Here is a 56,464-nt window from a genome sequence, read left to right on the forward strand (position 1 = left end):
GTGGCCTCTGGTGTGCGATGGGTGGCCGCTGGCTGGCTGGGCATCCCAGAGTCGCCGAGGGTTCGGGGCGAGTAGCCCCGACCGCCGGAGGCCATCCCCGGGTCGTAGGGCCGGAGGCCCTACCCGCCGGAGGCGCCACACTGAGTGACAGGCAGCCACCTCCACGAGTAACGGGAGCGGGTGGCGGCAGCTGGCTCGTGGCGGGGTGTCGTTGCTGGACACCGTCCCTAACAATGGTGGCCATGCGTCTTCCGGTTGCTTGGCCCCTGACGAAACGACGTGACAATCGGCGCGTGCGGAGCAACGAGCCGATGGGAGCGGCGCCGTGGTGGCTGGTCAGCGCGGTGGTGGTGCTCGTCGTCGTCTTGGGCGGCGCCGTAGCAATGTGGCTGCTCGGCGTTTGGGCGCCCATTCCGCAGAATGTGCAGAATCCGGAGCAGCTTCGGTTAGATCGGATTAAGACCGGGCTGACGGTGGCGGCTGGGCTTTGGGCCGCCTGTGTAACTCTGTTCATGACGGAGCGGCGGCATGCTTTGAATGAGCGTGCTCAGCGGCTAGCAGAGATGGACGCACTGGAGCAGCAGAAAATCACTCAGTACGTGGCAGCTGCGGAGCAGCTTGCAAACGACATGCCGACAGTTCGGCTGGCCGGGTTGTACGCTTTGGCGCGGCTTGGTCAGCGCAACCCGGACCTACGCCAAACGGTCGTTGACGTCTGGTGCGGTTACTTGCGAATGCCGTTCAAATTAGGCGAGGTGCCGCACCGGGTAGCCCACTCGCTTGAGGGCGCGTCGGAGGCGGGGCTGGCCGGCGACGGCATTGAGGCGATGTCTCGGCAGGAACTGCAGGTACGGCTAGGCGCGCAAAATCTCTTGAGGAGCTACCTTGCGTATTGGGTGGGCCCGGAAGGTGAACGTATGGATGTCGACCTCGTGAGTGCCGAGTTAGTGGAGTTCAATCTCAGTAACTGCCGACTGGGGCGTCTCAACCTTTCGACGGCGCGGCTCCACGGTCGCGCAGACTTCAGCGGGGCTCACTTTCAAGGCGGCGTGAGTCTCCGCGACGCGCATTTCTACGGTGGCGTGGACCTGCGCGAGGCGCAGTTCTACAGCGACGTGGATCTGACCGGCTCGGAGTTTCACAGCTATGCGGATCTAGCCGGGGCAAAGTTTCACGGCACCGTAAATCTGCTTGAGGCGAAGTTCCACGGCGAGGCTGATTCTACGAGGGCATGATTCCATCTCGGCAATCGGTTAGTCCATGTCTAAAACCCAGGCTCGACGGTAGATGTGGGCGAAGCGCCACGGTGCGGCTGCGCATACTCCCATGTGAAGGACATGGCCTTCTTGACCTATGAGCGCAAGGGCCCGCGGCGCCCGCCTGAAGGTCGCGTGCAGCCGGGGTCGCCGCGCCGGGAGCGAAGCGGCAAGGCGCGGCGCGCGCCGGCAGTACGCAGCGGCCCGAAGGGCCGCCTTGAAGACGTATGGAAAGTTCTCACCGGATTGTGGTGACGTCAATCGCTGCAGACACAAGCCCGATCACCGTGCTGACTAGGGCAAGCCAAAAAGTGATGGCGTTCCGACGGGGTTCCGCGATTCGCACTTGGCCCACGCCGGGAGCTGTCGTCGCAACTCCATCCGGTGCCGGTTCGCTCGGTTCAGGGATTGGTTGAGTGCGCCAGCCGAATCGGGCAAAGAATTTCGCCCACGTGTGGTTAGCTCGACCGCAGCCAAATATCAGACCCTTAGTCATGTTCATGCATGGGCGGCCGTGCATGGTATTGACACCACAGAGTGCAGGAACGTGGAAGGCTAGAAACCAGGCCGGAATGGCTACCGCCGCAGCCATTGACCAAACCAGCATATTCAGGTCAAACTGAATCAACGACACGACCACCAAGAATATCGTCATAGCCTCTACGAGCACTACGACAGAAGCGCTTTCGCGGCGCAATACCGAATTCTCCTGGGAACGTGCTCCCTCGCTGCTTCGGCCCTCTGGCCGCACTGCGCGGGCTACTGACACTGCAGATGCGAGGCCCAGAATCGCGGTCCCCATCGCGGCGAAGAACGCTACGCGCTCCAAGTTCTCAAACATCTATCCCCTTGCTCTTGCACGAGAGGACGACAACGCAAATCCCCCAGAACAGCGAGATTCCTACCAGGAACAACGAGGAAGTCATCACGAACTCCGCCGAAGATTTCCCTGATTTTGCGTAGCCATACATGATTGCAACCAGGAAGCCGAATATGACCGTAAGGAATGTTGTACTGATGTGCCAAGCAGCCGCCGCTTCGATCCGGGTCCGGTCATAAAGAAGCTCCCCGCTGGCGCTTAGCAGCATGCCAATGCTCACCATGTACAGTTCTCCTTTGCCGAGAACTTGCACGCCTGAGATTCGCTGCCCGTTCATCAACGTAGCGATAATGTCCGAACCTACGCCCAACCCGGCCAAAACGACGCTGAATACGATCCATTTTTGGAGCTTCACCGAAATGGGATGCGAGGGATCCGCGCGGTTCGGCGAAGACACTTCTGGCGAGCTTGTGCCGGAGTCTAGACTCACCGGAGATAGTCCACTTTCGGTCTTCGGCTTCATTGCGTCCGCCGAGGTCCACTCCTCGGTGAACGCATCCTTCCACGTAGGGTGGTCTCTATACCAGAGCGCCGACCGGTCCTTGACAGCTAGGCACTGCCCCCTCATCGGAGTGGCCGAAACCTGGATGGCAGCGCGCGTCCCCTCGGCGGCCGGATGCACAGGTGCGTTGAACGTCCAACGCAGGCAGAATGGCTTACGTGACGAGCCCTGATCCAGACGCGGAGTGGTGGACGACGTCGGAGGTCGCCGAGTACCTCGGCGTCCAGGTCGGCACCGTGAGTTCCTACCGGAACCGCGGCCAGATGCCGGAGCCTGACAAGACGTTCGGCCGCACCCATCTATGGCGCCCGCGAACCATCGTGTCCTGGCACGAGGGTCGCCCCCGGCTCGGAAGTCGCGCCGCTGACGCGAGCAACGATCAGACCTGGACCGTCTTGCAGGTGTCGACGGCGGTGGAGACGCGTGAGGCGGCTGTCGAGCTGGCGCGCCTCGTTGTGGAGGCGAGGCTTGCGGCCGGCGCGCAAATCGTCGGGCCTGTCGTCTCAGCCTTCTGGCACCAGGACGAGTTCGGCACGGGCGAAGAGTGGCAGCTTCTCCTGAAGACGCATACTCAGCGCTTCGAGGACCTGCGCGCCTTCCTCCAAGACCATCACCCTTGGCAAAACCCCGAGATCGCGGCTGTGCCGGTCGTGATGAGTTCGGACGAGTATGCGGCGTGGGTCGGCAGGACCCTCCTGCTAGACGTAGAGCCGTAGCGGCTACGCCCTGGCGCGCTCCAACACCTCTCGCACCCCTGGCACGGCGGCGTGGTCCCTCAGTCGTTGTAGGACCGGGCTGAGACGTTGGCGCGGTCGCACGGAGGCGACACCTTCGGAGAGGTCCAGCACGCGACCGGCGACCCGGGCGGCCTCCTCCGGTTCCCCCGCCGTGGCGTAGGCGTCCGCCAGCCAGCACGAGTACAAGGCTTTGTCTCGGGCGTGGGCGTCATCGAAGCCTTCTAACACGTCCTCCAGCAGAGGAACCGCGCGTAGCGGACGTCCAAGCTCTGCCCAGCAGCGGCCGGTCATGATGGTCACCTCCTGGTCGTCAACCCACGCCGACCAATCAGGCTCTTCCGTCTCGTTGCGACGCTCCAAGGCGGTGCGCGCCGTTGCTAGTGCCGCGTCAGTCTCACGGGCGTTTCCGACGACAGCGTGCGCCCAGGCTCGACGCTCGTGCAGCAGAGCGGTGACGGTGGCCGGGGCTTCGTCGCCGGCTGCGGCGCAAGAAGCCTCTGCGATCGCTACGGCTTCGCGGGGGTCGCCGCCGACCGTCTGGTAGGCCAGGAACGCCAGAGCGTTTCCGGCTAGGTGCGTCGCGTGGGCTTGATTGGCGATCCCGTGACTTTCGCCGTATAGCCGCTTCGATAGGTCCAGGTTCCCCGCGTCGAACGCAGCCCATCCAGCTTGCTGCGCCTGTTCTGCGAGAATTGCGAGCAGTCGCTGTTGGACTGTCTCGGTGTATGTGCCACCGGCTACGAGTTTTTTGGTCATCTCGTATTCGGACAGATAAAGGCGAACCGTATCGCCTCCGCCGAGGACGTCATCGAGGCGACGGAGCCGCGCCGTCCGTCGCGCGAGTACCTTCGGCAGCTCCTCGCCGAGGCGTCGCCCGGAGGACAGGTCTACGACGTCAACGGCACCGAGCAGGGTGCCGGCACCGACGGCAGATACGCGCAGGAAATCACGCCGATTCACGGTCTCACCTCGGGCATCGTGGGCCATCGCTTGACTGGCCTCCCAGTCGCGGGGAGCCAAGCCCAGCATATGCCCCGGAATTCGCATCGCATCCGCGATTAGGCTGATCTTTTCGTATGTTGCGATACTGCCCTGTCCACGGGCAAGCGCGCCGACTCTTTCAGGCTTTATCGAGCACGCCTCCGCAATTCTCGAATAACTGATACCAGCCCATTTCCGAGCCAGCATGAACACTGTTCCGAAGTCGTGCCGCGCGAGTGCGTCGCGCATGTCCTCGCGCTCCAAGACATGACGCGGGATAGCAATCCGGCTGAATCGCTGCGACATCTACGCCTCCACCCCCGTCGGTCGCTCCACATCCACATCCGTCAGTGGCATACCCATCATGGGTACCCCCGTCGGAGGGTCGAAAGAGCACTTCCCAGCCTCGCACTCTTACGCCCAGGGATCAACACAGCGCGATGCGTCACCCTTGACCTGTACCGGGTGAGTCAGTACGGTCAAGTCGGTACTGAGTCGCATGGCTGTCCCATGAGAAGGGGAGGTTGGGCATGGCGAAGTCAGGGATGTTCGGTGAGCGCCCGGTGGGCGCGGTGACGCTGGTGGAAACGCCGGTGTCGCGGTCGTACGCGCAGAAGGCTCGGGTGGCGTTCCTCGTCGTGGCCGCGTCCGTCGCCCTGGTGGTGGCCGCTACCGCGTCGGTGGCGCTGCCGCTGGCGCTCGCGGTCGTGGTCGGGCTGCTGTCCGGCGGGGTGTGCGGCCTGGTGGTCGCGTGCCTGGTCCGGGTGTGGCCGGCGCTGCGGGTGCTGTGGTGGTGGGCGGTCGAGATCGTCGCTGCGGTCACGGTGTTCGTGGGCATGGCGTACCTGTCTCGGGCGACGCATCCGGCGGTGCCGTTGGTGCTCCTGGCGGTGGTGCTGGGCGTGGTCTTCGGTGTCGGTCGGGTTCGTCGGCGGGTGTCGGCGTGGGTGTGGTGCGTGGTGGTGCGGCACCGGCTGCGCTTGTGCTTCGCGGAGTTCATCCGGTCCGCGTCGCGGCTGCACCCGGGTCGGCTGCCGCTGATCCTGTGGGCGCGGCCGACCCCGGCCGGTGAGCGGGTGTGGGTGTGGCTGCGGCCGGGCCTGGACCTGACGGACCTCGACGGCAAGGCCGACAAGCTCGCGGTGGCCTGCTGGGCGGGCGAGGCGCGGATGGTCCGCGCGTCGGCCAAGCATGCCGCCCTGGTGCGGGTCGACATCACCCGTCGTGACCCGCTGACCGGCCTGGTGGCCTCGCCGCTGTCGGCCTGGGTGGCGTGGATGCGCGACGAGGACGCCCCGGTATCGCCGGCTATGCCGCCGATGGGCTTGGACCTGCTGGACGTGCCGGAGCCCCTGCCGCCGCAGCAGCGCAACCCGCGCCGCTGATTCATGCAATTTGCACGAAGTTTCTAGCTAGGGCGCTCTGTACGTGCTGCGCGCCTGGCTCACCTCAGAAAACCGATCCAAGGAGGATCTGCAATGGCAAACGACACGACCGTGACGGTGGTCGGGAACCTGACCGCCGACCCGGAGCTGCGGTTCACCCCGGCCGGGGTGGCGCTGGTGAAGTTCACCGTGGCGTCCACGCCTCGGGTGTTCGACCGCAACTCGGGTGAGTACCGCGACGGTGACCCGCTGTTCCTGACGTGCACCGCGTGGCGGGACCTGGCCGAGCACATCGCCGAGTCCCTGGCCAAGGGCACCCGCGTGGTGGTGGCCGGGCGGCTGCGGCTGTCGCGGTGGGAGAACGAGGAGGGCGAGAAGCGCTCCGCGTACGGCCTGGACGTCGATGAGGTCGGCCCGTCGCTGCGGTTTGCCACGGCGACGGTGAAGAAGATGGCCCGCACCCGCAACGGGGACGGGTTCACTCCGGAGACGCCGGCGGATGACCCGTGGTCGACCGCCGCGCCGGCGGCCTGAGCGGAGGATCGGCGATGTCGACGCTGACCGTTCCGGCCGCACCGGGTGGCATGCCCGCTGACCCGTCCGTGTCGATCTTCGACCCGGTGCATGTCGGGGTGGACGAGTTCGGCCACCCGGTGCGGGTCCCGCTGATCTACCGCAACTTGTTGATCGGTGGGGAACCGGGCGGCGGCAAGTCGACCCTGCTGAACCTGATCGTGGCTCACGCCGCCCTGTCCCTGGACTGCCGGCTGTGCCTGCTCGATGGCAAGCAGGTCGAGTTGGGCCAGTGGAAGAGCTGCGCCGACGTGTTCGTCGGCCCGGACATCACGCATGCCCTGGCCACGCTGCGGCGGATGCAGATCGTGATGGACAACCGGTACGCCTACCTCGAAGTCGCTGGCCGCCGGAAGACCCAACGCGATGACGTGTTCAGCCCGATCCTGGTCGCCATCGATGAGATCGCCTACTTCTCGGCCACCGTCGGGGACAAGAAGACCCGGGAGGACTTCGCGGGTCTGCTGCGGGACCTGGTGGCCCGGGGCCGGGCGGTCGGCATCATCGTCGTCGCGGCGACGCAACGCCCTTCGTCGGACATCATCCCGACGAGCCTGCGGGACCTGTTCGCCTGGCGGTGCGCCTTCCGGTGCACCACCAACGTGTCCTCCGACATCGTCCTGGGGCACGGATGGGCGGACCGTGGCTGGTCGTCGAACACGATCAGCCCGACCAACCCCGGCGTTGGCCTGCTCATCGCCGAGGGCGGCACCCCGCAACTGATCAAAGCCGCGTACCTCGATGACGCGGCCTGCGCCCGGATCGCGACCCACGCCGCCCGCATGCGGGCCGGCCTTCGTCGGGAGCGTGCCGCATGAGTATCCGTATCCGACCCCGACCGGCCACGTCGCCAACCTGGCCGACCAACGATGACCACCTTCACCCGGACTGGTGCGCCCGAGGGCACGCCTGCGGCCTGGGCGAGCACCGGGCACAGCCGGTGACCCTGCGGGTTCCTGGTCGCGGTGTGGTGGTCCTGACCCGGGTGTTGGCCGCCGACGGTAGCCAGCACGCCGAGATCCGCACCCGCATCAACCTCGCGCCCGGCGACACCAACGCCCGGGCGCACCTGATGCGGATCGTCACCGAGTTCGACGCGGCCCTGCGGCGGATGGTCCGCCCACAGCGCCGAACCCCATAGAAACGGGCCGGCAGCACCGGGATCAGCCCTGAGAAAGCACCCCGGAGACAGCCGACCCGCCCCATCAACAGCCCAGAGAGGAGCTGCCGTCATGCACGCTACCCAAAACACGGTCGCCGAGCAGGTGACCACCCCGGCCCGCACGCTGCGGGACGCCGCCCTGTACCTGTCCCGCCACGGCTGGACGCAGGGCGCCTACTACGACGCCACGTCGGGGTCGTTCACGCCCCCGGCCTGTCTGGTCGGCGCGGTCGGCATGGTCTGCTACGGCGGACCTGTCGACGCCCCGGCCCAGATGTTCGACGCCCCGGAGTTCGCCGACTTCGAGGCAGCGTTGACCTACCTGGACTGGTACTTGGCCTGCCGGTTCTCCAACGGCCAGTACTACGACGGGCTCGACAACGCCTATGACTTCAACGACGCCAAGGGCCAGACCGCCGACGCTGTCATCGCCGTTCTCAACGCGGCGGCCGACGCGTGGGACCGCACCAACGGTGGTGCGGCATGAACAAGAACACCGTCAAGCCCGGCTTGACGCGCACCCACACCAAGCGCGCCAAGCGGTCGGTGGAAACCACCGAGTTCGACGCGTTCGTGCGGCGCATCCTGCGGGCGTACGCCCGTCGGGTCGCTGCCGGCGACATCGAGGCGCTGCGGTCACTCGCGGCGCTGTCCACCGACGTGGACGCCATGACCCGGCTCGCTGTCACCGGCCTGCGTCAGCCTCCGTACCGGTACTCCTGGGCGGAGATCGCCGACCGGCTGGGCGTGTCCCGGCAGGCGGTGCAGATGCGCTACGGCGACCGCGCCGACCGGATCGCCCTGGACGAGCGGCTCATCCGCGCCGGCCTCGGCGTCACGGTGGCGACCCTCGCACAGGTGTTCGCCGATCACCACCCCGGTAGCCCGGCACGGTCGCTGTGTCCGGGCTGCGGCTTCCGCTACCCCGACGGGGTGACGGACTGCCCGACCAACGCCACCGTCCGCCCTCTGCTCTACCGGCGACGCGGCGAGGACAAGCAGGCGCTCAACATCCTGACGCCTGACCAGTTCGCCGACCTGCACAACCTCAAGGCCGCCCGGTCCAACCGGACGGCAACCCGCAGGGCGGCCCAACCCACGCCGCTGTCCTCCGGTGAGGAACCGACCCTGTTCGGCCTCGCTGACGGGAGGGCCACGGCATGACCACCAACCCGACCAACCTCCGGCCGGCGGCGGGTGAGCCTCGGTTGGCGTCGATCGCCTCGTGGGCGGTGCTGGCCGCGTCGTTCGGCCTGTCCGCCTCCACCTGGATCGCGCTGGCCGAACTCGCCGGCTTCACCGACCGCATCACGATCCCCGGCACCTCGGTCAGCCTCGCCTTGGCCTGGCTGATGCCCATCGCGGTCGACGGCTACGTGGTCGTCGCCCTGGTGCTGTGGATGGCTCCCGTGCCCGCACGGGTCGCCGCGTTTGCCAGGAAGAACACCTACGGTGCCGCCGGCATCGGCATCGCCGCCCAGTCGGCCTATCACCTGCTAGACACCATGTCCACCAACGTCGAACCCTGGCGCGTGGTCCTGGCCGCGATCGTCGGGGCACTGCCCCCGGCCGTCGCCGGCCTCGCCGTGCACATGCGCGCCTTGCTTCGCCGGGAAAGCGGCCGAACCCCGGCCACCGCCACCGGCACCGTCCCGGCACCCGCCGAGACGCCAACCCCAACCGTCACCGTTCCCGCCGTCCCGGCACCGACGCCGGTCCGGCCCGAGCTGCCCATCGTTCCCGCCATCGACCCCGCTGAGCCGGCACCGACGCCGGCCCGGCCCGAGGTCCCGACCCCGGCCCAGCTAGCCACCCGGATCACCGCACCGCGACCGGCCTCCGCCCCGGAGCCGTCGACGACCGCGCCCGCTGTAGCTGCCCGCCCCGCCCGTCCCCGACCGAGCAAGCCCGAGTACACCTCGGCACGGACGTTGGCACCGTCCACCACTGACACTCCTGTCACCGCGTCTGACGCTGCCCAACTTCCGCTGCCGATCGTGGCCCCGGACCTGCTCGCCCGAGCGACCCGCGTCGCGAAGCAGTACCGCACCGAGCACGGCACGCCGATCACCCCGGGCCAACTGGCCGTCCGCCTCAAGGTGACCTCCGATGAGGCCACGCAAGCCCTCGCGGTCCTGGACCTCGACCCCAACACCAACAACCGCCCCGTCCAGCCCGCCAACGGACGCCCCGTGAAGGCGACCCGTTGACCGTCTCGACGCTGACCGTCGTACCCGAAGCACCTGCTTCGGGTACGGCCCCGTGCGCCGAGCCGACCGCTCCACCCTGGTACGCCACGTCCGCCGATATCCGGCTGCAAGCCGCTGCCCGGCTGACGCAACCCGACCTCGCCGAATGGCTGCGCCACGTCCGCCCGGCCGCCGGCTGCACCCGCCCGATCCGCCTGGTCGGCACCATGGCCACCGTCGAGGCCGCCACCGGCCGCCTCCTGTCCGAGCGGTCGACGGCCGACATGCCCGACGGCGTCATCTACAAGCCGTGCGGCAACCGCCGCGCCGCCGTCTGCCCGACCTGCTCCAAGCTCTACCAACGCGACGCCTACCAGGTCGTGCGCGCCGGCCTCGTCGGCGGCAAAGGCGTACCGGAGCAGGTCGCTCACCACCCGGCGGTCTTTCCCACCTTCACCGCGCCGTCCTTCGGCGAGGTGCACACCCGCTACGTCAAGCGGCACACCTGCACCCGGCGCACCTCGTGCGACTGCCGGCCCGAGCCCTGCCACCCCCGCCGGGAGTCGACCCTGTGTCCGCACGGTGTGCGGCTGGTCTGCTTCGCCCGCCACGAGGACACCGACGCCCGGTTGGGCACCCCGCTGTGCCTGGACTGCTACGACCACGACGCCCAAGCGGTCTGGAACCTCTCCGCCGGGGAGCTATGGCGGCGCACCACCATCGCGATCAACCGCTACATGCACCGGCTGGCCACCGCACGCGGCATCCCCAACATCCCCGTGACCTCGCCACGTACCGGCAAGACCCGGTGGGTGTCCCCGGTGCGGCTGTCGTTCGGCAAGGCCGCCGAGATGCAGCGGCGCGGCGTCGTGCACTTCCACGCCATCATCCGCCTCGACGGCCGCGACCCGGACGACCCGGACGCCATCGTGCCGGCCCCGCCGCAGCTCGACGCCGCCGACCTGGTGGCCGCCGTCGACCACGCCGCCGCCACCGTCGGCTTCACCACCCCCGACCACCCCGCCCACCCCGGCGGCTGGCCGATCACCTGGGGCACTCAGGTACTCACCAAAGTGATCACAGTGGCCGGGCGGGGTGAGGTGACCGACGCCCAGGTCGCCGCTTACCTGGCCAAGTACGCCACCAAGTCGACCGAGGTCACTGGACACGCCTCCAACCGCCTGACCGGCGACACCATCGACATCTACGCCGACCCAACCGGCACCCACACCGAACGCCTGGTTGACGCGTGCTGGACGCTCGGCACGCCCCGGGACTGGCGGCGGCTGCGCCGCTGGGCGCACATGCTCGGCTTCGGCGGCCACTTCCTCACCAAGTCGCGCCGCTACTCGATCACCTTCGCCCTACTGCGCAACCAACGCATCGTGTTCCGCCGCGCCCAGAGCAGCGGCCCGCAGGAAGCCGCGGCCGGCACCGAGCCGACCACGCTGGTGGTCAACTTCCTGCAATTCGTGGGCGCCGGCTGGCACACCACCGCCGACGCAATGCTCGCCAACGCATCCGCCGCAATGGCCCGAGAGCACCAGGACGCCGCGCGCGACTACCTACAGACCCTCGTCGCCTGACGCGCGATCCAGCGTCAAGCCCGCCTTGACAGTGAAACCGACAACCATGGGGATCCGATGAGCATTGATGTACCGGCAGCGTCGGGCGCGCTGCTGACCACAGAGGAGCTTGCCCGGCTCGTGAAGGTCGACCCGTCCACCGTGCGGCGGTGGCGCACCGCCAACCCCGTCCAGGGGCCAGCGTTCATCCGGCTGTCCGCCCGGGTCGTCAAGTACGACCCGGAGGACGTCCGGGCCTGGCTGGGGCGGCACCGCACCGATCCCGAGGAACCGGCTCGGTGACCACTCCCCTGCTCCCGATCGGCGTCGCCGTCTCCACCGACGTCGAGCACCGACCCGGCCGGCCGAACCCGTACCGTGCCCGGGTCCGGTGGGTCGATCCGGCGTCGGGCCGACGCCGCTCCAAGTCGCAGGCGTTCGCGGACGTCGAGCAGGCGCACGCCTGGCTCGGCACCATGCAACGCGCGGCCAGGGGCGGCGTCGACCCCGACGCGGCGTCGATGCGGCTGGCGCAGTACGGCGAGAGCGTGATGCGCCTGGCGCTGCGCGGCCTGGAGGGCAAGACGCTCGACCCGTACTTGGCGGGGTGGCGTAGGCGGGTCGTGCCGACACTCGGCCACCTGCCCGTTCGGCTCATCACCAACGGTGCGGTGGACCGGGCCGCGCACGGCTGGATCTCCGAGGGCTGCGGCCGGTCGACGGTGAAGAACAGCCTCGCCGTCCTGGTGCGGGTGATGGAGCAGGCGGTGCGGGACGGTCTGATCGACCGCAATCCGGCGCGGCTGACCGGGTGGCAGCGGGAGTACCAGCGGGCCGAGGACGAGTTGGACGACCCCCGTTCCCTGGCGCTGCCGGACTGGACCGCGCTGGCCACCCTGGCGGCGGCGTTGGTCGAGCGCTCGCACGGTCGCTACCCGGGTTGGGGTGAGGTGGTGATGTTCGCGGCCGGCACGGCGGCCCGAATCGGCGAGGTGTCCGGCGTGCGTAAGGGCGACATCGACCGGGACACGTGGCTGTGGACGGTGCGCCGGCAGACCACCACCGGTCCGGGCGGCCTGGTCGACAAGGGCACCAAGGGCAAGCGGGCGCGGCAGGTGCCCATCATCGAGGAGCTGCGGCCGATGGTGGCGACGAAGCTCGATCGGATCGTCGAGGATGACGGCCGGCTCTTCGTCGGCCCGCGCGGCGGTCGGATCAGCACGGCGGTGCTGCGCGACGCCACGCACTGGGATGAGGTGGTCGGCTCGCTGGGCTTCGAGTACCTGAGGCGGCACGACCTGCGGCACACCGGCCTGACCTGGATGGCGGATGCCGGCGTGCCGGTGCACGTCCTACGAAAGATCGCCGGTCACGGCTCGCTGATGACGACTCAGCGATATTTGCATCCGGATCGTCAGTCGATCCGGGCCGCCGGTGAGGCGCTGTCTTCGCATCTCACCGGCCTGAGGTCCCCAAGTGGTCCCCAGCGGGGCATCGCATGATCGCGCGAAATGCCCCTCTACCTCTGTCGGGACGGCCGGATTCGAACCGACGACCCCTTGTTACCGACAGTAACCGAATCGAGCTTGTCATTGCTTGCCGAAAATGGTCGCTGAGCTGCGGAGACGCCCTCAGGCGCTGATCACCCCTTATCACCTTTCGTCAACGATCCGGCGGGGTTTTCGGGGGGTAAATGGGGTCCCACACCGAACGCCGCCAGGTCTGATCGCCTCCGCTAGCCTTACCACCGGGTCGCGCGCGCCTCACGGCATGGGTGCTGAGCGAATCTGTGGCAGCCTTTCCTCGGTCAGCGCAACCGTCAGCGGGACCTCACGCGACGGTGCGATCTCGATGCTGTCCCGCAACGACCGGTGCACAGGGCACTCGCACGACGGATCCAGCGAGTCGGGACACCGGACAAGAGCAGCGTTCAGCTGCTGAACTCCGTCAACGGCGACCGGCCACGACCAGTCCATGTCCCACGGCTCCTCCCAGGGCTGGTGGAAACAGTCATGATCGAAGTACATGAGAAGGCCGGCCTCGCACAGTGGACAGGCGGACAGGCTGGTCCAGCGGTAGTTGACCTGGTGTCCGGGAGTACCGTGCGGCACGCCCCAACTGCCGATACGAACAACGGTGCGCTGGTCCACTCGGCAAGTGACGCAGATGCGCATGGCTAACCCTCCTCCGCCGTCTGGCGACATCCACCGCAGAGATCGACGCAATCACGGGCGCCGTCGACCCAGCAGCGCACAGCGTTTCAAGGGACGCATGACATCGACGCGACCATCCCCCGATATGGGTACCAGTAGCGAGCGATCGTTAAGATGCCGACCCGGCCCGCGATGACGTGACTCCGGTGCAACTCGGGGAGTCTCGAACCCGAATCCAGGCTGACGCATCTCCAACAGTTGTTGCTGGCCCGCCTTCTGCGCCGTGGTCCCCGACCTTCAGCTTGGGCCCGCAGCACAGTGGTGACGGTCTTCAGCCCTCGAATCGAGGGACGGCTGGCGGCCGTCGTGGGCCTTCGGCTCGGATAAGAGCGCTGAGGTGGAGGCTTGCTTCGATGGTATTCGTGGGTTCTCCGGCGAGGCGGCTGAGCAGGGTGTCGAGCGGGTAGTGGGCCAACACGTGGTAGCGGGCCAGGTACATGGCCACTGCGGTGGTCGGGTAGCCGCCAAGGGGTGCGAGCAGCGCGTAGGTCAGGACTTGGTCGACCAGGTCGTCGAGGTGGTGGGGTTCGTCAAGGTGACCCGTCTTGAGTTCGACGATGGTGGTGCCAGCGAGGAAATCGGCGATCCGAAGGCCATCCAACAGGTTGAGAGAGGCGGTGACGGGTCCGTAGCCGCGCAGCGCTTTGCGGAAGCCGCTGGTGTAGCTGGTCCAAAAGGCGGCGAAGACCGGGCGCGTGGCGCGCGTTGCGGTGGCGTACGCGGTGACAGCGCGTCGATCACGTAACGCGGCCTGGATCGCCTGCCGGGCCAGCTCGGGTGTCGCCGAACGGAGCGCGTGTACTGCCCGGTCGAGGTCGGGCAGCAGGCTGCCCACCGTGAACAGCCGAGCGCCAGGGATGTGGTCGGCGCTTTTGCGCCAGGTGCCGTCGGGGGCGTCGGTGGTGGGCGCGTATCCGGCGGTGGTGAGCAGGCGACGCTTTGCAGACTCAGGGAGGCTGGCGATCAGGTCCCGGTACGGCGGGTCGTCGCACAGGTCGAGGGCCAAGGTTCGTTCCATCGCCTGACCGAATCGGTCGGGGCTGGGAGCGTAGGCGCGAATGGGGTCTGGGGCACGGTTGATGCGTCGTTGCAGGTCGGCGATGAGCCAGGCCCGGTGTGGGAACTGCTGGGCGAGCCATCGCTTCGACGCCGGTTCGGTGACGGCACGGATTGCGTGCGAGGTCATTAGGAGCCGGTCCTTTACAAGTGGAGGCATGCCGACCCGTTACCGCACGCCCGCGAGGGCGAGATGGTGTGGACGAGCGGGCAACGCCGAACGTGAAGGGATGGCGGGACAGCAGCCTGCCGATGGCGGCGACGAAGGGACTCAGAAGGCGGGCCGCGGGCGGGATCTCAGCCCGTCGGCATCAGTGGCCGACTCCTCGGGCTCCGCGTCATGTGGCGGCACAGCAGCAGGTTCACCGGCCGGACGAGGCCAGTCGCACGATTGACCGTATGCGCCGCTGCGGCGATGGACAAGCCACCTGCCCAGGATGGTCCGATGGGGAGGGTGATGTTCTGTCCGCTCGACAGCCCCGATCGACGTTGGCATAGATCAGTCGGTGACGTAGAGTGTTGCGAAGGTTTCGTTGTGTTAGCTAATCGCTGGTGTCGACACCGCAACCGGGTCGATCGGATGAGCGAGGCGGCCGCAACATGGACACCGGCAAGCACAATCCTGGTTGCGAGACAGCCCGGGGACATCGTTGCCTCTGCACACAATGCGGCGGCTCCCAGCATGGCGTGCAGGGCTGGCTCGACCAAGCCGGCCATGACCGCCTGATCCGTCACGGAAGACGCGGGCGCTTCGAGGGCAACTTGGTCTGGGCGGGGCACCGTCCGCGGCGCCTTGAGCAGAGCCGCCGCAATCAGGAGATCACCGCCGATCTTGCTCGCCTGGACATCGCGGATTGGCTTGCCGAGCCGCCACTGCGTGATAGGACCGGAGACGGTGAGCCCTACCCGTCGCCCGCCGAGCAGGTGACAGTGCTTGCCGAAGAGATGACGCGCGGAGCCTGGCGGGAGATCACTACTGAACTCGACCGCGCCACCCCGGACGCCACCAGCGTGAAGCGCGACCTCACTCACCACGGATGGTGCGATCTCTTTATCGGGCTGGTCCAAGCGATCGAGATGACTCGACGAGGTTTCGACAGCATTCCCAACAAGGTCAAAGCCCTGATCCTGGGCTCAGCACTACAAGGCGACCGACCGCACGTCACCGAAGCCATTGTCAGTCTGATCGTTGACAAAGCATGGCACGGATTCCAGGCCGCAGCGTTTGCGGGCGCACCGCTGCTCGATCTCATCTCACATGACGAAGCCTTGCGCGCACTACGGATCCTCGCCGTGTTCATCTGCCCCGCACCAGCCCAACACCCCGCAGTACGGCAACACGCCCTGAAACCACTCGGAGAAGACGCCACCAAGATCCTCACCGACCAGACCAAGACCAGACTCGCCGAACTGTTCACCGACTGGCGATCCGACGGCGATGCCTCACCAACCGGGTAGCTGCGCAAGGCCATGCTCCCCGCGACCCGACTGGGCCTCATGAAAGCAACACGCCACTCCCCTTCGAATAATCGGCAGACACCCGGGGGCAGCATCAGGATGAACTGCCCGATCGGAATATCAGGTAGAGCCCGAGGTCGTCCCCTCCGGCACGATGCCCGGGTGATGCTGCTGGTCCCCGCGGACCCCCTACGGCCACGCCGGCCCGACGACCACTTCGCGCCCGAAGCCGACGCCGCCCGCGCCGCCGGAACCAACGTCGCCGTGGTCTACCACGAGGCACTGATCCGCGACGACCCGCACCGCGCGATGCTCCGGTGGCGGCGATGAACGAACCGTCGGCTGGAGGCTGGACGGCCTCAGGCACCGGACGGGATGTCTGCACATCAGTGACATGATCTTCTGTTCTGTCGGCGGCCGCTCCGGGACCGCAGAGCGAATCATCGATCATGCCTGGTCCTGCAGGCCGATCAGCCTGTAGCACCCCTACGACGGGGGTGATACCGGCGGCGACGTGACGGGATCGTCGCGGTAATGGCGATGCGGTGGAGCCTGCCGGTGCCGCACACTCGCCCGCATGGTCACGTCAGCGAGCAGCGTCGCCGAGCTGATCGGCGAGATGCGTACCGTCGCCCGGGTGAAGTTCCTGTTCTTCTGGGGCCACCAGCCGCAGCGCGACGGCGGCATCGGCGCCGGTTGCTTGAGTCAGTGGTGGCCGGCGCCGTTCATTGTCGACGGGCTGCGCTTCGCCACGGCCGAGCACTACATGATGTGGCGCAAGGCCACCCTGTTCGGCGACCAGGCGACCGCCGCCCAGATTCTGGCGGTGGCGCACCCGCACGCGGCAAAAACCCTCGGCCGGCAGGTCGCCAACTTCGATCAGCAGACATGGGAGCAGCACCGCTACGACATCGTGGTGGCCGGCAACGCGGAGAAGTTCGGCCAGCAACCCGCGCTGCGCGCCTACCTGCTCGGCACCGGTGAGCGCGTGCTCGTGGAGGCCAGTCCACTGGACCGGGTCTGGGGCATCGGCCTGGCCGCCGACCACCCGCACGCCACCGACCCCACACGATGGCGAGGGCTGAACCTCCTCGGCTTCGCACTCATGCAAACCCGCGCGCTCCTACGCGAGCGGAACCAACCGATGGGTAAACCCCTCGGAACTCAACGCCGCTGAGTAGGCGCGGTGCAGCGTCGATGTCGAGCGGGTGCCCTGGTACGGGGCGGAGTGGCTCGCCGCTGGGCACGACGGGCCGGCGCTGCGTGAACTGGCCGGACTGAACGGCACCCGGCTGATCGGCGAATCGCTACCCGACGCCCTCCCCCGGAGCTCGATTGCACATGGTAGAAGTAGTGACGAGCCAAGCGCCGTACGTCCACATCGCCCGTCTGCCCGAGGAGCACCGGCCGTGCCGCCCACTCTCTACCGCGACACCGGGTACTCGCTCAATCACCTGATCGAGGACATCAAGGTCGGACGCATTGGCCTGCCCGACATTCAGCGTCCCTTCGTCTGGTCGGCCGCCAAGACCCGAGACCTGTTCGACTCGATGTACCGCGGCTACCCCATCGGCACGCTGATGTTCTGGGAAACCGGCGCGGAGGTTGGCACCCGCCAGATCGGCATGGAGTCGAGCGGTCGGGCGCCGCAACTGCTCATCGTTGACGGGCAGCAGCGACTGACCTCGCTGTTTGCCGTACTCACCGGCCGGCCGGTGCTGACCAAGTCGTTCGAGCAGCGTCGCATCCGCATCGCCTTCCGGCCGGAGGATCAGACTTTCGAGGTGACAGACGCCGCCATCGAGCGCGACGCGCACTTCATCCCCGACATCACCACGCTCTGGTCGAGCGGCTATAAGACCACCGTGCGCCAGTTCTTCGACCGGCTGGACCAGGCGGTCGACGAAAGTCTGTCGGACGCCTACAAGGATGACCTTGAGGAACGCATCGATCGTGTGCGTGACCTGCGCGAGTTCCGGTTCCAGGTCGTCGAGCTGGGCGCTTCGGCGGACGAGGAGCAGGTCGCCGAGATCTTTGTGAGGATCAACTCCGAGGGCGTCCAGCTCAACCAGTCGGACTTCATCCTCACCCTCATGTCTGTGCACTGGGAGAAGGGGCGCCGACAGCTCGAAGACTTCAGTCGGGCCGCCGTCGATCCGGCGGTCACCGGGCCCAGTCCGCGAAATCCGTTCCTCGATCCCAGCCCTGACCAACTGTTGCGGGTAGCTGTCGCGGTTGCCTTCCGCCGCGCCCGCCTGCAGCACGTCTACAACATCCTGCGCGGCAAGGACCTTGAGACTGGACGGGTCAGCGCGGAGCGCCGCCAGCGGCAGTTCGAGCGGCTCGCCGCGGCGCAGGAGAAAGCACTCGACCTGACCAGCTGGCACGAGTTCCTCAAGTGCGTGGCCACCGCTGGCTTTCGCAGCCGCAAGATGATCACGTCGGACAACGCTTTGCTGTTCAGCTACTCGCTCTGGCTGATCGGCCGACACGACTTCGGCCTCGACGTGTCAGCCCTGCGCCCCGTGATCGCGCGGTGGTTCTTCATGGCGCACACCACTGGCCGCTACACCAGTTCACCGGAGTCACAGCTCGAATCCGACCTGGGGCGGATCGCCGGCCTCGCAACCGGCGACGGAACCGCCTTCGTCACGGAACTGGACCGCATCGTTGCCGCGAACTTCACCGGAGACTACTGGGACATCTCACTACCGAACCGGCTCGACACCTCGTCGTCGCGATCTCCGGTGCTCTTTGCCTATCTCGCCGCGCTGAACATCCTCGACGCCGAAGTACTCTTCAGTGACCTGCGCGTCAAAGATCTACTCGATCCCTCCGGCGCAGCGCCGAGTTCTATCGAACGTGACCGCCTATTCCATCGCAAGCACCTCGAGTCACTCGGCATCTCCGGGACGCGGCAGATCAACGCGATCGCGAACATGGCGTACGTCGAATGGCCGCCGGCTACGCGGAACAACGCTGACGCCCCGCGTGACTACCTGCCCCGCATCGCGGAGGCAATTGATCCGGAGACCCTGACCCGGCAGTCCCGCTGGCACGCGCTGCCGGTGGGTTGGGAGCAACTGGACTACCCGACCTTCCTCGAGCGACGCCGCCAGCTCATCGCCCGAGTCGTTCGGGACGCCTTCAATACGCTCGCCGGCGAGCGCAAGAGGTACGTAGCGACGACCGCCGAGGATCTCATCGCCGCAGGCGAATCCCAGACGACGGAGTTCAAGTCCAGCGGCCGGTGGAACCCTCACACCGGCCAGTACGACCCGAAGCTCGGGCAGATCCTCGTCAAAACGGTGTGCGGATTCCTCAACGCCGAGGGCGGCGTCCTACTCATCGGCGTCGAGGACGACGGCCAGGTCCTCGGCATCAAGGGCGACCTCACCACTCTCGGCACGAAGCCAAACACCGATGGCTACGAGCTCTTTCTCCGACAACTGCTCGACGACAGCCTCTCCGCCTCGACCGCCCCGACCGTACGCATCCGCTTCCCCCAGGTAGCGGGACAAACCATCTGCCAGGTCAGCGTCGCAGCGTCCGGCCGACCCATCTTCGCCAAACCCGCCAAGGGCGGCCCCGGCGCGTCGGACTTCTGGGTACGTGTCGGCAACGCGACCAAACAACTCCACGGCGATGACCTCATCAAGTATCAGGAGGAGCACTGGGGATGAGGTATCAAGGCGTCAGGTGAGTTCCGGAGGCGTGTATCGGTGAGCCTCAGCCGCCAGTCCTACACGGTTCCGGCAGCCCGGAGCACAGTGGGCCTGCCGACGTACCTTCGGCGCGCCGAGTCGGGGTGTTCGAAGTGAACACACCGCCGTGCCGCGGTGGAGTCGGCACGACGATTTCTCGCCAGCAAACCGCGCAACCAGGCCGTCCCAGATTCAGACCCAGGCACCTGCGGGGAACAAGGAGATTCGAACCCACGAGAAGCTCATGTCGAGCCTCGTCAGGACTTGTCATTGCTTGTCAAAACCCCTTGTTACCAACAGTAACCGAACCAACCTTGTCATTGCTTGCCGAATGTGGTCGTTGGGCTGCGAAGGCACAGCAAGGCGTTCATCGCCCCTTGTCACCCTTCGTCAACGATTTGGTGGGGTTTTCGGGGGGTAAACGGGGGGTGAGCTGTTGGTGCGACGTGGCGTCCGCCAGCCAGTTGGTCGCCGGGCGACGCTGCCAGGCCAAATTCAATGGAGCTGCCAGCTTTCGGCCTGAAGCTTCGACAGGCCGTTGATCTGTGCGCAAGCTGCGGGGCATCAGGAGAGACCACCGGACGGCTTGGCTGCTAGCGTTCGCCGCCATGTGGACCGAGGAGATCGTGGCCAGGCACCCGACATGGCGGCACATCCCGTCGGGAGTCGTGTTCCGGAAGGTTCCGGGCGGCACGTTCCGGATGGGGCTGTCCGAGGCGGAGCTCGACGCCGTACGTGCCATCGAGCGCAGCGGCGGAGTCGAGGACACCATCGACCCGTTCCTCGCGAGTGCCGGAGACGCACAGCCGGTACGCGACGTGCGGATCGAGCCGTTCCTGCTCGCCCGGCACCCGCTGACCGTGGCACAGGTCCAGCACTGGCTGCCCGAGTACGAAGACGACTACGCCGGGGCGGACACCGGCACGACCCGACTCGAAGGCGACCTGGAGAACCTGCTCAAGCTGTTGCCGTTCCAGCTGCCCAGCGAGGCCCAGTGGGAATACGCAGCCCGGGCCGGCACCACCACGCTGACCCTCCACGGTGACGAAAAACCCGACGAGGACCAACTCCTCGACGACTTCGGCGACGAGACGCGGACGGCCGCCAGCGAGAACGCGTTCGGGCTCTCGGCGATGGGCTCGGCGAACGAGCTCTGCGCCGACGTGTGGATCCCCGGGTTCGACGGCGCACCGTCAGACGCGCGGCCACGGACGGGAGACGGACCCCGGACCGTACGCGGCGGAGCCGCCGACCTATGCCCGTGGCAGGGCTGTGACGAGTGGCTGCTGCTGCTGTCCGCCACCCGATACGAACACTCCGACTTCACGGCGGTACGCCCAGCCGCAGCACTGCCACCTCAGTGAGGGTCGTCCAAGCGGATCGCATCTCGAACCGGCAAGCAGACCGACGGTAGCCGAACAGGGCTGCGGCGTCACCCGTCGGCCTCACCGCCCGTAGGACCGCTTGGTCCCCAGCAGCACCGTAGCCCGGCCGACAGCTACCCGTGCGGGCCTGCCTCGGCGAGAAGCCGAGCCAGGACGTCACCGAGGCCGACATCGAGGCACTGATTGACTGGCCGCTGACGGAGGGTCGGCAACGCCCCGCTCCGGGTCAACCGCACCGGCAGCGGCCAGGCCAAGCTGCTGTCCGGCACGGTTCCCGGGAACTGGCCCGGAAGGAACTCGCCGTTCGCCAAATTCACCCGTCTTAGCGGACATGGCGTCCTCGCCACCACTTCAGCGGTGAGGCGATAGATAGTGCAGCTGCTCGGCTCACCGGCAACGATCCTCGGTGGAGGTCTGCGTGAGAATCCGCCAGCGGAAGTATCAGATCCCGGTGGTAAGAATGGCGGACAAGTCCAGCGATCCACGCTGACACCAGCCACCATGGAGTGCGGCAGTGAGAGACAGCTCGCAGGATCTGGCCAACCTCATCTGGTCCACGGCCGACCTTCTGCGGGGCCCCTTCCGCGCGAGTGAGTATGGTTCGGTTCTCCTCCCACTCACCGTGCTCCGCCGCCTCGAGTGCCGCAATCTGCTCGGCGGCCAGAGCCTCGTCTTTCAGGCGCACGCCGGCACCGACCCACTTGAAGCCCTCCGCGCCATGCACGACCACGCCCCGGCGGAGCTAGCCGACCTGCTGGCCCAACTCGACCTACACGCCATCGCCTCGCAACTCGCCGAGGCCGGTCTCCTGACCCTGGTGATCGCTCGGTTCGCCGCGCTCAACCTCAGCGAGCAGGCCGTTTCCGATGCCGAGATGGGCTCGGTCTTCGACGCGCTGGTCCGCCGTTCCGCCGAGACCACGGCAGGCTTCGCCGGAGAGCACTTCACCCCGCCGGATGTAACCGCCCTGCTCGCCATGCTGATCGTCGCGCCCGACGCCTCTCGACTGGCTCGCCGCACCGCCCCGATCCGCGTCTACGACCCGGTCTGCGGAGCCGGCGGCTCCCTCATGGCGCTCTGGGCCGCCGCCGGTCAGCTGAGCCCGGTGGAGTTGTTCGGCCAGGATCTCAACCACGCGTCGTCCGCGCTAACCTCCGCCACCCTCCTGATGCACGGGCTCGACCCCAGCGGCATCGCCCAGGGCGACACCCTCAGCAACGATGCCCACCCTCACGCCACCTTCGACTACATGGTCGCCGCCCCGCCCTTTGGCATGGAGTGGAAGAAAGTCCAGGGGGAGGTCAAGAAAGAGGCCGCGCTGGGCGACGCCGGTCGCTTCGGCGCCGGCCTGCCGCGCATCAACGACTCCTCGCTGCTCTTCCTCCAACACATGCTGGCCAAGATGCGCCCGCCGGAAGACGGCGGCAGCCGCCTCGCCGTCCACTTCAACAGCAGCCCCCTGTTCGAGGGGGCGCCTGGCAGCGGCGAGTCGGAGATCCGCCGTTGGATCCTCGAGAACGACCTTCTCGAAACTGTGGTTGCCCTGCCTGAGCGGCTCCTCTACAACACAAGCATCCCGACCTACATCTGGGTTTTGACCAATCGCAAGGAGCCCAGCCGCGCCGGCAACGTCATCCTGATGGACTGCCGCCGGCACTTCGCGGCGATGCGCCGCTCGATCGCCGACAAGAGCAGATATCTGACGACCGAGCAGATCTCCGAGATAACCGCGATCCGGCGGTCGGCCACCGCGACCGACGCCAGCGCGCCCGACGTCGCCAAAGTCGTGCCGGTCGCCGATTTCCGCTACGAACGGGTCGTCGGTGACGTCACCCGCGTCGGCTATGAGATCCGCCCGTTCGCCTTCTTCTCCATCGCGCTCGGCGACGGTTTCGCGCCGCTCTCCTCGGTCGCCCAGGTCATGCAGCTCATCCATCCGCCCAGCGTCGACGGGCCGCTACTCACCGCCAAGGATCTCGACCGGCACGACCTCTCCGCCGCTGATCTCGACACCCTCGTGACCAGGTCGCCGCTCACCCCGTGCGCCGCCGGTGACGTCGTCGGCGGCCCCGGCAACTGGCACCTGTTGCCGCCCGGGTTCGGCGAGGCCTTCACCCGTATGTCCGTACTCCGGCCGCTTCGCCGCACCGGCCGCGCGCTGTGCGAGTTCCTCAACGCCCCGCATAACGCCGGATACGACCACCGCCTCCACCCGCTCACCGATCTGCCGGTACCAGCCGAGATCCTCAACGACGAGACGTTCAGCGACCACCTTGAGGACCTCCGCCGGTCCCGCGCTGACCTCGCCCGGATCACCGCCGGCATCCTGCCCAACGTGTTTGAGGGCACCCGCGGCGACCTGGCTAAGACCCGGCGCGCGGTCAGCGTCTCGCTCGCCGAGGCGGCCCTCACCACGGAACTGCTACAACCGCTAGAGGACCCATTCTGGCGCGCCGAGTACGCGTACCCGTTCCCCATCGCCGCCCTGGCCCGCCACTATCGGATCGCCGCCTCACCCGCCCAGCGCAAGGAAGCCCTGCTCAAACTGGGCGAGTCGGTCGCCCGCACGATCGGGAATCTTGCTCTTGCCATGCTGGTCGGCCGCAACGACAATCGGATGTCGGCCGAGCTGCGCCGCAAATTTGAGCGCAGCGCCACCTGGGGCACCTGGAACTGGATGATCAAGGACCTGCGCACGGCCGGTTCGGTGCCCGAGCTCCCCGAACTCGACAGCATCCTCGACGAGAACGGCACCCACACCCTGCTCACCCAGGCCCTCAAGTTCCGCAACGACTCGGGGCATTCCTTCGGCGTCCAGCCGGCGCACGAGCTGGAGGAGGAGATCGCCCAGATCGAGCCGGTCGTCCAGCTCACCCTCGAGTCCGCCAACTGGCTCGCCCAACTTCAGTACGACCTGGTCGACCGCTGCGAGTACACCGGCACCGACTTTCGCCTGATCGGCCGGCGGCTGCGCGGCAGCCACCCCGACTGGGAGCCGTTCGAACGCCTGGTCTCCGGCCCGGTCACCCCGCACCGCGTCTACGTCAACGGCCCCTCCAACGCAGCGACGATCGAACTGTGGCCGACCGCCAGCGCCGAACTGTGCCCGAAGTGCCGCCAGTGGGAGTTCTTCGTCATCAATGAGGTCCACCGGTACACCGCCACCCTGCGCAGCGGCCGCGACCACGAGATCGACCGCCAGCTGACCTGAACAGCGGCGGTCTGGGGTCGCACGGATCCGGTGCGCGAGCAGCGACAGAACGCTCGGCGGTCTCCGTTCCTCGACGTCGGCCACCTCTGGGCGAACGCCGCATCCTGGCAGTCGGCGAATCCCGGCGTCCCGCCACCCTCCCACCGGACGAACGCCGACGGCAGGCCGGGGGCGGCTGTGTGCAGCCGGAACCTGAGCCTCCATCGCCCCTATGCGCGCGTCTAGGACAAGCTGGGAGAGGCCTCGATCCCGAGTCTGTGATCGCCGTTTGGGTAGGCATCGCTCACGCCTAGGCATCTCCAACGGTCTGTTGCTGGCGAGCCTACCTGCACTGTGGGCTCCGACTTACAGCGCAGGCCCGCAGAAAAGTGATGAGGGTTCTCAACTCTCGATTCGAGGAGGAATGGCCGAGGGACTGCGTACATTTCCGTGTTTGACCTGGGCGCCATTCGTTGGACAGTGACGTCGATCCTGTCGCGGGGCCGACAGCCGTACGACCGCCGCGTCGGTCTGGCGCCTCGTGGCCGGAACCGCGTCGCGGGTGACCTAGAAGGCCACGTTGGACGAAGCCTCGGCGAACATCAACTCAGCCGTAGTGGCCCTGCAAGCACGAGGTGGGTTATCACGGTCAGCAGGGACCAGGCCCGCTGCCGGAACCGCGCCGAGGAGCGCCATCCGGTAGCAGAATCCATATCGCTCGGTCGAGTTGAGTCGACACGACGTCCGGCTGCACCTTCTCGCTCAAATGTCTTCTCCTGCTTCGGCAGGCCCCAGCTGCTCCCCGCAAACACTAGGGTGGTCGCATGAGCGGGTCCACCCTTGACGCCAACCTCGCAGTCGGCCTCGAAAAGTCCGTTGTGGACGCCCTCGATCAGTGGCAGGCAGAGACCGGCAACGTCATCCAGTACGAGCGGTGGCTAGCCGGAGGCAACACGGCCGCTCCCGTGGCGGTCGTCGTCGTCACCGGCCCCGGCGGACCGGCCAAGGTAATCCTCAAGGCGTGCCCGCCGGAACGAACGACGTCACGGGAGCCGCGGCTGCACTCCCAAGCACTCGCCGACTCCCCGCCGGAATTCGCCGAGCGGCACCTGGTGCAACAGCCCTTCGAGACCGTCGAGAGCAACACCAAGTGGCGGGTCCTGTTCCAAGCTGTCGCTGGCGACTCGCTGCGCCGGGTCGCGCCTCTGTCAAGCATCATCCGCGACAGCCGCCTGGCCGACATGGCCGGGCATATCGTCCCGCAGCTACTCACCGGGTGGAATCCCGCGCCAGAGGTCCGCAAGACGACGCCGTACGAGGTTCTTCGCTCGGACCTCGGGACGAAGGCCGACAAAAAGGGTCCCCTGACCCGATTCAACCAGGTCCGCAAGCTGGAGGCTGCGCCGTGGATCCGCTTCCCCACCAACCTCGCAACCACGGTGCCGAACGCCCTGTCCTGGATCGAAGACCCAGCCCTCTGGCCGGGTGACGCCACCTTCTTCGGGCTCTTCGGACGAGCCCACGGCGACCTTCACCCGGGCAACGTACTGCTGCACGTGAGCCCAAGCCCGTCGCCCGAGGGTTTCCGCCTGATCGACCTGTCGAGCTACGAGGCTTCGGCCTCGATGGCCAAGGACCTCCTGTATTTGTCACTGGCGATCGTCGCCGAATACCTCGACGACACACCGGCCCGGCGCGAAGCGCTCTTCGACGTCCTTCTAAGCGACGCCGACGGGGTGTCATCCGACCTCCAGTCGCCCCGAGACGCTGTGCGTCGCATGCGCCAGGCGGCGAAGGAATGGCAGGTCGGCGCCGCCCCCGGCATGGACGACGACTGGGACGACCAGCTCCAGCTCGCTCTGGTGAGCGCCGCTCTGCAGGGTGTCGGCCGGGTCAAGGCGACCGAGGCGCTACGTCTCTGGTACTTCGAGCTCGCCTGCCGAGCCCTCGGTCAATACCTCCGCCGACAGGGAGCCGTCGAGTTCCCGCCAGATCCGGGAACGGTTCCCGTGTGCGGCCCTCAACTCGACGAGGAGGTGCGCAAGGGGATCGACCGGCTGATCGGGACGTCGGGCGTCCTCAACGACAAGCGTTCGGTGGTCGCTCTTCTCGCGCCCGGAGTCAGCGGCCCGCGGATAGGGGAACTGCCCTGGACCGCCGTCATGGCCTTCGACCCGGACATCGACACCACCGGGCCGCTCGCGTGGGCGCGGCAGCAAGGCAACAGACTGCACCGCCTCGTGACCAGCGGACAGAATCCCGAGTTTCGGCACGGATCGACCACGTGGATCGTCTTCGGCGAAGATGCCGAGGCGGTGAATGCGAACCATCGTCTCTGGCGGCGGCACAACCGGCCCTTGATCGCCGAGTCGGTCAGCGGGCTCGCCCGGTTCAGCTCCCGGCCGATCGCCCTGGTGGTTCTGGGTGACCCGGACAAGCGCGTGGGCGACATCCTGCAGGCCTTCGACGATCGGTTCGGCGATCGATCGACCACGGTGCTGGTCAGCGCGACACCTAGCGACATCGACGACTACGTCGACGAGCACATCGCGATCGAGCCAGGGAAACTACTCGACAATCTTCCGGTCCTTGAGGATCGCGACGTCGCCCCGTCGACGATTCCCGGCCTGGACGGGCCGGTAGTTCTCGACGCCGAGGATGCACAGTGGTTCCGTGAGTTCGCCGAACTGCTCGACTCGTCGTCGGGCACGACGGCCGGCAACACCGAGAACACCGGCCGGGGCTTCCTGCAGGGCCGAACGGTGACTTGGTTCGAGCTCAGCCTGGGGCTGGACGTACGGCCAGGAATCGCCGACGACCTCGAGCAGGCGGTCCGCGTTGACCTCTCCGGCCGAGACACGCGCCGAATCGCGCTCATGCATTATCCCGGCGCCGGCGGAACGACCCTAGGCCGTCGACTCGCGTGGGACGTGCACAGCGACTTCCCGACCATTTATTGCGCCGGCACCCACGAGGACTACGGACTGGCCGAACGCGTCAGCCGCCTCAGTCAGCTGAGCGGACTGCCCGTGCTGGTCGTCCTCGAGAACACGACCGATGCCGTCACGGAAGGCGTCTACAACCGGCTGCGCGGAGACTCGGTCCCGGCGGTCGTCGTCGTGGTTGGCCGGCGGTTCGAGAAGCCGCGGGAGGCCGGACCCAGAAGCTTCTACCTGGGCCCAGCCGCCACCCTTGCCGAGCTTGCGAGCCTGGTGAACCGGTATGTCGAATATGCACCCCAGCGCGCCAATGAGTTGCAGGCGATCCAGCCCGGCTTCAAGACGGCAGTTCCCTTCTACCTGGGCCTGGTGGCTTTCGAGAAGAATTTCCACGGGCTCGTCGAGCATGTCCGGCGCTCACTGGCCAGGGCTTCAGCTACCGAGCGCGCGGTGTTCGTCCTCATCGCCGTAGCCCATCGCTATGCCGGCATCAGCGTAGCGTCGGACCTGTTCGCGGACATCCTGCAGGCCGACGACGATCAGGCCGTCATCCTGGAACAGCACCTCAGCGATCCGGTGCAGAGCTTGCTCGCGGAGGAGGCGCCGGGATATTGGCGCACCGTTCACTGGTTGATCGCCGAGGAATCGCTCCGGCAGCTGCTCACACCCCCGGGAGCCGCGGCGGAGGCGTGGCGTCTGTCTTTGTCGAGGACAGCGTCGAACGTCATCGAACAGGCGAGCAGCGTCTTCGGGGAGGCGCCACCCGACGACATCCGCGATCTTCTGGACCGGCTGTTCATCAACCGCGAAAACAGGGAACTCCTCGGTGGCGAGCGACAGCGCTCGTTCTCGGAGTTCCTCGAGGGCATCCCCTCCCAAGAGGGTCGCCTCGAAGTGATGCGCCTACTGGCCGAGCATTTCCCGGGCGAGGCCCACTACTGGGCGCACTACGGCCGTCTGCTGAGCTATGCCGGCGACTCCGACGGGGCCCTGCAGGCGGCGAAACGCGCGCTCGACATCAACGACACCGACACGATCCTCTTCCACATTCGGGGAATGATCTATACCCGGCGCCTGCGGGACCTGTCTCAGGCAAAGGAGAGGGACGAGGCCGAGCTCCTCCGGCTGACGGAGCTCGCGCTCAGCGATTTCGACGCTGCCGCGAAACTCGACGACAAGTCCGAATACCCACACGTCGCGACCGTCTCCGTGGCCCTCACGGCGATCGATATAGCCCGCGATAGCGCCCGCACAGCCTCCTTCAGCGAGTTCCTCTCCCGGCCCGGTTCGTCGGTCTACCGCGGGCTGGTGGAGCGGGCCGAACGAGCGATGGACTCCGTACAGGAGATCCGGGGCGCGGATCCCATGTCCGCCCGGGCTCAGACCGTCTACGTCGAGCTCCAGCAACTGTACGACGACTACGCCGCCCTCCTCCAGGGATGGCGCAACCTGCTCGATCGACCGGACGTGCTCAAGTCGCCAATTCGGCGCCGGCTGGCCCGCGTCTACGTCCGCCGGGCCGGCGACTGGAAGAACCTGGACCGCGACGACCGGCGACGTGTGCTGGCCCTGCTCGAGGAAAACCTCCGCGACGATCCGTCCGACGAGACGAGCCTGCGGGACTGGTTGCGGGCCGCCCGCAGCGGTGCCGCCACCCTGGACCGGGCCAGCGAGCTGGTGTCGAACTGGGCTGTGCAGCGGGGTTCCCGCGAGGCGTATCTGTACGACTACATCATCGCGGTCCTCCAGGTGATCAACGGGCGGAGGAGCCAGTCGCGGGAGGCCCAGCGGAAGATCGACCGATGCCGAGATTTGTCCCTGTCGTTCGGCAACCGCAAGTTCAGATACGAATGGCTGGGCAAGGGCGACGGACTCAGCCAGTTGGTCCACTACTCAGAGTTGCCGCCGAGCTGGAACCGGGAGCGCAGCGACGAGATCCCCGCCACCCTGCGTGTCATGCCGGCCAAGGTGTCGGCGATTAGATCGCCCCAGGCCGGCAGCCTGCGCCTCGACAACACGGACTTGGAGGCCTTCTTTGTCCCCGCACGGGCTGGGGTGCTTCGGGGCCGGCACGAGAACGCGCGGGTAAACGCGGTGCTTGGTTTCTCGTACGACGGTATCCGGGCGTGGTCGGTGACCCTGCGCAGTTGACGGTCGGCGCTACCCCCGGCCATTGAACACGAAATCCCGTACCAAGGCCTTCGACAAGGTTCTCGCGGACCCGCGGCCCCCGATGCGAGCGGCTCGGTTCGACAGCGCGAAGGAAGCCGCCTCGCGGCGCGACTTCACCACAATCAGATGGATGCCATGAACGTAGGCGCAAGGGTAGCTGGCGTGGACCACCCCGTCCGACGACCGGGCCGGCCACCGTCCGCCCAGCTCAAGGCCGTCAGGATGCAGGCACACCGACACAAACGGGTGCGCGTACTGGCTACCGCAACTGTGGAGTCATCACCGAGGCAGCCCTCGTGGGAACGAGGAGACTTGAACCCAGGAGAGCCTCATGTCGAGCCTCGTCGTTGCGACGTCCTCTACGCGATGCTCCGCGACAAGATCCCCTACCAACCACGGCCGACAGATCAGGCACCCGTCCCCGCTTGACGAAACCCATAGGGACACCCCCTAACGATGAGGGGCCCACCGTGAGTGCTGGGACGGCGGGCAGCACCTCGCCGGACAGGCCGGTCACCGCGTCGATCTCCGTTCACCGATCCACTTGGCGGCGATGCTGCGAGCGCCTGGAGCGCCACCAGCGCCGTGCCACGATCATTACGAGGCCGCCGACCGCGAAGAGGCCGAACGTTACGGCGACGCCAGCCGCGAAGTCCACCTCGAACAGCGCTGCGACGACGGAGCTGGTCAGCACAAATGCCACTGCCCACGCCACCGGCGGCCAGAGCGCAAGCGTCCAACGCCACAGCCACCGACCTGCCGGCACACCGCGCATTGCGACGAACCGACCCACTCCTCGCGCCGCCCGCGACGTTATGGCGCTGCCGTAGAAGCTGAGCGCGGTGAACAGTTTGAACAGCTTGCCTGGGCGCTCCTCGATGATGGCCAGCCACTCTTCGGCGTAGACCGCTTGCAGCTCTAGGTCGTTGGTCCAAGCCTTGGCAGCCTTTAGCACGATCCGGCTGGCCAGCCATGGCGAGACCTCAGTGAACTCGGTGACCACCGCGGTCAGCACCACGCCGAGCACGAAAAGTGCGATGTCGCGCGGCATCAGTGGACTGCCCCAAACGCCGGACGCCAAGAGGCATCGCTTGCCGCCGGGCGCCGCTCGGCGAGTAACGCCCTGGCCCGGGCTGCGCCAGCGTCAGTGAGCTGGTAGAAGCGCCGTCGCGGCTTATTGCCGTCTGGGTGTTCCAGTTCCCACCGGGCAGTGACGAGTTTCGCGGCGGTCAGGCGCTCCAGAACCTTATACACCGTCGGCCCCCGCAGCTGGGCCTCCTTGATGATCGCCCAGCCGTGCAACTCGAAGCCGTCAGCGTTGATGAGAGCGGCCAACACGTCCAGGGTGGGCTGGGTGACGCGCGTAATCCCTTCAACAGGTTGGACGGCGTCGGCCACGGCTCGTGCCGCTGCGGCCTTGCCGACTCGTCGTGCATGGTCCCTTGTCATGCCGTTAATGCTACTAGGTGAAACAGATGTAAGTGAAATAGAGTTCAGCATGCCCCGATAAGACCAGTTCTGTGCGCCCACGCCTACCTCGCCGTCACCGGGCTGCCCGTCGGACCATGGCCTCTCACGTGCTGGGGTGGGTTTCGTGGTCGCGGGCCAAGCGGCGGTGGGCGGTGAGCCAGGCCAGGGTCCGCTCCACGATCCAGCGGCGGGGGTGCACGACGAAGCCGCGCTGGTCGACGGGTTTACGAACGATCTCGACGGTGGTGCGCAGCAGGTCGCGGGCCTAGTCGACGAGGCCCGGCGAACCCGGAGTCGGCGAAGACGTGCCGGATGGGGCTGGCCGCGTCGGTGGCGAGTAGTGCGCCTTTGGCGCCGTCGCGGTCTTGCCAGGACGCGGTCAGGACCCAGACGGTGACCAGCAGGCCGAGGGTGTCGGCTCACGTAGCTCGGTCAGGATCCGCTCGGTCACGCCCTGCCTGTTCAGCGGTGTGAAGTGCGCGTACACGGTCTGCCACAGCGGAAGTCGACCGGCAAGTACCGCCACGCGCAACCGGTGCGCACCACGTACAAGATGGCGTCGATGACGGCCCGGCGCGCGTGCCTTTCTGGTCTGCCCATCCACTGCGGAGACGGCAGCATCGGCTCGATGATCTCCCACGCGGCGTCGGTCAGGTCAGAGGGGGTACGCCGCACTCGATCCATGCCTGTCTACCGGACCGAGCTACGTCCATCGACCGGAGCCACTGTGCGGCACCCCCGACTGACCTACAAACCAAACGCGCTCTAATACTGCAACGGCAGGAGGCGAATCGAGTTCGGCTCGCGTTCGTTGGTCTGCCTGTGACGGACGTTGATGTCGATCAGTGGCATGGCGAGTTGGACCGGTTGCATGCCCGGATCGGGTCTCGGTTTCGGCGGGCGGAACCACGGAGGCGGGCGCGGCAGTACCTGTGCGGCCTGGTGTCGGGTCTGGGCCGTAAGAACGGCTGGACCCTGGCTGAGCAGGCCGGGGACGTGTCGCCGGACGGGACGCAGCGGTTGCTGCGGTGGGCCGACTGGAACGTCGACGCGGTCCGCGACGACGTGCGGGACTACGTGGTCGAGCACCTCGGCGATCCTGGCGGTGTGTTGATCGTCGACGACAGCCTTGCCGCATCTGTCGTTAGCCCCTCGGCGGCCCTCGTCCTCCTTCCACTGCTTGGAGGACGCCTGGTCTTGCAGCGAGATGCCTCTCCAGCATGCAAGGCAGGTGCATCTCCCGACAGGAGAGTCCCCTCCAAGACGGCGGCGACATACAACGACACGCCTTACAGTTGTAGCTTCTGCCGCCCGCTATTTGCATAATGTCTACGCCCTATCGAGTAGCAACAGGAAGAGGGTATAGGCAGATGGCGACGCTAAAAAACTCGCGTGGCAAATTTTTCCATATCCATAAAATGCCACCCGATCGTAGCTTTTGGTGGTATTTCCTTGAAACGGTCGTACCTCAGCCAGAAGCCACGCTCAGCAGGTACTCGAAGGCAGACGTCGAATTGTTCACAACATTTCGACCGCAACGCTCTAATTGTGAACAGCTGACCATCGTTATGGAAGACTTGACTCGTTCACTACCCGACGATTGCAAAGCGCTGGCACGCAATCTCTTTGTTGGCCGGACTCTTGATGGCGAGATTAATGCCCGAGCATGGTCAGAGAGACAAGCGGGATTGGTAGAAATCAGCCTTCAATACACGCACGTACTGGGCGCGTACGCAGCAACCTATGACGAATATTTCCAGTCAGTCAGATCTCTTTTTAAAACCATTACCGATCCGGCAGTCAACGAAGACGAGCTTGTTGCCAGACTGGCAGAACGCCTAGAACAGCCATGGAGCGAACTCCGGGCTCAGCAGAGCCAGTGGAAGGATCCGACCGTCGTACTCGGTGGGTGCGCAACAATCTTCAGCTCGGTCACTCCTGAGCGAATGCCGACCGTAGAAAGAGCAGTTCTCGCTGGAGAAGCTTTTATTATCGCACACGAGCTGGCCCACCATCTCCTCGGACATACAAGCACTAGAAGAGACAAGCAAACCGCAAAGCACGCCCTCCACGAAGCCTTGAATGCAACATCGATACCTCAGATCTTGTTGCCCCTAAACCCTTCCCAATGCCAAGAAATAGAAGCTGATGCGCTCGGCTTCTTAATTTGCGCTAACGCACTTCGCGGCACACCCACTTTTCCTGAAATCTATCATGCACTCGCAGGGTCCGTCCTGTCCTTCGTCGCGGCCGCCCACGTCAAAGACGACTGGATTGCCGACGACATCGCCCCGACGCACCCGGGATTCTTTGAGCGAATGCGCGTGATCACAGAGCTGACAACTCTCGTGGCCAAGCAGCGCCCGGCCGACAAAGAGACGGGGCACCCGCTTGCATTCCTCGCCCAGCTCCAAACATTTTCAGCATTAGCCTTGAATGCGTATTTGCACCAGCACGATCCGGTGGAACATCGGAGAGTCGGCCTGCTAGACGTTGCTAGTCATCTAACCGGGCTAGTGGACAAGCTAGAAATACCCCGCCAATGACGGTGCATGAATGACAACCACCCACCGGCCGTTGCGCCCCCTAGCCATCCCGTCGGCCTTCGTCCGCACACCCGTGGAGTGGGTGGGGCCTGCCCGGTCAAGGTGGAGCACCCCACCGTCTGAACGACCTTGACCGGGCAGGCCCAACCTGCTCGGCTCCGCCCGGACGGAGGTTGTCGGGGTGGCGCCACCATCCCAGAGCGCCTGAGCGCCCCGCCGGAGGCACGCCCTGGCCGTCGCCTTCAACATCGAAGCCCCGGATCTGCCATCACCCTTGACGGCCCGGGGCCTCTTCGTATGTCGGCCGCCGGCGGGGCTGCAACCGTTCGGGGTGCGCCCCGTGCGCTTGCGCTAAGGGGCGCGGGGTCCCCGATGGGCGACCCGTTTGGGTCGGCCCCCGGTCGGCGGCGCGAGCGGCCTGCGAAGCGGGCCGCCTTGATCTCGTACAAAAGTTCTCACAACAAGCCATGGCGTGTCCAGCGTGCGGCACGACGGCCCCTCGCCTGGAACCTCGTCAGCAGGTTCCAGTTGGGCTTCTTGTGACTACTGATGTATGACGTTGATGGACAACCACCGGGGGGAACCATGGCGAGTCGACCGAGGAAGAGCATCACCCCGCGAAAGACGTGTGAACGGCTCTCGCTGACCGATGCGACAAAGCGCCGATTGTGGAGCGAGTCGGGCGGCTACTGCGCCAACCCCGAGTGCGCGACTGCACTCTTCGATGATGACGCGGACATTGACTTCGCCGAGATGGCTCACATCGTCGCTGCATCCAGCGGCGGGCCGCGGGACGTTGACGTTGCGCAACTATCGAAGGAGCAGAGGGCCCACCACAGCAATGTGGTAGTGCTGTGCGCCAACTGCCATACGAAGGTAGACAAGGCACCCGGTACCTATCCGATACGGCTGCTGCAGCATTGGAAGGCTCGGCACGAGGACACTCTTCGACGCGTCTTCGGGACGCCTACCTTCTCGACCCGGTACGAGGCTCGTGCATTTGTCAATCCTCTTCTAGACGAGAACCGCTCGATTTTCCTTCAATACGGACCAACACCAGGAGACTTCTCAGAGTCACGGGCGAGTCAATGGCGCCGCCATGTAGCGAGATCCATTGTGCCCAACAACGCGGTGATCGATAGGGTCCTGAAGCTGAACCGCTCTCTACTGGGACAGCAGGAGCGGACCGTCGCAGACCTCTTCTCTATCCACGCGGCCGAGTTCTCCGCGCGTCACCTGCTCAATGACTGGACTGCTGGCTCCACAAGATTTCCCGACGGCATGGAAAAAATCTTCGAGGGGGAAGCCGTATGACCATCCGAAGCTGGATCGCCGGAAAGCTGAGCGATGAATACGACGTTGAACTTGAAGGTGACCACGGACTACGCATCAAGCGGCCTGCGCGCCCGACTGGCTTCGTCTACTGCGTCGAAAAGAACGGCAGCAACCCGTTTAGGATTGACAACTTCGAAGCGGCCCGCCAGGAGATGCCGACCGTTGAGTTCGTGGTTCTTGTCAGGCGTGAGGCAGAGAACGAGGTATACAAGCGGGCAGAGCAGTTGGGGCTTTGCGTTTCTGGCTTTAGCGATCTGCAAACGGCGCTATCGAGTAATGATGATATTTCAGATTACTTGAGCCGTGAGCAGACTTATCTACGAGGACGCCTGACCGGGAACCGCCACGTGAGCAGCGTGCGACGGATCGGCGAATTGGCATATGAGATTTCACGGCAGGACGAGCTGGAGTCCCTCAACATTGTCGCCATCTCCCACTACGAACTCACTTCGGATACGGTGTACGATTTGCTGGAGAGGAACGACGACCTCGGAGTGAAGGCGATAGTATCCACCAATCCAAACTGCGAGGGATTTGCCCCTGAGGTGCTAGAGGCGGGGGCTCAAACGGGTACCAAAATCTTACCCCTTAAGTACTTCCTCCAGAGCCTAGGGGGAACATGGACCTAATTGGCCGTTGGGGTCACCTGGACCAATTCTGCGAAGCCGCTTCGAAATCTGGTGATCTCCAGGTATGGCTGTTCGGCTCGGCGCTCCGGTCCTCAAGCCCTGCAGACCTAGACGTCTTGGTTATCTACGTCCGCCGAGAGGATGTAATGTCGCTTAAGAATGCGAAGCGGTGGGGAGATTTTGATCCACCGTTGCATCTCATCGCAATGACTGCCAGCGAAGAACGTTTCTACAGGTTCAAAGCCGCTACCTGCGCTGTGCGCCTCGCCTGAGGGTGGTCCCTTCGGCCGGCAGCTACTGCAGATTTTGCGACCCGCCGAATCGCTTAACTCGGACATCTACTTAACGATTTGGCGGTTGAGCCGTCACTCCTGCCAGCCGCCGTGACCCAAGGTCAACGGTGACGCTAGCGAGGGGCCCGTGGTACCCGTACGATCCCTGCTGTGGGAGAGCTAGCGGCAAAGGCGGCAGAGGCGTCGGGCCGGCTCCTGGCCACCCCCTTGCCTCGCCGATGACGGCACGTGCAAGCTGTTGCTGAGAAAGCTCAGGCGCTCGCTTGGGTGGTCAGTACTCCCGCTCCATGCCGGCCGGGCTGGGCACCGCGGGCCTTGTTGAAGCGGACCTCGGCGCCTTGGCGGATGGCGAGGTGTCCGAGGGCTTGTGCGAGTTGGGTTTCCCGACACCGATGGGTCCGTGTAGCAGGACTGGCTCGCCGCTGTGCAGCCAGCGCAGGGCGGCGAGGTCGCGGATCTGCGCGGCAGCGGGCGAAACCCGATTCCGCTCAAGGCTCGCCCCCTCGCCAACTGACCGACCGCCTGCAATCGTCGATATCGCGCCAGAGCATTTTCACTGGTCAGTGACACACCGGCACGGCATCATGGTCGCGTGGCTGAGGTACCTGTCCTTTCTGCCGACCGCTTCCAGTACTGGGCGGTCGACTTCATACGTAACGAGTACATAGTGGTCACGACAGACGGACAACGCCATGCCGGAGCGCTACCGACTACAGCCTGGCCCGGCGACCTGGTCGCACGTCGGTCTTTGACTGGGAGCGTTGGTGGGTGATCAGCACGACGCGACGGGGCGACACGCTTATCTCGGAGGCGTACAGCCCTGTCAGCACGGACAAGGGGCGACCGGCCGTCTACCTGGACCAAAATCACTGGAGCAAGCTCGCGTGGGCGATGGTCGATCCCAGCAAGATTGCGAGCAGGGATGAATTCGCCGCTGCAATGCGGATCATCGAACTCGCCACCGACGCCGGCATCGTCCTGCCGCTCTCGTCAGCGCACTTCACCGAGACCTACCCACTCTATGGCGACCGTCGCTACAACTTGGGCCTCGCGATGGCCCATACGGCCGGTGGTTGGGAGCTTCGTTCCCCGATGAAGGTCTGGGACAATGAGGTGGCCGTGATGCTGGCTACGCACAAAGACGTGCCGTTGCCAGCGTTCTCGGAGTTGCCCGTCGTCACCACCGAGCCACTGGCCTTCCTCGCCAACGGCGTGCGAGCGTACGAGATCGACAACGACTGGGATCTGTTCCAGCTCGTCATCTCCGAACCCTCTATCACGTTGTCGTGCCTGATCGACCCCACCCCTGAGGCGAAGGGCGACGTGCCCGGGTGGGTTCAGCGCAATCAGGAGATCACTGACTACTTCGCCGGGCAGCGGCTCTCCGATGCAGATCGGCGGACACAGGCCGCAGGATTCTTCTGGACCGACAACATTCAGGTGCTCGCCAGAGCGGCGGCACGGGTTGGCGTCGACCCGAGATTGTTCGCTCAGGATGCCAAGGAACTACTCCGGCAGACCGAGACGATGCCGTTCGTGCAGACATGATCTTCGAGATTGTGGTCGGGGTCGCTCGGGAAACACTTGCCGCCCTCGGGTTGGCTCCCCACGGCCTGCGCCCTGGCCGCAACCGCCGGCGGGAGCCACAAGGAAGCCATGCGCTGCCTGAAACGGCGCCTGGCCGACGTCGTGTACCGCATCATGATCAAAGACACGGAGACCTCTCTGCTGCCGGCGGGTTGACAAGAGGGGTGCCAAGTTTCCGGCCGCGGCCGAGCACCTCGATGCCGCCCGCGACGATTTACTGGCCTTCACCGGCTTCCCCCGTGAGATCTGGCACCAGATCTGGTCGAACAACCCCCAGAAACGGCTGAACAAGGAGATCCGCCGCCGCACCGACGTCGCCGGAATCTTCCCCAACCGCCCAGCGATCATCCGCCTCGTCCGTGCCGTCCTGGCCGAGCAAACCGACGAATGGACCGAAGGCCGCCGCTACATGGGCCTGGAACTACTCGCCAAAGCCCGCATGATCAAGGGTCAACACCGATCAACACGACACCGACCAGCCCGAACCCACCCCAATCGCCGCATAACATCAGACCGGATTCCGCGATGGCCGTCTCCTACACCACCAGCGCGGACGCGACCGAAGTCGATCCACCATCACCAACGGTGCGAGCCAGACTGCCATCTCCCCCACCACACCGCCATCAATCACACGGAGGGCGGCAGCCGTCGTGGTCCCGGGTGTTTCGAGACAGCCGCACCGACAGTGTGCTCGCAGGACAGTACGAGATGTGAGCCGCGGTTAAGCATGGTGGCAGGCGGGCTGATCGGATTCGAGCCGAACGGCTCGGCGTTGGCCGCGACCACCGGCGAGCGTGACACTCTGCTTGGTCAGTCTTCGGCGCTGATTGCATGACCACGAATCGGTGATTGTCGTTACTCGGACGGCACGGGGACTGCCATGTGCGGCTCGTATGGCAACCCGAGGCGAGCGTCCTGGGTGAGCGGCATTGCGGGTGCCGCATGCTCAGAATCAGCCAATCGGCTGCCGCGCAACCGTGCTCTTGGCCTTCACTTTGACGCACTAGAGTTGCTAGCTTGACCGCATGCAGCGACCGCATGCTTACTCTATGCGATCATATGTTCGAACGCGATGCCGGCCAGTGCGGAGGAGTCAAAGGGCGGCCTGGTGAGTGAAGAAGCGCTGGCGCCCGCAGCCCGTGCCGACCAGGCGGTGGCCGGCCTAGTGCCTCGGCCGCGTTCCGGTGACGACCGGGCTCCCGTATGGATGGTGCCGTCGGGGCTGCGCGGATCACCGAATCTTCTGCGGGTCACCTCCTCGCAGCTGAGCGGTTCAGAAAACACTTGCCCGACTTGCCGCGCGGTCAAGTCCCGACCGGGGCTGCGGGCCATGGACTACATCGATGTGGACGAGCCGCCGATGGTGCTCGGTCTGATCATGGACGTACTCGACCGCGTTGAGTCCGGCGAGCCGCTCGACGTGGCGCTCGGCCTGCTAGACACAACTTTTCCGTCGGCGGTGGACGCCGACCCGCGCCGCTACGTCGCCCATGCTATCGATACCTACCTGAGGGCTACCGCCGATCGTCCACCGCTGGCGTTGCATCGGCTCATGTGGGCCATCCAGCATAAATCCGAGGTAGTCCGGGAGATGTGGTCGTGGGGACGGCGGTATCAGTCCGCAGACGGCTCGCGGCGGGAACTGCGATTGCTGCGGTTCAAGAACGCCGACCCGACGCGACGCACTAGGGAAGAGGTCGCGGCCGTCGCCTACATCACCGCCTTCGGGTCGACCGCCCGTCAGGGCGAGTACTGGAACGAACCGTTCGAGCTCTATGACGGACCGAAGCCCGATCAGGTGACGGTTCTGGAAATCGGGCTCTTCGACGGCTCCCGGGAGATCCTGTTCGACGGCACGGCGACCCAGGCGCGCGACAAGTACGACGCCGAAGGCCGTAAGGAAGTCCCAAGCCTGTTGAACGGCTCAGGCCTTAGGCCGGGCGGCGACTGCCCGAAGTGCCGGCTCAAGGCCGCCTGCCCGGCTGTTGCTCGCGCCGGTAATCTGCTCGGCGTTGTGGCCCGGCCACGAACACGGCTGCGGAAGGTCTCGGTCAGCGATCTGCGCTATTACGAGCGCTGCCCGGCACGGTACCGGCTGCAGTCGATGTCGTTGCCCCGCCTCAACGAGTACGACCGGTATGCGCGGCTGGGCAAGGCCGTCCACAAGGTTCTGGAACAACGACATTCAACCAGCACCCGTCCGTGCTCGGAGACGGACCTGCCCGACGGCCACGAGTGGGTGAAGGGCTGGGACCTCGACGAGCGCGAGGTGCGGGCGGGCGTGAAAATGCTGGCCAACCACGCGCTGGTCTGCCCTCTGCACACCGGTACCGATCTACTCGTCGAACCCACCTTTACCTTCCATGACACCTCGGCCCAGGCAATGATCATTGCCACACCTGACCTGGTCTATCAGGACAGGGGCGCCTGGGTCTGGCGCGAGACCAAGACCACGCAGCGGCCAACGAGCACCCGTCCGGTCCTGGAGCTGTACCCGCAGCTCGCCCTGGCGACCACCGTCTTGGCAGCCGGGCTGCTGGGCGGCGACGTCAGCCGTGCGCGGGTCGAACTCGAGGTGCTGCGGCCGGAGTCATCCGATCTGGTGCCGTTCGACCCGCACGAGCCTGCGAATCTGGCACAAGCGCACGACGTGCTGCGTAGACTCGCCCAGCCTTGGCGCAACGACACGGACTTCCCGGCGCGGCCGGGCGAAAACTGTCGTACCTGTCCGGTACGTAGGTGGTGTAAATCCGCCCTCGCCCCGGAGTAGCCCTGGAGCCCCGTGTGCCCGCAACCGCCACCGCACCGCCCGACCTGTCCGCGTTCTCCGGCGTGAAACTGTTGCGCCTGGTTGCGACCGCCGTAATCGACCTTTCCCGGCATGCGCGGACCCCGGAGCCGGTGTACTCGGACAACGTGCAGAAGGCCTACAACCACGTCGTGGTGCAGAGCCTGCTGCGCGGCACCCCGCCGCCGGCGAGTGTTACCGAACTGGCCGAGTGGGCCGCCACGAAGCCGCTGGGCCAGTGGCCGCTGGAGCTTCCCGACGACGTCGAACCGGTCGAGGAGTACCTTGTCGACGCCGGCACCCGGACCCCGACCCAGCTGTGTTACGAGTGGCACGTCCCCGCGCAGGACGCTGCGGCCGAGTTGTTCGAGAACGAGGTCATCCGGGATGTGTTCGTCCAGTGCGAGGCCGCTGGCAACCCGGCCGCCTACACGGCGTTCAGGCAGCTTCTGGTCGAACATCCGGTGCTCACCGGCGTGCAGATGGCCATGCTGCTGGGCGAGACGCCGGAGCTGGGGCTGGTCATGGAGACCGTCAAGCGCTGCTATGAGCCCGCCCCCGCGGCCTTCAGAGCCGGTGACAGCACGTTCACCACCTGCGCCCGCTGCGGCTGCCTGCTCAAACCGTACGGAAGCGGCTGGCGGTGTGAACTCGATCGATGCCGCCGCGAACAGCGGTCCACCCCCGGCGGGCAGATCATCCCGGCCGCAACCGGCGGGGTCCTGCAGCTGCGGGCACCGCTGCGGATGTTCATCACCGGCCCGGGCCTCGCCGAGATCGATCTGCAGAAAGCGCTCGCCCGGCGTGGGCTCCCGGCCGAGATGTGGCCTGGCTGCGACGCCTACGACCTGCGGATCACCCTGCCGAACAAGGCGGTCTGGGCGATCGACGTCAAGGACCGGGCGAATCCCGCCCTGCTCGGCCACACCGCCACCGCGCTGCGCCATCAGCCCCGCTACGACGAGGCGTATCTCGTCGTCCCAGGGTATCGCTTCACCGACCGGGAGGACTACGCGCGCGTCTTCAAGCACTACTGCCCGCCCGAGGTGGCATCGCGGCTGCGGCTGATGAGCGACGCCCAGTTCCTGCGGCACGTCGCGCGAACCATAGCCCGCCTCGACGGGCAGGTCGCCGATGCGTGACCGCAGCAGCTGGCACAAGGAACTGATGGTTGAACTGTCCCCGGTATGGCCGCGTACCAGCAGCGGCCTGCAGCTGAGCGACCTGCTCGACGTCGAACTGGGCCTCTACCTGCTGCACACCGTGATGCCGCACCGGGCCGCCGGTGACGCGTGGACGCTGTTGAGCGGCTACCCCTACGGCGAAGCGTTCGGCGATGTGCGCAGCCCAGAGGACCGGCTGATGATCCGCCGCGCCCGGCACTACCTGTGGGACCGCGCCCGCCGCTACACCTGGCGCAACTCGCTCACGCTCTACCGTGAGGTCGAGATCCGGCTACGGGGCTTTGACTTCGACGACCTCGACACCCCGCCCCGGCGGCAGCAGCCCTCTCGCGCCGCCAGCCGATTCGAGACGTTTCAGCGGCTGCTGGGCTCACCGCCGCCGCTGGAAAGCCACCAGCTGAACATCGCCGGTGCGGGCGAGCACGTCTTCCAGGTCCGTGACCAGCAGTACTCTGCCCGGATCCCCGCCGTTCTGGTCGAGCGGAGCACGCCGGTGCGCCACGATCTCGACGCGCTGCCTCCCGGCAAAGGCGCGCCGATCTTCGTCAACTGGCAGCAGCTGAGATCGGCCGCGGCGGCGATGGACGAAATCGAAGAGCGCAGCAGCGGGAAACCCAACCAGTGGGCCCGCCGTCTCGACCGGGTGGCGCTGTTCACCCGGGATGAGACCGCCCGGGAATACGTGGTCAGCGGTGACCTGCGTATCGAGCAGCTCATGCACATGGTCGGCATGGTCGGTGCTGGCAAGTCGACCATACGGGACATCCTCACCTACCATCTGGCCTCCGACCCGGCCTGCCGGCGTCACGTCACCATCGTCGTCGGTGACGTCGCCGAGATGCTCACCGTCACCGCCCAGCTCAACCGGCTCGGCGTGCCCGCCGCCCCCGTGCTCGGCCATTCCACCCTGGAACGCAATATTCAGCGCCTGCACCGCCGTGCCGAAGCCAGTGCAGAAACGATGTTGGCCCACCAGCACCCGGGTTTCGCCTACTTGTCCAGCGCCTGCCCGCTGGATGCGCTGCGCGGCCTCGAAGCCCGCCGCGCGCTGCGTATCGGAGAGGCACCGTGCGACCGCCTCTACGCCGACCCGGACGCCGACGATGCGGGTGCCAGCACGGTGGGCGGCGGCAGGTCGCGGGGGCTGGCCCGGCAAGGGTGCCCGCTCTGGTATAGCTGCCCGCGCCACAACGGCGCCAGAGACCTGGTCACCGCCCGGGTGTGGGTTGCCACCCCGGCCTCGCTCGTGCACAGCCGGGTGCCCGCCCACCTGACCAGTAAGACTATCCGCTACGCCGAGCTCGCCTGCCGGCGCAGCGACCTGATCATCGTGGACGAGGCCGACCGGGTCCAGATGCAGCTGGACACCGCGTTCGCGCCGGCCGCGACCCTGGTCGCCCAGGGCAGCGAGTCGTGGCTGGACGAGGTCGGGAAACACAAACTCACCGAACTGGCACGCCAGGCCCGGCTGCAGCTGTCGCGCTACGACATCGACGACTGGGGCAATGCACTCAACACCGTTATCGCCGCCACCGATCGCATTTACTCGATGCTGATCACCAACGAGCCGCTGCGTCGCTGGATCACCCAGGACTACTTCTCCGCGATGACCCTGCACCAGTGGCTGCTCAACGAGTGGTTCCCCCATCTGCGCCGCGACCAGAACAGCGACGAACCCGTCGACGACAACAACCTTGCCGGGCAGCGTGCAGCGGTGGCCCGCGTCGACCAGGTCCTCGGCCGGTTCCGCGACAACCCGCTCTCCCCGATGCAGCCGTCCGGCCCGGACGACACGGTCACCGTCCTGGTCAACTCGCTGGTCAACACCGCCACCGAGCTGCTGCACGCGCAACGCGGCGAGACCGGTCGCCGCTACCTGCGCGACCGTCTGCGTACCCTCATCGGTGAGCTCGTTCCCGGGGGCAGCCCATTGCTGAGGGACAGTCCGGTGCTCGGCGCTGGGGAAGCCAACCTCGACCGGTTCGAGTTCACCCTGGTGCTGGCCGTGTTGCACAACCGGCTCAACTTCGTCACCACCCTGTGGCCGCGGGTCGAGGCCGCCCTGAACCTGGAAGCCACCTCGAACGTGCTCTCCCGTCGGCCGCCCAAGGACTACATGCCGATCGTGCCCGAGTCACCGATGGGAAACGTGCTGGGCTTTCAGTTCCAGGCCGGGGAACGCAACGCTGACGGGGAGCAGAGCGGCGAGCTGCGGTTCTTTCGCTGCAACGGAGTCGGCCGGGAACTGCTACTGGAACTGACCGGGATCCCCGCCATCGACGACCGGCCCGGCCCTAACGTTCTGCTCATGTCGGCCACCAGCTGGGCCGGCACCTCCAGCCGCTATCACGTGCACGCCACCGTCGATGCGATCCTGCGCCCGCACGAGCACGAGATCGCCGCAATCAAGCAGAGCCGGTTCCGGACTGAGTTCCTGTATCGACCCGACAGCACCGAAGCGTTGCGGCTCTCCGGCGTCGACCCGCAACGACGCCCGCAGCAGCTTGAGCAGATGCTGCACGCCTTGGCCGTCCCTGACCGCACCCTCGCCGGCGCGACCTCACTTTTGCAGCAGGAACTCGACGCCATTCCCGACCCGCAAAGACGCCGGATCCTACTGCTGGTCGGCAGCTATGCCGAAGCCGCGCATGCCGGCACTTACCTAAACAGTCAGCCCGAGTGGGCCGGCAACGTCACTGTGCTGGTCGCCGACGACACCGACCTCGACCACTCCTGGAATACCCTGTCCGCCCAGCACGGGCGCCGCTACCTGCGCCGTGGCGAGATCACCACCTTCCCCGACGCCGGCGGGCAACTGCTCATAGCGCCGCTGCTGTCGGTCGAACGCGGCCACAACATCGTCACCCCCGGTGGGAAAGCGGCCATCGGCAGCGTTTACTTCCTGGCCCGCCCGCACCACCGGCCCGACGACATCACCCTGGCGACCCAGGCCATCAACGACTGGGCGGTTCGCCAATACCGCGGCGCTGGCCGCCCGTTCCGGCAACTCGTCCTCGCCCAAGGCACCCCGGACGCGGCCGGCGTCCGTTTCAGGCAGGACGCCAGCCGCCGCTGGCATCGCTACCTGACCCGCCGCTTGTCCTGGACCAGCCTGCCTGCCGATGAGAAATCCTCGTTCACCTGGGACCAACTGGTCGTTATTTGGCAAGTCATCGGCCGACTCGTCCGCGGCGGCGTTGCCGCCCGCGTCTACTTCGTTGACGGCGCGTTCTCTCCCCGCGAGGCCGGTTTTAAAGGCGCTGACACCCCGGAAACGAGTTTACTGCGCAGCATGATCCACGAGCTCGACCCGTATTTCAATCCGGCCAGCGCCATCGACCCGCTCGACCGTTCCCTGGTGCAGGCCCTATACCAGCCCCTGTACGAAGCGTTGCGCGCCATGGGCTGACCAAGCGCCCCCGAAAGGACCCCACATGGTCTACGACCGTCAGCAACCCGCTGTGCTGCTTCCACGCCTGCCGATGACCACCACGTTCCAGACACTGGCCTTTCCGGACGAATGGCGTGAGCGCATCGCTAGCCTGCACGCGGCGAACTACCCGGACCGCACGTTGTCCCCAACCCGGCGGATCCCGATCCGCCGACTTAACGCTCTGCTGCGCGTCGCCACGCCCGACCTGATCTCGGCGGCCACCTATACCAGCGTCCGCGACGGCGACCCGTGGCTGTACGCCAAGAGGGCCTGCCCACCGCCGGTGCTGCGCGCCTTGCTCAACGCCTGGCTCTACGACCTGGCCCGCAAGGACATCGCCAAGCCGCTCGTGGTGCCCACGATCAAAGCGCTCGATGCTGCCGAACTTGAGTGGCGGCCAGAAAAGGTCGACCTGCTCGAATGCACCACCTCGGACGGCGGCACCGCCGTACCCAAGGCGCGGCTTTATACGCTGCTGCCCGACGCTATCGCGTGGCAGATCGCGCAGCACTCCGCCCGGCTCCCCTACAGCCACGAGGGCGGGCAGCTGCGGTTCCGGCAGGTCGCGGCCAACCCGTCGGCCGACGGCGCCGAACTGGTGTCCTGGCCACCCTTGACCTATCAGACCAAAGGCAAGAACCCTAGTTCCTGGCTCTACAGCTCCTACCTGCGCATCGCCCTGCGAACCGTCCCGTTCGACCCGCGACCTCGCCTGCACGTCAACGTTGGTGTGCGCCGCTGGACCACGAACGCGGTACGGCCAAAAGGCCGCAACGCGGCCTCTGTCTACCTGTTATCGGCCAACCCGTTCGCGGCTGGCGCCAGCGTGCCTGACAAGTTCGCGGTCGCCCGCGTCCAATGGAATCCCAAGATCGACGCGCTGAGCTGGGTCAACTCCGGTCCAGAGCAGATGCTGTCGCGCCTCAACATTATCGCGGAGCTGCCCGACGCCGCGGAACTCGGCCGGCAGTCCGACCTGTGGCTCCCCGAACGTGACGGAGTCACCGCGGCGGTCGTGTATCACACCACCATGCGGGGATCTCACGAGGTCGGCACCGGGATCATGCCGGCCGAACGGCGACGGCTGCTGGCCTGGGTCGAGGGCATCGTCGCGCCTCATTTCGAACTGGCGGACCCGCTGCACAAGGTGCCGGGCATCAAGCGGGCCGGCAACACCTTCACCAAGCTGACGAGCATCCCGCGCAGCAACAGCACCAAGTTGCCGGAAGCCGACTACGAGGCGAAGGTCGCACAGGCACGCGTCGCCCGTCGGGCCGAGACCGCGGCCAACGCCCGGCTGCGCCGACAGCGGCTCGCCGAGGTTACCGGCGTGCAAGGGTTGACCGTGGCCCTGCTCGATCAGCCGTCTCGGACCATGCGGAACCTGCTTCTCGACACGGTCGAAGAACTACTCGACTTGCCGCCTCGCACCGCTGCCGACGCGGACACGTGGACGTGGAACGTCGATGGTTTCACCCTCACGGTCCGCGCCCGTGTGTTGTCAGACCTGGGTGGCCCGCTCGGCGGCGGCGACACGCCCCGCAAAGGTGCCCAGCACGACGCCGCCGTCACGGCCCGGCGCAGCGGAGTCGCGGCTGCTCTGACCGACTGGGGACGTGAGCAGAGTGGCGCGGCAGATGCGGCGCTGGTCGTCCTGGATGGGCGTGAGGCGTTCTGGCGACGCACCACCGATCCGAAGTTCGCCATCCGTCTGGGCTGCGCCGACGCCGGCGCGGTCAGCCAGTTCATCAGCCCTGAGAAGGACGCCGAGGACGCCACCGTCGGGCACCGGGCCGAAGCCGCCTGGCTGGATCTGTTCCGGCAGGTCGGCATGCGGTTCGTGCCCGAAGCCCGCGGCCTCGACATCCCCGATGGCCTCAACCAGATCGCGTTCTGGATCGTCAAACGCCGCAAGGACGACACCAACACCCGCAAACTGTTCATCCCCGTCGCCGTGCTGATCCGCCCCGGCAACCCCTGCGTGATGGGCCGCGCCAAAGGTATGACGGGCTGGGTGCCGTACCCGCAGCTCCTCAAATATCTCGCCAGTTACCAGGATCCGGACATGCCCCGGACCGAACAGGAGCAGACGGTTGCCGTCGCCGCCTTCGTACGTAGCACGCTCAGCGCGCTGCGCCCCGACGAGACCCTGGTCGTCGTCGACGCCCAGAACATCCGCAACCGGCTGCCCTCGCTACAGAACACTTACCTCGAGCCCGAACGCATTCAGTTCGCCGACGGGGTGAGCCAGCCTGTCGCGACGTTCGGCGAACGTATGCGGCTGGTCCGGATCAGCGGGAGCGACCGCATGGAAACACCGCAGGTGTGGGCAGCCCAGCCAGACAGCACCGGCATCTCCGCTGGGCTCTGGTACGACGCCCAGCACCTCGACCTCGAGAACACCCGCGTCTTTTACAGCACGGTCGAGAAGCCGGTCACCCACAACAAGATCGGTGTCGAGCTGGCCAAGCTGACCCCGCACCACACCAAAACCGAACCCAGGCCAAACGCATCAGACGAGCAAGAGGTGAAAGAACGAGATCACTTCAACCCCGGCTCTGCGACCTGGAACCCGGAACTGGTGCAGTTCATAGTCATCGCCAAACCCGACGACGAGACCAGCCTGCTCTGGGCGGCCTTCCTGCACCAACAGCGGTCCTGTTCCGACGACTACACCTCGGCGCTCGGCGTCCCGCTCATCCTGCACCTGGCCACACTCACCACCCGCTACGCCCTGCCCACCGAAGACGACGAAGCCGACGACGAGGACGAGGACGGCCCGCAGGCCCCCGAGGATGCGGACGCGGCGGGTGAGGCCGACGAATAAGACGACCTCGGCTTCGATCCGTAGACGGCGGACCGCGCGCTACCCCGGCCGCACGATCTCCTTAGCGGCCGGACGGTGAATTCAGCCAAGGTTGAATCCACCGTCGCAGAACCAGTCCGACTCGCTCAACGCGACATACATAGCCGTCTGCCAGCTGTTCAGGCGCGCATGTCGGCAGCTGTCGGCGTTCTCCTGCAAAAAGTCGCGCACCCCGTCGACTCCGCCGGCGGCGGCGAGCCGGCCGAGACGGTACTCCAGATTTGCCAGTTCCTGGGCGGCCTGCGCCGCGTACAGCACGCCGAGCCCGAACCCGTCGAAGTGATGCCGGGCACGGGCCTGGTCGGCTGCTGCCCAGTGCTGCGGCGCCTCGACGAAAAACCGTATGGCCGGCGGCCGGTCCGGCTCCACGGCCGCGTGCAGCCACCGGTCGGTATCGAACCTGTCGTAGTACGGATGTACCGCGGCCGTCTCCGCCGATGCGGCGATCTGGTTGCCTTTTCTCTTGTTGCACTCGTGACAGGCCGGCACCAGGTTGAGTGGCGTCACGGCCAGCGCCGGGAACTTCGTCTTCGGCAGCACATGATCCAGGGTCCGCGCGTCCCGGTGCCCGCACGACGGGCAGCGGTCGTACGGCGCTCTGGCCCGGATCGCGTCATAAATGTGCCGGGCAGGTCCCTTCGGGTGAGCCATCCGGTCGTCGTACAGCGTGATCATCTGTTTGCGGGTGACGGCGCCCGCCTCGAAGTCCTCTCCGAGCAGTGCGTGTGCCAGGCCCTGCTCGGCTGCGGCCGCGTAGTTCGCAGCGGCAGCGGTGACCGTGCCCGTCGCCGAGCGGTACACGGCGTGCAAGTCCTTGTCGCGCATCCGGCTGATGGCGGCCTCATAAGTTTCCTGAGCGGTGTGTCGGGGTTTCGGAAGGCTCCACATCACAGGACCCCGCCGGACTCCCGGACGGCGATCAGCCCGCGGACCAGAGCTCGGGCCTCCCCGCCGAGCCGGCCGTCGAACCGCTCGAGGATCACCCCGTACGACTCGCCCTGCGCGACCGCATCCCGCAGCACCTTGTGGAAACCCGACCGGGTGACTTCCAGACCGAAAACCTCCCTGGTCAGCACCCCGACGTTCTCCCCGAAGGTTTCGATCTCGGGCCGCTCAGCGACCAGCACGTCACCGGCTCGCCGCAGCTTCCACGCACACACCCGCGGCACTTCCTGCAACACCACCGGCGAGTGAGTCGCGATGATGGCCACCCCGTTGCGATTGATCAGCAGATCCGACAGTGCACGAACGAACGCCGCCAACAACGGCGGATGCAAGTGCGCTTCCGGCTCGTCGAGAAGAACCAACGAACGCTCTTCGACGGTCTCGACCAGACGTGTCATCGTCAGCAACACGATCTTGTGACCGGAGCTCAGGTCACGAAAAAGATCACGTGCTGTATCGCCCACGTCGTCGCTCGTCACCAGATCAGCGAGCTCGATCACCCCTGCATCCGCGAAGATCGGGTCACCGGCCAGCAACTGCAACGCGCGTTGCCACCGTTCCCGCCGCGCGGGCTGACGGCACTCCTGAACACTTCTGCCGAACTCGCCGGCCAGCGTCCGGTGGTCCTTTGGTGGAAGCGGTTTCTCGCTCTTCTTGTCTCGTCGCACCCGTTTGAGACCGATGTAGGCGTAGCGGGGATTACTTCCACCGATCGGCTCAAACCTGTCGAAGGCGCTGAAACTCACCGATATCGCGTTCGTAAAGTTGTCCGCTCGATCACCGTCGGCATCGAAGGTGAAGATGCCCGGCTCGCCATCAGCGACCGGCGCCAACTCACCTGCGACGACATGGCTCAGATGGTGTAGCAGGTGGGTCTTGCCGACACCGTTCGATCCGATGAGAACGTGAATATTCGTCGGCGGCTCCGACTCGGGGACCACGTCAAACTCCAGTACGGCACCCAGATCCGGAAGATGTGCAGGCGGCGGCGTGCGGTAGGCGAACCGGAACCGGGTCAGATGCAGGCCGCCGCGGGCCTGGCGCCGAAACTGTCCCACGACACTCGTATGGGTCACCGCGCGCAGCAGCGAGACGGTCGTGACTTCTTCCGCCAGCGCCCGGGGATATAGATCCTCGTCGGCCGCCAAGTCGTGCAAAGCAGTCAGGACCTCGGACCGGACGTGCTCCCCGAGCCGATTCAGCTGCTCGTAGTAGGCACCGTCCTGACCCACCGAAAAGAACCTGTCGTCAAGCTGGTCGAAGGAGTCAGGCAGCGCCGGCGATGCCTGGTCGTGCCCCATACCAAACTGGCCGATCTTGACCTGGCCCACTTCGGTCAGCTCGCCAGCTTCACCACGCACCACCAGCTGGTACAGCGTCTCGAAGCGGAACCAATCATCCCAGTTGTCGTGCAGCAAGAACGCCGCAGAGCCAACACCGCCCTCGGGGATGGCATGCCCAACCGCGACCACGACAAAAAGCACGAGACGATCTTCTCCTGATCCGCAGACGGTCGGCTGGCGTCCGGGTAATGCACGGTAATGCATTGGCGCTGCAAGATGTCAACGCCGGCTGAACTTTTCAGGCGGAGCGGACAGCCTGGCTGCGATGCCAGCCGTTGACGTAGAAGTTTGCCGTCGTCCTCACGGCTGGGCTGTATGGGATCGAGGAGCAGGCTCGCGGCTGCGGCCCGCGTCCAAGGGGCGAGGCTTTCGGCGTCAACGAAGCCCAGAGCAGCGGAAATCCGGCCGTCGTCCTGCTCGCCACCATGCACGGTCGGGCGATTCCGCCAACTCGTCCGCCACGTCCTCGGCACAGCGGTTGCGCAGCTGCCTGCGGGTGATACCTGGGCAGCAAACGCAGCTTGATGCGATCCGACGGCTCCGGTCAGAACTGGAGGCCAGCTTCGGCGACGAGATCCTGCTCGCTTTCCCGCCTGCGCCGTTCATGCTCGCGCTCACCGGAGACATCGGCGGGTTCCTGCGGCACGCCGCCCGGCGACGCGATCATCGGATCGACATCGTTCGCGACGCCGAGGACACCACCGCGACCGGATGGATCATCCGGCCAGTTGACAGCAGCAACTCTGCTGACAACGGCGATTTGGCCTACACCCTCCGGTTCAGCCTGCCGCACTACCTAGACGAGTGGTTGATGTTCGACTGGCAGACCACCCGACAGCTTGAACGTCCCGGTCGCACCACGATCGCGATCTACCGAATGTTTGGCGGCGCACCTCGGTCATTTGAACTGCGCTACGGACCTCGGCCCCACTTCCAGGACGTCTGATGACCTCAACTGCCGCCTTCGAGCTCGGCGCGTGGCTGCTCAGGTGCAACCCCGCCATGTGGGACCTACACAAGTTCATCCGTGACGGCAACCTCACCATTCGCAGCTGGACAGTCGGCCGCTACCGCGACCAGTTTGCGGCAGGCCAGCCGGTGCTGTTCTGGGTCACCGGATCGACCGGGGCTGTCTCGACACCGGGTCTCTGGGGCGCCGGGGTCGTCACGGGTCCACCTCAGGCCCATGGAGATCATGACGAGTACTGGCTGATAGTGCCCCCCAAAAGCACCTCCATGCACTGGCTGCCGGTAGACATCACGCTGTTTCCTGCTGCCGTTTCGCGGACCGTCCTCGCTGAAGATCCACGGCTGCGCAGCCTGGAGGTCATCAAGAATCCGAGAGCCGCCAACCCACAGCGGGTGACGGCCGATCAGTTGAGGACGATTGGGCGACACCTTGATCCCCACGTCACCGCCGCTTACGGACCGATTGCACAAACTCGCGCCATCGTCGCTGACCGTTACCGGCATGAGGGCTGGGAGGTCGGACCTTCGGCTACAGGCGGCTCGCACCTGACGTGCTGGCAGGGCGCGCAAGTTCTTCAGGTCGTCACCCGTCCGGCCGGCCAGATCGTCCTTAGACGCGCCGAAGTCGCTGCTGCGGCAGAGCCGGACTGGCGACTCATCGTTGTGGACGGACCTAACCTCGTCGAACTCGACGGGCCCCAAGCCCTTGGACACGCCGAACCGGTCACCTACGAGATACGACTGCCGTAGCTCGACGCTGGTGCCTGCCAGCGAGCCACTGCGGGGCGCTTATTCCACTGGAATCGGAAAAGATTCGTGGCATTGATAGAGGGCGGATTCGGCGTTTGAATAGACCAAGCCACAGCGCAGCGGCAGGTCGCCGTCCCTGACTAACAATTGACGTTAGCGCTATGCTTGTGATCTGTCACAGTTCATTCACGATTGCTCGTTCGGCCGACGGCATGACGGATCGCCACGAAGTTTGAGGCACCAGGGCAGGTGTCCACATCCGCCTAAGCCGTGTCGTGACAAGGCAATCGCTTGGCGTCTTCGTAGGCTCTAGTCAACGGGACTTTGCTCAAGACGCGGCTGGTGAGCCAGCATGAGCTAGCCGTCACGGGGGTGGCGGGACGGAGCTAAGCAGGGCACCAACCTCGGCGCCCTGCTCCGTGTGTCAGGTAACCGACAGTCACGTGTCGGAGTGCGGACTTGTGGGTCGCATTGCAGGTGATCAGGCTTGCCGCTCTCCGCTGGCTGTTCGTGTTTCGCGGGTTTCGAGGCTGAGGAGGAAGCGGCGCCATGACGATTCAGGAAAGGACAGGACGGTTCCGGGTGAGATCGAGTCGAAGACGTCCACGCCTTGGTTGTGGTGCGACACGGTAACGCAGTGGTCGTTGTCGCATCGTGAACTGCGCCGGGTCCAGATCGGCTTGGGTGCGGATTCCATTTCTTTACCTCCGATGAGCGACAATCGTGGCAGGGGTTGCTTCATGGGCGATTGCAAATTTTGGATGATCTGGGCAACGCCGCCCGTATTGAGGCGGGGCACAAAGCAGTGCGCCCGCCCACCGTGGCCTTTACTTTGCGTTGCACCGGCGCTCGCGCTATGTAAGCAAGATAGCAGGGGCCTGGGACGTTCGGCTACAAATGTCCGGCTGCATTACCCAGCCCTTGGCCGAGTGCGCCGGTCTGCTAGCTTACTACCTTCGGCTTCAATCGAATGGGCAAAAGCAAGATGCCAGCGGCAAACTTCTCCCTTCAATTTGCCCGTTGCAATTATTGGCGGGAAGGCGTGATCGTGACGGTAGAAGGACAGGGACCCACAACACATCGTCGTCGCCTTCGCCTGGCGTTGCGCCAGCTCAGAAGTGAGCGGGGCTACTCCCTTGAGGACGTTCGCCACGCCATGGAGTGGTCGCTGTCGAAGGTCATTCGGATCGAGAGCGGCACGGTGAGCATCTCGGTCAACGACCTGAGGGCGTTGTTGTCGTTCTACGGTGTGAGCGACCCTGGCAACCTTGGTCGAATGATCGACCTGGCCCGCCTAGCACGTCGACGGCACTGGGCTGCCGAGTACCGGGATTACGCTTCGCCCTCCTACATGGACTTTCTTGGCTACGAGGACGACGCCTCGCGAATCAGTCAATACCATCCGTTCTTGATTCCCGGACTGCTGCAGACTGAGGAGTACGCCCGACTAGTAGTCAGCGCCCGTCCGCACTACCGCTCGGATGGCCAAGCCGCCCAGGCGAGGGTGAGGCTGCGTATGGCGCGGCAGGCGCGAGTTTTTGCCTCCGGCCGTGATTCATTGGTGCGGATCGTGCTGGACGAGCGCGCACTCAAGCACGTCGGCAGCAAGGAAGTCATGCGGGAACAGTTCCTGAAGATTCAGGATCTTCTTTCACGTCTAGATCTTGTCGTCCTAAAGCGCGACAGCGCGGCAGATCCTGGCTTCGTGGGTCCCTTCTCTCTGCACGAGTTCGACTCCGAACAGGATCCAGACGTGGTGTACCTCGACAACCAGCCTGACGACGTGGCCCTCGTCGAGGACGCCGACATGGTGGACGCCTATAAGGTCTCATTCGCGAACCTCTACGCCCAGGCAGTCGCGGCCGACTCCAAAGATGGTCGACGGATACTCGACTTCGACGCACCTCACTGACCACTCTCCCCACCACCCCAAGCATGTCGAGGGCCCGGCACCCGCGCCCCGTTCATCCGCGGGCCGGTGGAAGCCGGCGAGGCATCTCCCCCGCCTGACAGCCGGTTCCATCGTTGTGGGACGGCGGTTGGCGGAAGAAGCAGCACGACCGACCTAGGCCCAACCATGAGCACCGAGACGACCAGCGCTACGCCAGCGAGCCCAGCGGCGTGCACGTCGTCAAGGCAAGCCCCGGCCGTCAACCCGACCGCCGCGCAGACCGCGCGGCGCAGCGGCTCCCTCTGGGCGGTCATCGAGCCCAGCCACCAAGCGGTCGGCATCAGACGTCCGAGCGCGGTCACCGGAAGACTCTTCTCAGGCAGTCGAGGTGCGCCGGACATCTGGTCCGTCGTCATGTCAACCCCTGCGTTCACCATCGAGTGCCCTCCTCATCGCGTAGGCCACATGGAGTTGCATCCTGCAACTTCTGATCGGCCTAAGGCTTTCTGCCACTGGCAGATTACGCCGCAGCGAGGCGTCAGCCGCCGCGCCACGCGGAGAAAGCTTGGCAAGTACCCGACCAGCAACAGCAGCTTCGAGATCGACATGTGCACGGCCGGTGGGCGCACAGAGAGAAGTGGTCGTCCCGCCTGGAACGATTGCAACTCGAGAGGTACCAACGATTCGGTTCCGACGGGCTCACCTGCGTCTGCGGCGGCTACGGCCAGATGAGCGCGTTCGACGGGTGGAGCCGGCGGATAGCCGCGCCGGGCAGCTGTAGCCTCCTCCAGCCTGCCCGGCTGGAGACACGGCGGAGCGCGCCGCACCCTTCGGTAGATGTGATTGCCTGCCACAGGCCGCACGAGGGGCCGCGGGCCGAGCCACCGGTGAGCAACAGCCAGTTCAACGACTGGACACGCCCGTGCCCCTGGAGACGATTCTCCGAGGGCACGGGCGTGTCGCTGCGGCTTCGATCAGTGGTTGTACTCCAGCGTGGTGTAGCCCAGGTGCCGCAGGTGACTGGTGAACGCCTCCGTGTCCAAGGTTTGCAGGTACGCGATCAGCTTGCTGCGTGTGTCCTCGACGACGTCATGCAACCCGGGTCCGGTCATTTCCGCAGGCGCGATGATCCGCCGCAGAGACTGATCGTGGATCGCATCCCTGATCATCTCTTCAGCCGCCCAGTACGGGGTGCGCTCGCCGATGGCGATGGTCAGATGCACGCTGTCCTCGGTGTCGCCGATGTTGTGCGGGTCGTGCACCCACCCTCGGGGCAGGACCAGGACCTGGCCGACCTTGAGGTCGATGGTGACGTCCGGGCCGGCCGCGGTCCAGTCCTCGCGCCACTTCTCCTGCCAGGTCAGGGACGAGTCGTGATAGTCGCGCATTGGGGCGGGGAAGAGCGGCTTCCACAGGTTCCATCGCTTCTCGCCGGCCAGTTGGATGGCGAGCGTCATCTGCTGGTCCCAGTGGTGCCGCAGACCCTGCTCACCCGCCGGAGTCACGAACGCGTGAACGAAGGTGCTGTAGCCCGTCTCCTGCTGCACGGCCTTTGCCAGTCGATGGATCTTCGCGGTGATGCGTTCCATGTGGCCGAAGCGGATGGTGTAGCCGTTGTTGAGCAAATAGCGCAGCCGGCCGGGCATGGTCCGGCCGTTGGCGCTGAACGAGAGCGGATTGATCGACGGGCTCGGCGACTTCACGACCGCGACCTCGGCGGCGGGCACGCAGCCGGTGTCGATCCAGTCGTACAGATCCTCGGTGCTGACGACGCGGTCCAATTCAGCCGGCACGCCGGCGTAGACGCGGACCTCGTCCGGCCAGGTGGTCATCAGGTCTTTGACGCCGGCCTTGGGGAGCAGCAGCTTGAGCGACACGCTCCCTCCCTTCTCATGGCGTTGGGGGTGGCAAGGGGCAGGGAATGTTCGGGAAGAAGCGGTTCGGGCAGCAGATGATCGTGAAGTCGACGTAGCTGAAGCCGGGGGTGTAGTAGCCGGCGCTGACGTCGCTGCCGAGCAGGAGCGCTTCTCGGTTGTACTCGATCGTCTTTTCCAGCGGCAGGATGTCGCCGCCAGGCGAGTTGTCGGTCCAGGTCTTGGCGAGCCAGCTGAGGGCGTCATCGATATCGGTCCACGTTCGATCGGCGGACACCTTCGTCAATTTCAGCAGCGAGTGGCCGAGCTGCACCGGGCTCATGTCGTTCGCGAGGAACGTCCTGGTGTGCTCGTTGGCTCCGCTCTGGGTCAAGAGCCATTGACGGAAGGCGCCAGGTGCCATCTCGCGGAACAGGTGCTCCCTGATGTGCGCGTCGGTGAGGTTCGCGCCTGGTCGCCGCAGGTACTCCTTGTTGAACTCGTCCCGAGCGCCGACCCAGGGCCCGAACCCATGCCAGTGTCCGCTCCAGTGGATCATCTGTGCCTCCCGCTGGCAGGCGGGCCGCCCCCGGTGGGGGCGAGGCGGCCCGCTTCCTGCTGTGATGGTGCCGTAGGCCGAGTGGTCAGGCGGTCAGGCCACGCTTGGCGATGTAGCCGAGGGCGAAGTCGTCCAGCTCGCCCTCGGTGAAGCGGAGCTGCCCGGCGCCCGGGTTCTTGCTGTCGCCGAGGACATACGCGCCCTCGACGCCCGGGATCGCGCCGACCTCGACGCACTGCTGGGTCTCGCTGCCGAGGTTGCCGCCGCAGAAGTTGCTCAGCTGCACCCCCTCGACCGGCAGGCCGTACAGGTCGATCGCGCTAGGGTCTTTCTTCATCAGGATCCTCCGATCCTCGATGGTGTACGGAGAGTCGGTCTCCGCGCCGTTGTGCACCCGGACGGGCCGCGCCCCTCACAGCAGCGGCCCGCCCGGGGGTTCATGGGTGTGCGGGCGGTTTCCTCTCGATCCGATCGACGACCAGGTGGTGCCGCCACATAGCCGCCCACTTCCGGCTCCCGATTCGGCTCCCGCGGCAGGTCGTCGAAGGCGCTCCGACGTTGTCCCTCGACGGGGCCTGGGCTTCGTCATCGTCGGGATGCTCGCGGGCGGGGCGCGTTCCAGCGAGGGCCGGAGGCGGGGGGGGGGGGGGGGGGGGGGGGGGGACACGCCCCCCAC

Annotated in this window: 43 protein-coding genes and 2 pseudogenes; 32 read left to right on the top strand and 13 right to left on the bottom strand. The window is 66.1% G+C overall.

What is annotated here, in order from left to right; all coding sequences use genetic code 11:
* Positions 1–293: 293 nt before the first annotated feature.
* Positions 294–1,235, top strand: coding sequence for a pentapeptide repeat-containing protein (locus tag AC3EN4_RS28840; protein WP_435209379.1), 942 nt, complete (start codon positions 294–296; stop codon positions 1,233–1,235).
* A gap of 854 nt (positions 1,236–2,089) precedes the next feature.
* On the opposite strand, the gene AC3EN4_RS28845 is transcribed toward AC3EN4_RS28840, so the two are convergent.
* Positions 2,090–2,533, bottom strand: coding sequence for a hypothetical protein (locus AC3EN4_RS28845; protein WP_435209380.1), 444 nt, complete (start codon positions 2,531–2,533; stop codon positions 2,090–2,092).
* A 263-nt stretch (positions 2,534–2,796) separates the two neighbouring features.
* On the opposite strand from AC3EN4_RS28845, the gene cutA reads away from it, so the two are divergent.
* Positions 2,797–3,354: a divalent cation tolerance protein CutA gene (gene cutA, locus AC3EN4_RS28850; RefSeq protein WP_435209381.1), complete on the top strand. Its 558-nt coding sequence runs from the start codon at positions 2,797–2,799 to the stop codon at positions 3,352–3,354.
* A gap of 3 nt (positions 3,355–3,357) precedes the next feature.
* On the opposite strand, the gene AC3EN4_RS28855 is transcribed toward cutA, so the two are convergent.
* Positions 3,358–4,605 carry an NsdA family TPR-like regulatory protein gene (locus tag AC3EN4_RS28855; RefSeq protein ID WP_435209382.1) on the bottom strand — a complete coding sequence of 416 codons (1,248 nt, stop codon included), beginning with the start codon at positions 4,603–4,605 and terminating at the stop codon, positions 3,358–3,360.
* 281 nt (positions 4,606–4,886) lie between these two features.
* Between AC3EN4_RS28855 and AC3EN4_RS28860 the strand changes: the two genes are divergently transcribed.
* The 10 genes from AC3EN4_RS28860 (at position 4,887) to AC3EN4_RS28905 (ending at position 12,732) form a co-directional block, all read left to right on the top strand.
* Positions 4,887–5,741 (top strand): hypothetical protein, encoded by an 855-nt coding sequence (locus AC3EN4_RS28860; RefSeq protein WP_435209384.1) that lies wholly within the window; start codon positions 4,887–4,889, stop codon positions 5,739–5,741.
* Between the two features lie 93 nt (positions 5,742–5,834).
* Positions 5,835–6,275, top strand: coding sequence for a single-stranded DNA-binding protein (locus AC3EN4_RS28865; protein WP_435209385.1), 441 nt, complete (start codon positions 5,835–5,837; stop codon positions 6,273–6,275).
* A gap of 14 nt (positions 6,276–6,289) precedes the next feature.
* Positions 6,290–7,132, top strand: coding sequence for an FtsK/SpoIIIE domain-containing protein (locus tag AC3EN4_RS28870; protein WP_435209387.1), 843 nt, complete (start codon positions 6,290–6,292; stop codon positions 7,130–7,132).
* Positions 7,129–7,455, top strand: a complete 327-nt coding sequence (locus tag AC3EN4_RS28875; RefSeq protein WP_435209389.1) for a hypothetical protein — start codon at positions 7,129–7,131, stop codon at positions 7,453–7,455. The genes AC3EN4_RS28870 and AC3EN4_RS28875 overlap by 4 nt, the downstream gene beginning before the upstream one ends.
* 91 nt (positions 7,456–7,546) lie before the next feature.
* Positions 7,547–7,963 (top strand): DUF6197 family protein, encoded by a 417-nt coding sequence (locus AC3EN4_RS28880; RefSeq protein WP_435209390.1) that lies wholly within the window; start codon positions 7,547–7,549, stop codon positions 7,961–7,963.
* Positions 7,960–8,640 (top strand): hypothetical protein, encoded by a 681-nt coding sequence (locus AC3EN4_RS28885; protein ID WP_435209392.1) that lies wholly within the window; start codon positions 7,960–7,962, stop codon positions 8,638–8,640. Before AC3EN4_RS28880 ends, AC3EN4_RS28885 begins: the two co-directional genes overlap by 4 nt.
* Positions 8,637–9,686, top strand: a complete 1,050-nt coding sequence (locus AC3EN4_RS28890; RefSeq protein ID WP_435209394.1) for a hypothetical protein — start codon at positions 8,637–8,639, stop codon at positions 9,684–9,686. The genes AC3EN4_RS28885 and AC3EN4_RS28890 overlap by 4 nt, the downstream gene beginning before the upstream one ends.
* Entirely contained in the window at positions 9,683–11,251 is a 1,569-nt protein-coding gene (locus AC3EN4_RS28895) for a replication initiator (RefSeq protein WP_435209395.1), read from the top strand. Before AC3EN4_RS28890 ends, AC3EN4_RS28895 begins: the two co-directional genes overlap by 4 nt.
* A 57-nt stretch (positions 11,252–11,308) precedes the next feature.
* Positions 11,309–11,533, top strand: a complete 225-nt coding sequence (locus AC3EN4_RS28900; RefSeq protein ID WP_435209397.1) for a helix-turn-helix transcriptional regulator — start codon at positions 11,309–11,311, stop codon at positions 11,531–11,533.
* A 173-nt stretch (positions 11,534–11,706) separates the two neighbouring features.
* Positions 11,707–12,732, top strand: a complete 1,026-nt coding sequence (locus AC3EN4_RS28905) for a tyrosine-type recombinase/integrase (protein WP_435209442.1) — start codon at positions 11,707–11,709, stop codon at positions 12,730–12,732.
* Between the two features lie 261 nt (positions 12,733–12,993).
* Here the strand turns inward: AC3EN4_RS28905 and AC3EN4_RS28910 are convergent, their stop codons facing one another.
* Positions 12,994–13,380 carry a hypothetical protein gene (locus tag AC3EN4_RS28910; RefSeq protein ID WP_488179862.1) on the bottom strand — a complete coding sequence of 129 codons (387 nt, stop codon included), beginning with the start codon at positions 13,378–13,380 and terminating at the stop codon, positions 12,994–12,996.
* A 334-nt stretch (positions 13,381–13,714) separates the two neighbouring features.
* Complete coding sequence (locus tag AC3EN4_RS28915; RefSeq protein WP_435209400.1) at positions 13,715–14,629, bottom strand: hypothetical protein; 915 nt, start codon at positions 14,627–14,629, stop codon at positions 13,715–13,717.
* A gap of 470 nt (positions 14,630–15,099) precedes the next feature.
* Between AC3EN4_RS28915 and AC3EN4_RS28920 the strand changes: the two genes are divergently transcribed.
* From AC3EN4_RS28920 to AC3EN4_RS28950, 7 genes are all read left to right on the top strand, one after another.
* A complete protein-coding gene (locus tag AC3EN4_RS28920) occupies positions 15,100–15,957 on the top strand; it encodes a hypothetical protein (RefSeq protein WP_435209402.1) in 858 nt (285 codons plus the stop codon).
* A gap of 162 nt (positions 15,958–16,119) precedes the next feature.
* Positions 16,120–16,287, top strand: a complete 168-nt coding sequence (locus tag AC3EN4_RS28925; protein ID WP_435209404.1) for a hypothetical protein — start codon at positions 16,120–16,122, stop codon at positions 16,285–16,287.
* Positions 16,288–16,534: 247 nt separating this feature from the next.
* Complete coding sequence (ybiA, locus tag AC3EN4_RS28930) at positions 16,535–17,134, top strand: riboflavin biosynthesis intermediates N-glycosidase (protein WP_435209406.1); 600 nt, start codon at positions 16,535–16,537, stop codon at positions 17,132–17,134.
* 232 nt (positions 17,135–17,366) lie between these two features.
* Positions 17,367–19,640: a GmrSD restriction endonuclease domain-containing protein gene (locus AC3EN4_RS28935; RefSeq protein ID WP_435209408.1), complete on the top strand. Its 2,274-nt coding sequence runs from the start codon at positions 17,367–17,369 to the stop codon at positions 19,638–19,640.
* Positions 19,641–20,269: 629 nt separating this feature from the next.
* Positions 20,270–21,025: a formylglycine-generating enzyme family protein gene (locus AC3EN4_RS28940; RefSeq protein ID WP_435209409.1), complete on the top strand. Its 756-nt coding sequence runs from the start codon at positions 20,270–20,272 to the stop codon at positions 21,023–21,025.
* Positions 21,026–21,560: 535 nt separating this feature from the next.
* On the top strand, positions 21,561–24,257 hold the full coding sequence (locus tag AC3EN4_RS28945; protein WP_435209410.1) for an N-6 DNA methylase: 2,697 nt from the start codon (positions 21,561–21,563) through the stop codon (positions 24,255–24,257).
* 803 nt (positions 24,258–25,060) lie between these two features.
* Positions 25,061–29,326, top strand: a complete 4,266-nt coding sequence (locus tag AC3EN4_RS28950; protein WP_435209411.1) for a tetratricopeptide repeat protein — start codon at positions 25,061–25,063, stop codon at positions 29,324–29,326.
* A gap of 553 nt (positions 29,327–29,879) precedes the next feature.
* On the opposite strand, the gene AC3EN4_RS28955 is transcribed toward AC3EN4_RS28950, so the two are convergent.
* From AC3EN4_RS28955 to AC3EN4_RS28965, 3 genes are all read right to left on the bottom strand, one after another.
* Positions 29,880–30,398: a hypothetical protein gene (locus tag AC3EN4_RS28955; RefSeq protein ID WP_435209412.1), complete on the bottom strand. Its 519-nt coding sequence runs from the start codon at positions 30,396–30,398 to the stop codon at positions 29,880–29,882.
* On the bottom strand, positions 30,398–30,796 hold the full coding sequence (locus tag AC3EN4_RS28960; protein WP_435209414.1) for a PadR family transcriptional regulator: 399 nt from the start codon (positions 30,794–30,796) through the stop codon (positions 30,398–30,400). The genes AC3EN4_RS28955 and AC3EN4_RS28960 overlap by 1 nt, the downstream gene beginning before the upstream one ends.
* Positions 30,797–31,279: 483 nt before the next feature.
* Positions 31,280–31,501 carry a transposase gene (locus AC3EN4_RS28965; RefSeq protein ID WP_435209415.1) on the bottom strand — a complete coding sequence of 74 codons (222 nt, stop codon included), beginning with the start codon at positions 31,499–31,501 and terminating at the stop codon, positions 31,280–31,282.
* Positions 31,502–31,639: 138 nt separating this feature from the next.
* Here AC3EN4_RS28965 and AC3EN4_RS28970 point away from each other — a divergent pair.
* The 10 genes and pseudogenes from AC3EN4_RS28970 to AC3EN4_RS29015 form a co-directional block, all read left to right on the top strand.
* A pseudogene (locus tag AC3EN4_RS28970) lies at positions 31,640–31,945 on the top strand (transposase); the annotation flags it as partial.
* A gap of 242 nt (positions 31,946–32,187) precedes the next feature.
* A complete protein-coding gene (locus tag AC3EN4_RS28975) occupies positions 32,188–33,363 on the top strand; it encodes a M48 family metalloprotease (protein ID WP_435209417.1) in 1,176 nt (391 codons plus the stop codon).
* A gap of 585 nt (positions 33,364–33,948) precedes the next feature.
* On the top strand, positions 33,949–34,677 hold the full coding sequence (locus AC3EN4_RS28980) for a hypothetical protein (RefSeq protein ID WP_435209418.1): 729 nt from the start codon (positions 33,949–33,951) through the stop codon (positions 34,675–34,677).
* Positions 34,674–35,327 carry a hypothetical protein gene (locus AC3EN4_RS28985; RefSeq protein WP_435209419.1) on the top strand — a complete coding sequence of 218 codons (654 nt, stop codon included), beginning with the start codon at positions 34,674–34,676 and terminating at the stop codon, positions 35,325–35,327. Before AC3EN4_RS28980 ends, AC3EN4_RS28985 begins: the two co-directional genes overlap by 4 nt.
* 1,061 nt (positions 35,328–36,388) lie before the next feature.
* Positions 36,389–37,168, top strand: coding sequence for a hypothetical protein (locus tag AC3EN4_RS28990; protein ID WP_435209421.1), 780 nt, complete (start codon positions 36,389–36,391; stop codon positions 37,166–37,168).
* Positions 37,169–37,376: 208 nt separating this feature from the next.
* Positions 37,377–37,649, top strand: a pseudogene (locus AC3EN4_RS28995) (transposase); the annotation flags it as partial.
* 888 nt (positions 37,650–38,537) lie between these two features.
* On the top strand, positions 38,538–39,977 hold the full coding sequence (locus AC3EN4_RS29000; RefSeq protein WP_435209422.1) for a PD-(D/E)XK nuclease family protein: 1,440 nt from the start codon (positions 38,538–38,540) through the stop codon (positions 39,975–39,977).
* A 14-nt stretch (positions 39,978–39,991) separates the two neighbouring features.
* Positions 39,992–41,137, top strand: a complete 1,146-nt coding sequence (locus AC3EN4_RS29005; protein WP_435209424.1) for a pPIWI_RE_Y domain-containing protein — start codon at positions 39,992–39,994, stop codon at positions 41,135–41,137.
* The gene (locus AC3EN4_RS29010; protein WP_435209426.1) at positions 41,130–44,588 is read left to right on the top strand and encodes a pPIWI_RE_Z domain-containing protein; all 3,459 of its coding nucleotides are present in this window, start codon (positions 41,130–41,132) and stop codon (positions 44,586–44,588) included. The genes AC3EN4_RS29005 and AC3EN4_RS29010 overlap by 8 nt, the downstream gene beginning before the upstream one ends.
* A gap of 25 nt (positions 44,589–44,613) precedes the next feature.
* Entirely contained in the window at positions 44,614–47,439 is a 2,826-nt protein-coding gene (locus tag AC3EN4_RS29015) for a pPIWI_RE module domain-containing protein (RefSeq protein WP_435209428.1), read from the top strand.
* Positions 47,440–47,520: 81 nt separating this feature from the next.
* Here the strand turns inward: AC3EN4_RS29015 and AC3EN4_RS29020 are convergent, their stop codons facing one another.
* Positions 47,521–48,303: an HNH endonuclease gene (locus AC3EN4_RS29020; RefSeq protein ID WP_435209429.1), complete on the bottom strand. Its 783-nt coding sequence runs from the start codon at positions 48,301–48,303 to the stop codon at positions 47,521–47,523.
* Between the two features lie 62 nt (positions 48,304–48,365).
* Positions 48,366–49,907, bottom strand: a complete 1,542-nt coding sequence (locus tag AC3EN4_RS29025; protein ID WP_435209430.1) for an AAA family ATPase — start codon at positions 49,905–49,907, stop codon at positions 48,366–48,368.
* A 355-nt stretch (positions 49,908–50,262) separates the two neighbouring features.
* Here AC3EN4_RS29025 and AC3EN4_RS29030 point away from each other — a divergent pair, with 355 nt between their 5' ends.
* A complete protein-coding gene (locus AC3EN4_RS29030) occupies positions 50,263–50,712 on the top strand; it encodes a hypothetical protein (RefSeq protein ID WP_435209432.1) in 450 nt (149 codons plus the stop codon).
* A complete protein-coding gene (locus tag AC3EN4_RS29035; protein ID WP_435209433.1) occupies positions 50,712–51,485 on the top strand; it encodes a hypothetical protein in 774 nt (257 codons plus the stop codon). The genes AC3EN4_RS29030 and AC3EN4_RS29035 overlap by 1 nt, the downstream gene beginning before the upstream one ends.
* Positions 51,486–51,966: 481 nt before the next feature.
* On the opposite strand, the gene AC3EN4_RS29040 is transcribed toward AC3EN4_RS29035, so the two are convergent.
* On the bottom strand, positions 51,967–52,227 hold the full coding sequence (locus tag AC3EN4_RS29040) for a DUF397 domain-containing protein (RefSeq protein WP_435209434.1): 261 nt from the start codon (positions 52,225–52,227) through the stop codon (positions 51,967–51,969).
* Between the two features lie 228 nt (positions 52,228–52,455).
* Here AC3EN4_RS29040 and AC3EN4_RS29045 point away from each other — a divergent pair, with 228 nt between their 5' ends.
* The gene (locus tag AC3EN4_RS29045; RefSeq protein ID WP_435209435.1) at positions 52,456–53,397 is read left to right on the top strand and encodes a helix-turn-helix domain-containing protein; all 942 of its coding nucleotides are present in this window, start codon (positions 52,456–52,458) and stop codon (positions 53,395–53,397) included.
* A 953-nt stretch (positions 53,398–54,350) separates the two neighbouring features.
* On the opposite strand, the gene AC3EN4_RS29050 is transcribed toward AC3EN4_RS29045, so the two are convergent.
* From AC3EN4_RS29050 to AC3EN4_RS29060, 3 genes are all read right to left on the bottom strand, one after another.
* Entirely contained in the window at positions 54,351–55,253 is a 903-nt protein-coding gene (locus tag AC3EN4_RS29050; RefSeq protein ID WP_435209437.1) for a JmjC domain-containing protein, read from the bottom strand.
* Positions 55,254–55,266: 13 nt separating this feature from the next.
* Positions 55,267–55,788 carry a hypothetical protein gene (locus AC3EN4_RS29055; RefSeq protein WP_435209439.1) on the bottom strand — a complete coding sequence of 174 codons (522 nt, stop codon included), beginning with the start codon at positions 55,786–55,788 and terminating at the stop codon, positions 55,267–55,269.
* Between the two features lie 85 nt (positions 55,789–55,873).
* Positions 55,874–56,125 carry a DUF397 domain-containing protein gene (locus AC3EN4_RS29060; RefSeq protein WP_435209441.1) on the bottom strand — a complete coding sequence of 84 codons (252 nt, stop codon included), beginning with the start codon at positions 56,123–56,125 and terminating at the stop codon, positions 55,874–55,876.
* Positions 56,126–56,464: the final 339 nt, after the last annotated feature.

This window comes from Micromonospora sp. bgisy143 (assembly GCF_057708145.1).

Coding starts and splice junctions, on each gene's coding strand:
- AC3EN4_RS28855 (WP_435209382.1), bottom strand. CDS start 4,605: ATGCGCGACGCACTCGCGCGGCACGACTTCGGAACAGTGTTCATGCTG.
- AC3EN4_RS28860 (WP_435209384.1), top strand. CDS start 4,887: ATGGCGAAGTCAGGGATGTTCGGTGAGCGCCCGGTGGGCGCGGTGACG.
- AC3EN4_RS28865 (WP_435209385.1), top strand. CDS start 5,835: ATGGCAAACGACACGACCGTGACGGTGGTCGGGAACCTGACCGCCGAC.
- AC3EN4_RS28870 (WP_435209387.1), top strand. CDS start 6,290: ATGTCGACGCTGACCGTTCCGGCCGCACCGGGTGGCATGCCCGCTGAC.
- AC3EN4_RS28875 (WP_435209389.1), top strand. CDS start 7,129: ATGAGTATCCGTATCCGACCCCGACCGGCCACGTCGCCAACCTGGCCG.
- AC3EN4_RS28880 (WP_435209390.1), top strand. CDS start 7,547: ATGCACGCTACCCAAAACACGGTCGCCGAGCAGGTGACCACCCCGGCC.
- AC3EN4_RS28885 (WP_435209392.1), top strand. CDS start 7,960: ATGAACAAGAACACCGTCAAGCCCGGCTTGACGCGCACCCACACCAAG.
- AC3EN4_RS28890 (WP_435209394.1), top strand. CDS start 8,637: ATGACCACCAACCCGACCAACCTCCGGCCGGCGGCGGGTGAGCCTCGG.
- AC3EN4_RS28900 (WP_435209397.1), top strand. CDS start 11,309: ATGAGCATTGATGTACCGGCAGCGTCGGGCGCGCTGCTGACCACAGAG.
- AC3EN4_RS28905 (WP_435209442.1), top strand. CDS start 11,707: ATGCAACGCGCGGCCAGGGGCGGCGTCGACCCCGACGCGGCGTCGATG.
- AC3EN4_RS28915 (WP_435209400.1), bottom strand. CDS start 14,629: ATGACCTCGCACGCAATCCGTGCCGTCACCGAACCGGCGTCGAAGCGA.
- AC3EN4_RS28920 (WP_435209402.1), top strand. CDS start 15,100: ATGGACACCGGCAAGCACAATCCTGGTTGCGAGACAGCCCGGGGACAT.
- ybiA (WP_435209406.1), top strand. CDS start 16,535: ATGGTCACGTCAGCGAGCAGCGTCGCCGAGCTGATCGGCGAGATGCGT.
- AC3EN4_RS28940 (WP_435209409.1), top strand. CDS start 20,270: ATGTGGACCGAGGAGATCGTGGCCAGGCACCCGACATGGCGGCACATC.
- AC3EN4_RS28950 (WP_435209411.1), top strand. CDS start 25,061: ATGAGCGGGTCCACCCTTGACGCCAACCTCGCAGTCGGCCTCGAAAAG.
- AC3EN4_RS28955 (WP_435209412.1), bottom strand. CDS start 30,398: ATGCCGCGCGACATCGCACTTTTCGTGCTCGGCGTGGTGCTGACCGCG.
- AC3EN4_RS28960 (WP_435209414.1), bottom strand. CDS start 30,796: ATGACAAGGGACCATGCACGACGAGTCGGCAAGGCCGCAGCGGCACGA.
- AC3EN4_RS28965 (WP_435209415.1), bottom strand. CDS start 31,501: ATGGATCGAGTGCGGCGTACCCCCTCTGACCTGACCGACGCCGCGTGG.
- AC3EN4_RS28975 (WP_435209417.1), top strand. CDS start 32,188: ATGGCGACGCTAAAAAACTCGCGTGGCAAATTTTTCCATATCCATAAA.
- AC3EN4_RS28980 (WP_435209418.1), top strand. CDS start 33,949: ATGGCGAGTCGACCGAGGAAGAGCATCACCCCGCGAAAGACGTGTGAA.
- AC3EN4_RS28985 (WP_435209419.1), top strand. CDS start 34,674: ATGACCATCCGAAGCTGGATCGCCGGAAAGCTGAGCGATGAATACGAC.
- AC3EN4_RS29000 (WP_435209422.1), top strand. CDS start 38,538: ATGGACTACATCGATGTGGACGAGCCGCCGATGGTGCTCGGTCTGATC.
- AC3EN4_RS29010 (WP_435209426.1), top strand. CDS start 41,130: ATGCGTGACCGCAGCAGCTGGCACAAGGAACTGATGGTTGAACTGTCC.
- AC3EN4_RS29015 (WP_435209428.1), top strand. CDS start 44,614: ATGGTCTACGACCGTCAGCAACCCGCTGTGCTGCTTCCACGCCTGCCG.
- AC3EN4_RS29020 (WP_435209429.1), bottom strand. CDS start 48,303: ATGCGCGACAAGGACTTGCACGCCGTGTACCGCTCGGCGACGGGCACG.
- AC3EN4_RS29035 (WP_435209433.1), top strand. CDS start 50,712: ATGACCTCAACTGCCGCCTTCGAGCTCGGCGCGTGGCTGCTCAGGTGC.
- AC3EN4_RS29040 (WP_435209434.1), bottom strand. CDS start 52,227: ATGAAGCAACCCCTGCCACGATTGTCGCTCATCGGAGGTAAAGAAATG.
- AC3EN4_RS29045 (WP_435209435.1), top strand. CDS start 52,456: ATGGGCAAAAGCAAGATGCCAGCGGCAAACTTCTCCCTTCAATTTGCC.
- AC3EN4_RS29055 (WP_435209439.1), bottom strand. CDS start 55,788: ATGATCCACTGGAGCGGACACTGGCATGGGTTCGGGCCCTGGGTCGGC.
- AC3EN4_RS29060 (WP_435209441.1), bottom strand. CDS start 56,125: ATGAAGAAAGACCCTAGCGCGATCGACCTGTACGGCCTGCCGGTCGAG.